At 32.9% G+C, this 57,671-nt stretch carries 45 protein-coding genes and 3 pseudogenes (2 of these 48 running past the window's edge); 10 read left to right on the top strand and 38 right to left on the bottom strand.

Going from position 1 to position 57,671, the window contains the following annotated elements; translation table 11 throughout:
* From ACFVR2_RS01655 to ACFVR2_RS01640, 4 genes are all read right to left on the bottom strand, one after another.
* Nucleotides 1-4,467, bottom strand: the 5' portion of a protein-coding gene (locus tag ACFVR2_RS01655; protein ID WP_387360418.1) for an RHS repeat-associated core domain-containing protein. It extends 915 nt beyond the left edge of the window; only the first 4,467 of its 5,382 coding nucleotides appear in the window; it begins with the start codon at nucleotides 4,465-4,467; its stop codon lies beyond the left edge, outside the window.
* A 231-nt stretch (nucleotides 4,468-4,698) separates the two neighbouring features.
* The gene (locus ACFVR2_RS01650) at nucleotides 4,699-5,703 is read right to left on the bottom strand and encodes a fibronectin type III domain-containing protein (protein ID WP_387358300.1); all 1,005 of its coding nucleotides are present in this window, start codon (nucleotides 5,701-5,703) and stop codon (nucleotides 4,699-4,701) included.
* A gap of 210 nt (nucleotides 5,704-5,913) precedes the next feature.
* Nucleotides 5,914-7,581, bottom strand: a complete 1,668-nt coding sequence (locus ACFVR2_RS01645) for a DNRLRE domain-containing protein (RefSeq protein ID WP_387358298.1) — start codon at nucleotides 7,579-7,581, stop codon at nucleotides 5,914-5,916.
* A 277-nt stretch (nucleotides 7,582-7,858) separates the two neighbouring features.
* Nucleotides 7,859-8,665 carry a protein phosphatase 2C domain-containing protein gene (locus ACFVR2_RS01640; RefSeq protein ID WP_387358296.1) on the bottom strand — a complete coding sequence of 269 codons (807 nt, stop codon included), beginning with the start codon at nucleotides 8,663-8,665 and terminating at the stop codon, nucleotides 7,859-7,861.
* A 270-nt stretch (nucleotides 8,666-8,935) separates the two neighbouring features.
* Between ACFVR2_RS01640 and ACFVR2_RS01635 the strand changes: the two genes are divergently transcribed.
* The 3 genes from ACFVR2_RS01635 to ACFVR2_RS01625 all read left to right on the top strand — a co-directional run bounded on the left by ACFVR2_RS01635 (nucleotide 8,936) and on the right by ACFVR2_RS01625 (nucleotide 11,679).
* On the top strand, nucleotides 8,936-10,048 hold the full coding sequence (locus ACFVR2_RS01635; protein WP_387358294.1) for a zinc dependent phospholipase C family protein: 1,113 nt from the start codon (nucleotides 8,936-8,938) through the stop codon (nucleotides 10,046-10,048).
* Between the two features lie 130 nt (nucleotides 10,049-10,178).
* Nucleotides 10,179-10,808: a hypothetical protein gene (locus ACFVR2_RS01630; RefSeq protein ID WP_387358292.1), complete on the top strand. Its 630-nt coding sequence runs from the start codon at nucleotides 10,179-10,181 to the stop codon at nucleotides 10,806-10,808.
* Between the two features lie 328 nt (nucleotides 10,809-11,136).
* The gene (locus tag ACFVR2_RS01625) at nucleotides 11,137-11,679 is read left to right on the top strand and encodes a DUF1003 domain-containing protein (RefSeq protein WP_387358290.1); all 543 of its coding nucleotides are present in this window, start codon (nucleotides 11,137-11,139) and stop codon (nucleotides 11,677-11,679) included.
* Between the two features lie 552 nt (nucleotides 11,680-12,231).
* On the opposite strand, the gene ACFVR2_RS01620 is transcribed toward ACFVR2_RS01625, so the two are convergent.
* Genes ACFVR2_RS01620 through ACFVR2_RS01605 form a run of 4 tightly spaced genes read right to left on the bottom strand, consistent with a single transcriptional unit; the run spans nucleotide 12,232 to nucleotide 16,894 of the window.
* Complete coding sequence (locus ACFVR2_RS01620; protein WP_387358288.1) at nucleotides 12,232-13,812, bottom strand: hydantoinase/oxoprolinase N-terminal domain-containing protein; 1,581 nt, start codon at nucleotides 13,810-13,812, stop codon at nucleotides 12,232-12,234.
* Nucleotides 13,812-14,906, bottom strand: coding sequence for an S-methyl thiohydantoin desulfurase family protein (locus ACFVR2_RS01615; protein ID WP_387358286.1), 1,095 nt, complete (start codon nucleotides 14,904-14,906; stop codon nucleotides 13,812-13,814). Before ACFVR2_RS01615 ends, ACFVR2_RS01620 begins: the two co-directional genes overlap by 1 nt.
* Before the next feature lie 29 nt (nucleotides 14,907-14,935).
* The gene (locus ACFVR2_RS01610) at nucleotides 14,936-16,255 is read right to left on the bottom strand and encodes a purine-cytosine permease family protein (protein WP_387358284.1); all 1,320 of its coding nucleotides are present in this window, start codon (nucleotides 16,253-16,255) and stop codon (nucleotides 14,936-14,938) included.
* A 45-nt stretch (nucleotides 16,256-16,300) separates the two neighbouring features.
* Nucleotides 16,301-16,894 (bottom strand): TetR/AcrR family transcriptional regulator, encoded by a 594-nt coding sequence (locus ACFVR2_RS01605; RefSeq protein WP_387358282.1) that lies wholly within the window; start codon nucleotides 16,892-16,894, stop codon nucleotides 16,301-16,303.
* A 706-nt stretch (nucleotides 16,895-17,600) separates the two neighbouring features.
* Here ACFVR2_RS01605 and ACFVR2_RS01600 point away from each other — a divergent pair.
* Together ACFVR2_RS01600 and ACFVR2_RS01595 are read left to right on the top strand one after the other, a co-directional pair.
* Entirely contained in the window at nucleotides 17,601-17,780 is a 180-nt protein-coding gene (locus ACFVR2_RS01600) for a hypothetical protein (protein ID WP_387358280.1), read from the top strand.
* Between the two features lie 213 nt (nucleotides 17,781-17,993).
* Nucleotides 17,994-18,521 (top strand): hypothetical protein, encoded by a 528-nt coding sequence (locus ACFVR2_RS01595; RefSeq protein WP_387358278.1) that lies wholly within the window; start codon nucleotides 17,994-17,996, stop codon nucleotides 18,519-18,521.
* Between the two features lie 207 nt (nucleotides 18,522-18,728).
* Here the strand turns inward: ACFVR2_RS01595 and ACFVR2_RS01590 are convergent, their stop codons facing one another.
* The 6 genes from ACFVR2_RS01590 to ACFVR2_RS01565 all read right to left on the bottom strand — a co-directional run bounded on the left by ACFVR2_RS01590 (nucleotide 18,729) and on the right by ACFVR2_RS01565 (nucleotide 28,462).
* Nucleotides 18,729-22,490 carry a S8 family serine peptidase gene (locus tag ACFVR2_RS01590; protein WP_387358276.1) on the bottom strand — a complete coding sequence of 1,254 codons (3,762 nt, stop codon included), beginning with the start codon at nucleotides 22,488-22,490 and terminating at the stop codon, nucleotides 18,729-18,731.
* Between the two features lie 482 nt (nucleotides 22,491-22,972).
* Entirely contained in the window at nucleotides 22,973-23,497 is a 525-nt protein-coding gene (locus ACFVR2_RS01585) for a hypothetical protein (protein ID WP_387358274.1), read from the bottom strand.
* Between the two features lie 274 nt (nucleotides 23,498-23,771).
* The gene (locus ACFVR2_RS01580) at nucleotides 23,772-24,515 is read right to left on the bottom strand and encodes an AlbA family DNA-binding domain-containing protein (RefSeq protein WP_387358272.1); all 744 of its coding nucleotides are present in this window, start codon (nucleotides 24,513-24,515) and stop codon (nucleotides 23,772-23,774) included.
* Between the two features lie 289 nt (nucleotides 24,516-24,804).
* Complete coding sequence (locus ACFVR2_RS01575; protein WP_387358270.1) at nucleotides 24,805-25,761, bottom strand: nucleotidyltransferase family protein; 957 nt, start codon at nucleotides 25,759-25,761, stop codon at nucleotides 24,805-24,807.
* Between the two features lie 1,758 nt (nucleotides 25,762-27,519).
* On the bottom strand, nucleotides 27,520-27,951 hold the full coding sequence (locus ACFVR2_RS01570; RefSeq protein WP_387358268.1) for an AbrB/MazE/SpoVT family DNA-binding domain-containing protein: 432 nt from the start codon (nucleotides 27,949-27,951) through the stop codon (nucleotides 27,520-27,522).
* A 310-nt stretch (nucleotides 27,952-28,261) separates the two neighbouring features.
* Complete coding sequence (locus tag ACFVR2_RS01565; protein WP_335413167.1) at nucleotides 28,262-28,462, bottom strand: alpha/beta-type small acid-soluble spore protein; 201 nt, start codon at nucleotides 28,460-28,462, stop codon at nucleotides 28,262-28,264.
* 311 nt (nucleotides 28,463-28,773) lie between these two features.
* Between ACFVR2_RS01565 and ACFVR2_RS01560 the strand changes: the two genes are divergently transcribed.
* A complete protein-coding gene (locus ACFVR2_RS01560; protein ID WP_387358266.1) occupies nucleotides 28,774-29,712 on the top strand; it encodes a patatin-like phospholipase family protein in 939 nt (312 codons plus the stop codon).
* Between the two features lie 91 nt (nucleotides 29,713-29,803).
* On the opposite strand, the gene ACFVR2_RS01555 is transcribed toward ACFVR2_RS01560, so the two are convergent.
* The 3 genes from ACFVR2_RS01555 to ACFVR2_RS01545 all read right to left on the bottom strand — a co-directional run bounded on the left by ACFVR2_RS01555 (nucleotide 29,804) and on the right by ACFVR2_RS01545 (nucleotide 32,294).
* Nucleotides 29,804-31,117 carry a DUF4179 domain-containing protein gene (locus ACFVR2_RS01555; RefSeq protein WP_387358264.1) on the bottom strand — a complete coding sequence of 438 codons (1,314 nt, stop codon included), beginning with the start codon at nucleotides 31,115-31,117 and terminating at the stop codon, nucleotides 29,804-29,806.
* The gene (locus ACFVR2_RS01550; RefSeq protein WP_387358262.1) at nucleotides 31,110-31,631 is read right to left on the bottom strand and encodes a sigma-70 family RNA polymerase sigma factor; all 522 of its coding nucleotides are present in this window, start codon (nucleotides 31,629-31,631) and stop codon (nucleotides 31,110-31,112) included. Before ACFVR2_RS01550 ends, ACFVR2_RS01555 begins: the two co-directional genes overlap by 8 nt.
* 192 nt (nucleotides 31,632-31,823) lie before the next feature.
* Nucleotides 31,824-32,294 (bottom strand): hypothetical protein, encoded by a 471-nt coding sequence (locus ACFVR2_RS01545; protein ID WP_387358260.1) that lies wholly within the window; start codon nucleotides 32,292-32,294, stop codon nucleotides 31,824-31,826.
* A gap of 650 nt (nucleotides 32,295-32,944) precedes the next feature.
* On the opposite strand from ACFVR2_RS01545, the gene ACFVR2_RS01540 reads away from it, so the two are divergent.
* On the top strand, nucleotides 32,945-33,154 hold the full coding sequence (locus ACFVR2_RS01540) for a hypothetical protein (protein WP_387358258.1): 210 nt from the start codon (nucleotides 32,945-32,947) through the stop codon (nucleotides 33,152-33,154).
* A 517-nt stretch (nucleotides 33,155-33,671) separates the two neighbouring features.
* Here ACFVR2_RS01540 and ACFVR2_RS01535 read toward each other — a convergent pair.
* The 5 genes from ACFVR2_RS01535 to ACFVR2_RS01515 all read right to left on the bottom strand — a co-directional run bounded on the left by ACFVR2_RS01535 (nucleotide 33,672) and on the right by ACFVR2_RS01515 (nucleotide 35,949).
* Nucleotides 33,672-34,121 (bottom strand): Imm26 family immunity protein, encoded by a 450-nt coding sequence (locus ACFVR2_RS01535; RefSeq protein WP_387358256.1) that lies wholly within the window; start codon nucleotides 34,119-34,121, stop codon nucleotides 33,672-33,674.
* A gap of 99 nt (nucleotides 34,122-34,220) precedes the next feature.
* Complete coding sequence (locus ACFVR2_RS01530) at nucleotides 34,221-34,607, bottom strand: hypothetical protein (protein ID WP_387358254.1); 387 nt, start codon at nucleotides 34,605-34,607, stop codon at nucleotides 34,221-34,223.
* An 84-nt stretch (nucleotides 34,608-34,691) separates the two neighbouring features.
* The gene (locus ACFVR2_RS01525; RefSeq protein WP_387358252.1) at nucleotides 34,692-35,114 is read right to left on the bottom strand and encodes a hypothetical protein; all 423 of its coding nucleotides are present in this window, start codon (nucleotides 35,112-35,114) and stop codon (nucleotides 34,692-34,694) included.
* Nucleotides 35,115-35,404: 290 nt separating this feature from the next.
* The gene (locus ACFVR2_RS01520; RefSeq protein WP_387358250.1) at nucleotides 35,405-35,650 is read right to left on the bottom strand and encodes a cytoplasmic protein; all 246 of its coding nucleotides are present in this window, start codon (nucleotides 35,648-35,650) and stop codon (nucleotides 35,405-35,407) included.
* Between the two features lie 74 nt (nucleotides 35,651-35,724).
* Nucleotides 35,725-35,949: a hypothetical protein gene (locus tag ACFVR2_RS01515; protein WP_387358248.1), complete on the bottom strand. Its 225-nt coding sequence runs from the start codon at nucleotides 35,947-35,949 to the stop codon at nucleotides 35,725-35,727.
* Nucleotides 35,950-36,211: 262 nt separating this feature from the next.
* On the opposite strand from ACFVR2_RS01515, the gene ACFVR2_RS01510 reads away from it, so the two are divergent.
* Nucleotides 36,212-36,412 carry a cold-shock protein gene (locus ACFVR2_RS01510; protein WP_387328716.1) on the top strand — a complete coding sequence of 67 codons (201 nt, stop codon included), beginning with the start codon at nucleotides 36,212-36,214 and terminating at the stop codon, nucleotides 36,410-36,412.
* A 332-nt stretch (nucleotides 36,413-36,744) separates the two neighbouring features.
* On the opposite strand, the gene ACFVR2_RS01505 is transcribed toward ACFVR2_RS01510, so the two are convergent.
* The 3 genes from ACFVR2_RS01505 to ACFVR2_RS01495 form a co-directional block, all read right to left on the bottom strand.
* Nucleotides 36,745-37,038: a hypothetical protein gene (locus ACFVR2_RS01505; protein WP_387328719.1), complete on the bottom strand. Its 294-nt coding sequence runs from the start codon at nucleotides 37,036-37,038 to the stop codon at nucleotides 36,745-36,747.
* A gap of 112 nt (nucleotides 37,039-37,150) precedes the next feature.
* Nucleotides 37,151-38,614: a flavin monoamine oxidase family protein gene (locus ACFVR2_RS01500; protein ID WP_387358246.1), complete on the bottom strand. Its 1,464-nt coding sequence runs from the start codon at nucleotides 38,612-38,614 to the stop codon at nucleotides 37,151-37,153.
* A 193-nt stretch (nucleotides 38,615-38,807) separates the two neighbouring features.
* On the bottom strand, nucleotides 38,808-40,256 hold the full coding sequence (locus ACFVR2_RS01495) for a spore germination protein (protein WP_387358244.1): 1,449 nt from the start codon (nucleotides 40,254-40,256) through the stop codon (nucleotides 38,808-38,810).
* A 304-nt stretch (nucleotides 40,257-40,560) separates the two neighbouring features.
* Here ACFVR2_RS01495 and ACFVR2_RS01490 point away from each other — a divergent pair, with 304 nt between their 5' ends.
* Complete coding sequence (locus tag ACFVR2_RS01490) at nucleotides 40,561-41,043, top strand: DinB family protein (RefSeq protein WP_387358242.1); 483 nt, start codon at nucleotides 40,561-40,563, stop codon at nucleotides 41,041-41,043.
* A 175-nt stretch (nucleotides 41,044-41,218) separates the two neighbouring features.
* Here the strand turns inward: ACFVR2_RS01490 and ACFVR2_RS01485 are convergent, their stop codons facing one another.
* The 4 genes and pseudogenes from ACFVR2_RS01485 to ftsZ all read right to left on the bottom strand — a co-directional run.
* Nucleotides 41,219-41,344 carry a hypothetical protein gene (locus ACFVR2_RS01485; RefSeq protein ID WP_387358240.1) on the bottom strand — a complete coding sequence of 42 codons (126 nt, stop codon included), beginning with the start codon at nucleotides 41,342-41,344 and terminating at the stop codon, nucleotides 41,219-41,221.
* A gap of 109 nt (nucleotides 41,345-41,453) precedes the next feature.
* Nucleotides 41,454-41,861, bottom strand: a complete 408-nt coding sequence (locus ACFVR2_RS01480; RefSeq protein WP_387358238.1) for a hypothetical protein — start codon at nucleotides 41,859-41,861, stop codon at nucleotides 41,454-41,456.
* 147 nt (nucleotides 41,862-42,008) lie between these two features.
* Nucleotides 42,009-42,314, bottom strand: coding sequence for a hypothetical protein (locus tag ACFVR2_RS01475; protein WP_387358236.1), 306 nt, complete (start codon nucleotides 42,312-42,314; stop codon nucleotides 42,009-42,011).
* Nucleotides 42,315-42,932: 618 nt separating this feature from the next.
* Nucleotides 42,933-43,997 (bottom strand): annotated as a pseudogene (ftsZ, locus tag ACFVR2_RS01470) (cell division protein FtsZ); the annotation flags it as partial.
* A 490-nt stretch (nucleotides 43,998-44,487) separates the two neighbouring features.
* Between ftsZ and ACFVR2_RS01465 the strand changes: the two are divergent.
* A complete protein-coding gene (locus ACFVR2_RS01465) occupies nucleotides 44,488-44,685 on the top strand; it encodes a hypothetical protein (protein ID WP_387358234.1) in 198 nt (65 codons plus the stop codon).
* Here ACFVR2_RS01465 and ACFVR2_RS01460 read toward each other — a convergent pair.
* The 9 genes and pseudogenes from ACFVR2_RS01460 to ACFVR2_RS01420 form a co-directional block, all read right to left on the bottom strand.
* Entirely contained in the window at nucleotides 44,675-45,655 is a 981-nt protein-coding gene (locus ACFVR2_RS01460; protein WP_387358232.1) for a cation diffusion facilitator family transporter, read from the bottom strand. The two genes, ACFVR2_RS01465 and ACFVR2_RS01460, sit on opposite strands and share 11 nt — an antisense overlap.
* 566 nt (nucleotides 45,656-46,221) lie before the next feature.
* Entirely contained in the window at nucleotides 46,222-46,863 is a 642-nt protein-coding gene (locus ACFVR2_RS01455; protein ID WP_387358230.1) for an FMN-binding negative transcriptional regulator, read from the bottom strand.
* A 264-nt stretch (nucleotides 46,864-47,127) separates the two neighbouring features.
* On the bottom strand, nucleotides 47,128-47,490 hold the full coding sequence (locus ACFVR2_RS01450; protein WP_387358228.1) for a hypothetical protein: 363 nt from the start codon (nucleotides 47,488-47,490) through the stop codon (nucleotides 47,128-47,130).
* 444 nt (nucleotides 47,491-47,934) lie between these two features.
* A pseudogene (locus tag ACFVR2_RS01445) lies at nucleotides 47,935-48,596 on the bottom strand (hypothetical protein).
* Nucleotides 48,597-48,907: 311 nt separating this feature from the next.
* Nucleotides 48,908-50,176 (bottom strand): penicillin binding protein PBP4B, encoded by a 1,269-nt coding sequence (gene pbp4b, locus ACFVR2_RS01440; RefSeq protein ID WP_387360415.1) that lies wholly within the window; start codon nucleotides 50,174-50,176, stop codon nucleotides 48,908-48,910.
* A gap of 809 nt (nucleotides 50,177-50,985) precedes the next feature.
* Nucleotides 50,986-51,132, bottom strand: a pseudogene (locus ACFVR2_RS01435) (GNAT family N-acetyltransferase); the annotation flags it as partial.
* Between the two features lie 463 nt (nucleotides 51,133-51,595).
* Nucleotides 51,596-52,693 carry a HupE/UreJ family protein gene (locus ACFVR2_RS01430; RefSeq protein WP_387358226.1) on the bottom strand — a complete coding sequence of 366 codons (1,098 nt, stop codon included), beginning with the start codon at nucleotides 52,691-52,693 and terminating at the stop codon, nucleotides 51,596-51,598.
* A gap of 308 nt (nucleotides 52,694-53,001) precedes the next feature.
* Nucleotides 53,002-56,043, bottom strand: coding sequence for a LamG-like jellyroll fold domain-containing protein (locus ACFVR2_RS01425; protein ID WP_387358224.1), 3,042 nt, complete (start codon nucleotides 56,041-56,043; stop codon nucleotides 53,002-53,004).
* 1,081 nt (nucleotides 56,044-57,124) lie between these two features.
* A protein-coding gene (locus ACFVR2_RS01420) for an L-cystine transporter (RefSeq protein WP_335475537.1) crosses the window boundary here: on the bottom strand, nucleotides 57,125-57,671 show its 3' portion. It continues 836 nt past the right edge of the window; the window shows 547 of its 1,383 coding nt (coding positions 837-1,383); its start codon lies off the right edge, out of view — the gene reads right to left on this strand; the stop codon is at nucleotides 57,125-57,127.

The following is a 57,671-nucleotide window of genomic DNA, read 5'->3' as shown; positions in this document are numbered from 1 at the left end:
TTTTGGTAAATATCCATCTGGATCAATATTGTTTACTGGATCTGCTTCAGCATACAAGTAACGGTTAAAAGATATTGGATTGTTATCTTCACCTTCATATTCATCTGCTACAATGTATCTACCAATCTTTGAATCATAATCTCGCCAGCCCATAAAATAAAGCTTCGTATTGTTGTCATATTGAACACCAAATTTTCCAACGTATCGATATGGATTTGCATTTGCAATTTCTAAACCGATTTCAGTAGGTGCATCAATTTTTGTAAGATTCCCCCACTCATCATAAGTATAGCGTACAATAACTTCTTGTAGCTCATCTGTAATGGCAACTATGTCTCCTCTTTGATTGTAAACATAGTCATATCTTTGTCCTTTGTATTCAAAGTTTAATAACTGACCAGATGCATCTCGATAGAAATTTAACAAGTTATCTATTGAAGAAGATTGTCCAATTTGTTCTGAGATACTTACTAAATCACCGTTCGAATCATAGTAATAATATTCAGTACGTTCACCATCAGAATTAGTAACCTTTTTAGATGTTCTATTATCTTCACTATCATAAGTGAATTCCACTTTATCAACAACGGATCCACCTTTTTTAGTGATTATACTTAATAGTAGATTAATAGAGCCATAATTGTACTCTTTTTCCACCTCAATTGCGGCTTGCTTTGTAGCTTCATAAGTATCTACTGGAAGGCTATATGATTCTTTTTGCAATGAACCGTCCGGACTGAATAAATAAGATACTTTTTTATACTTTTGAGTAGAAGAATCATACTGAATAGACGAAGTAATTCGATTTCCTTGTCCATATTGATTTTCTACTAATACTTTTCCGGTTTGGTTCACAGATTTTAAAAGATTACCATTTACGTCGTATGTGTAAGTAATCGTATCTGTTCCTTTTTTAGCAGTTTTTAAGAAACCTTCTGGTGTATAAGTATATGATTTTTGACCATCCCATTTATTTGTAGCAGTTTCTATTTGTTCTTCACTTGTATAGGTGTAATTCTCAGAGAAAATGACCGTTTCTGAATCTTTTTTATTCACCTTAATCGAAGTCATTTTTTCATTTGTTCCGTAGTCCATATCAATTGTCAGTCTAGGACCGATAATTTTATTAATTGACTCTGAAGGTAAATATACAATATCATATTCTTCGCTTAAAGGTGTTTTGATATTGATCGCTAAATCATTTTCGTTATAACGGATAGCGGTTTCACCTAATGCTGAGTGAACAACTTCTGTATTCTCATCATCTTTGTACTCTCTCCAAGTTGTAATATTGTTTTCAACTTTTCTTTCTGAAATGACTCGATTATTTTCGTCATAAATATAGACACTTTCAGAACGTACATAAGGATAATTCGTACCTTTAATATTACTTTCTGATGACTCGTCATAAATCCATTTATGAATTAAATTCCCATTTAGATCATATAAGAAGCGAATATCAGATTTTTTATATTCGGTTGAACCTTGGTTGTAGTTCTTCGTATATTCACGTATTAAACGACCAAGTTCATCATAAGTTAAGTCCGTTTCTTTTACTAAAACTGTAGTTACTTCTTCAGTTGCTTTTTTAACAATTTTAGCCTCTAATTTTTGGTACTTTACTTCACCTTCATTATTATATTCAAAATGAGTTACAAGATAGGTAGAAGTATCAGATTTATCTTCTACTTTTTGAGTTTCTGATTTAATTTGACCTTCTTTATTATACGTCCATTCAACCGTGCTTCCGTCAGGATTTATTTGCTTTGTTTTATCCCCCACAGAATTATATTCAAAAGCTGTTTTGGTCCCTTTATGGTCAATGGATTCTGTTACATTGCCATTTGCGTCTGTTACAGAATATTCGATTGTATTATCGCTCATCGTTATAGCTGCGTTTCCTAAGCCATCGTAGTAGGTCCATGTTTCAACAGTTGGATTTGAATTATCTTTTGAATATACATTTTCATCTAAGGCATTGAATGTATTTTGGATTTCTGTCCCTTCTGCATCTTTTGTATGAACAAGTCTATTCTCAGAATCATAAGTATTCGTCATACTTAGCACATTACGATTACCCGTATTATCAGTTTCTGTGATTTGCCTGTTCCATTCATCAAAAGTAGCGTGGGTTTCTCCATTTGCAATATAAAACGTTTCTGCAGTAGATTCTTCTCTTTTAAAGGCAAAATCCTTTGTCAGAATGATATTCCCATTCTTATCGTAAGAAAAATATTTTTGATTTTGCTTAGGATCTATAACTTTTTCCAGTCGCCCGTAGCTATCAAACTCTTGAGAATGTGGATTCCCATTTTCATCATTTTCTTTTATCTTTCTTCCTAGCTCATCATATTCGACATAAAGATTAGTTTGTTTTTCTTCTACTTTATCAACCGCTTCATCAGTATAAGACGTCATTTTAACAGAAGGTAGTTTTGTATATAAAAGTTGACTCCATTCATTATATTGATAATCGGTCACTTGTCCTAAACTATTAATCTCTTTAATGACATTTCCAATTTCATCATAGCGGTACTCTTTAGTTCGACCTTCTCTATCTACTTGCTTCTCAACTTGTAATTCTTCGTTATATTCAATCGACTTAGTTTGATTTAACGAATTTGTTTCTGTTAATGGAAGCCCATATTCATTGTTAGTATAACTTGTCTTATTTCCATATGGGTCTATGATACCGATAATATTCTCATTGTTAGAATCGTAAACGTATGTTGTTTCAAGGTTAGACTCTTCTAACACTAGGTCATCAACGTATATTTTTTCCGCTCCAATATTCTTTACCTGTACACGTAAGTCAGTTGCATTATCAGGTACTGCATCATTTACTCGATATTTAGACCATGAATTTGTAAATGTATATTGTTTTTTACTTTCTTTAATAATTGTATTATCCTTCAAAAATTGAAGAGTTACTTCTGTGTTAACCGAACCTGATGGTGCTAAACCATCTATTAGAGCTAAAACAGGAAGTCTCCCTTTCTTTATAGGAATTTTCCCACTTTGTAATAGTCCATTAGAAGAAATTTCAATACTTCTTTTTCCACTTTTTGATTTTGTATCCACTTTTGAAACTGCCCCTTGGACAGTCCAATCCGTGATTGAAGTCTTTTCCATACTGTAGTCAGGAAGATAGCTATAAAGTGGCCCTCGATCACTTTTTGTTTTTGTTAAATTTCCATAGCTATCATATTCGAAATATTGATTATTACCTTCTTCATCAATAATTTGTGATAAATTCCCTTCCTGAGTATACTTCCATTCTTTCACTTTTCCCATTGTGTTTATAGAATGAGTAAGTTGTCCTTTTTCATTTAACTTATTTTCGAGAACGTAATATAATTTTTCACCCTTTACCGTTACGGTAGGTAAATGCGTCTTGAGGACATTTCCAAAAGAATCACGTTCATATGTTGACTTGTTTCCTAATGCATCGGTTACACTTATTAATCGATTTTGATCATATTCCGTGACGATTAACATATTATTACTATCTTGTTTTGGAATCTCCGGATCTTCATTTTCATGGTACGTTCGAATCGTTTTCGTCTTCCATGAATTCCCTTGCTCATTCAACTGATACTCAGTGTATTCTAAATTTTTGCTTGTATCATCTTCGTTTATTGAGTTAGTTGTAACAATAATTTTATTAGTCAATAAGTCGTAATCTAAATCCTCTAAAATGGAATTAAATGACTTGAGTGGATAAGTTTTATCTTGATCAACAACCCTAGTCTTTCTCATAGTTTTTGTTTGAACCATTCGATTACCTTTGAAAACAAACTCTACTATTAAACCATTTTTCGCCACTACAGATTTTATTTTTTCATTTTCATAATTGTACTGAACAAGATTACTTATTTTTCCGCTCTTTGTATATAGTTTGACATCATTTAAAGATCCATCTTTATAATTGTAGCTAACTTTTTCACCTGTACTAAAGATAGCATTATTCAACGTGTTATTTGTATTGTATTGAAAAGTGATGGACTTATTTAAGGATTTAATTTGGGTTAATAAACCATTAGTATACTCAAAATCGATTTTATTTTTATTAGCATCTTCAATTTTTTCAAGCTTTCCATTTTTATTAAATACCTTGGATGTTAAACTACCATCCATTTTTATTAATTCATATCCCTTAGTCCCAGAAAATGACAAACTATAATTTGTACCAGTTGGAATACTAAATTCCCCATTTTCCAAACGGTTAAATCGATGGATTGTTCCGTCCGTATCATTGTAGTTAATATAATCTGATTGGATTTCTAAGTGTTCTTCAATATTTGAATGCCACCCTTTTCCTAGCAGACCCTTTTCTAAGTTGTTGGAAGAATAAGTGCGTCCTAATAACAAAGAAAATCCCCTAGATTGAAGAGAAAAATCTATTTCTTGGATATTTAAGCTTCCATTATATAAATTAACAAATCCACTTCCGTTTAATAATGAGATTGGATAAGTTGGAAAGTAGTCTTCTGCTCCATGCCAATCATTTTTAACGTTATCTATCCAAACACTTTTTAATAGTGTATTTGTATTTCCTGCAATATCACTAGCTGTGAAACGAATTTCATACTCACCTGTCGATAAACTAGAAGTATCCCATTCTCCCAGAACTGCATTTGTTACAGATTTCTCGGACTGAAGAATGGTTTCCCAAATTGTACTATCGATACTTTTATTTCAATATTCTATTTTATATTCAGTTAATTCTTCATCTTCAATAGTACCCTCTAAGATTTTAGTACCCGATATATATTCCTGATTAGGTAAATTTTTTATTTCAATATCCGGAATACTTTGATCGAAAATGATACTATCAAGATATAAAATCGAGTAATTACCACTTATATCTTTAAAACGAGCATAAACGTAATTTTTCCCCTCATGTTCGGGTAACTTCCATTCAAATGTCGCTGTTGATTGTGGTATAGATTTTTCATCAGAAAACTGTAATTGTTCTGGTGTTGCATTTTCTGGACCATTTGCAAATTGAACGAATTTATAACCATCTGCATTATCGAATACCTTCGAAACTTGAAGGCTGACATTCTTATCCTTAGTATATAAAGCATTATCATTGATAGTTATAATCCCTGTTGGTGACACTAAATCCTTTACTTCAATCGTTCTTTTGACTAAATTTCCAGGAGGATTTATTGCTATAAGTGTTCCAGTTCCCTTACCCACTACAGCCTTTATTCCATATGCCCCCTGTAAAGATTCTTCATTTTGAGGGCGCTTCCAAGATACATAAAATCTTTTTACATCATTTGGTTTTACTACTTCACCAGTATTTAAATACACTGCAAAAGCAGTAGGCGATCCTCCATTTGGTGGGGTACTTGTAACTGAAAGACTAATATTCAAATCATTGGTCCACGAAGCAGTACCGGTATTTCGAACGTCAAACCATAATTTTTCCCCAGCTTTATTATCAACATCTGATGTTTCAGGAATAGAATAACTTTCTATTTGTGCATCAAATTCTTTTCTTGCAACTTTAGATGTATTAACTGAGTTACTACTAATATTTCCAGCTTTATCAATCGCTTGAACCCATGCGTAGTATGTTTTACGCGGGGTTAAAGTCCCAGTATGTTTATAATATAAACTAGTAGTTTCAATACCATTTGCAACATTTGCAACACCTGGTTGATCACCAATAAATACCCTATATTTAGTCACCCCTGAACCATCGATATCTGTTGAGGGCTGCCAACCTACTGTGTAAGACTCAATTCTATCATTAGTGATTGTAACTCCACCCGAAACAGTTGGTTTAGTTTGATCAGGGATTGAAGGGGTTGCAGCATTGGCTGATTGATTGGAAGTTCCATAGCTATTATAAGCCTTTAATCTGAACCAGTAGTTAGTACTGCTTTGATAGCTCCCGCCTCATCTTTTATATAAATCATTTGGATTTTCTGGGAGTTCTCGACCATCTCCATTTTTCCTTAGACCGTATTGTCCAGCATCAATTTGAGCTTTTGTTGGCCATATTTTTTTACCTTTCGTAGTCCAGCTTGTAACATTACCAACATCAAACTCTTCATAAGACCTTCCATTAAAAATTAACACTTTGTAACCAGTAGCACCTGCTATACTTGGCCACGAAAGGTTCACATACCCTGTACCATTTTTATTCGAATAAGGTGTTGCAGTAGGTGCCGCTGGTTTTGGAGAATAGGTGATTTCTAGTTTCGGAGAATAAGCACCGCTACTATAATCACTTGAATAGAACTTTCGATAACTACCTGTGGTATTTTCATTATTTGCGACCATTACAATTCCATGATAATTAGCAGGATTGTCGTACCAATAATTTGCTAGATTTCCAACTGCCCAAGAATACCAGCCATTTGCAGCTCCTTTTGCAAATGTTTTATATGCATAACTCCCACCATATTGAGGCTGATTATTCCATTTGATCGTAGAGCTGGTCCAAGCTGAATAAGCTCGGTGTATATAAATGTTTGTATCAACACTAGCTGGCTCATAGTACTTATATAATTTAATATTTGCACCTGTTAAAATCCCACCATTTAAAGAAGGTAAACTAGTTCCAAATTTAATATAAGTTCGGTGGCTATTTACATCTGGTGCATATCCGGTTCTTAATTCAGAAGCACTCCCATAATTGACATTATTATAGGCTTCTCCTACATACGCATCAGAAGTATTGCTAGTTGCTCCACCCACAGTAAGTGTTGGATCAAGTATTACAGGATATTTTGTTTTTTTCGATTTTAAAAACTCTTTATCCAGCTTTAGCTCAATTACAACATTTTCTTTATCTTTTAAAATTTGATAATTTACATTGTAGGACTCTCTATCTTCAGCATCGATGAGATATGGCGGTATAAAACTCCAAACCACTTGATTTGTTTTTGAATCAAAAAATTCAATATCCTTTTCTATTTGTCTAACTTCTAGGTTTGTTTTTAAATTGTATTTTATAGAATCAAAGGTTGGTTCTTCATGAAAAATAACATCTTCTTTTATTCCCTCAGAACGTAAATAATACTTTACGTCTGTATTTACTAAAATATCATTATATGTAACTCTATCTTTTTTCGATTTAGCTACAGATGTGCTACTCGCATTATCTATAGAGTAAGATAACCAGTTTTTCCCTTGTTTCATTTTAAAAATCTCTTTGTTACCATTACTACCAAAATAGGCTTTATACTTATTGGCCTTATTTTGATATTTAAACTTACCCTTTTCTAAACCATCATTTATTTTTTCAGTTAAATTATTGTCAATTTTCTTCCATTGCTTTTTACCATCTTCTTGATAATAAATTGGAGACGGATATACTTCTATCGTTTCCGATAAATCACTATTTCTCCATGTTTTAGTATTCCTTGTACGTTTATCTGATAATTCACGTACTTTTTTAATTTTTACCTTTTCTTTAGTATTTTTTTCTACTTTTTTTACTACATTTTTTTCTTCACCCATAGCATGCATGATAAACTGCTTTGGGACTAACGGTACAATTAAGCAGAATACCGTCAATATTACGAGAAGCTTTTGAACAAACTTTGAGCTTTTTGACATAATTTACCTCCTTTTATTAAAAAAAAATACAAAAACTTAATTGTTTTATAATATTATTTTAATTTTTTTACAATAATTTTAACAGAGGTAAAAGGTAAATTATTTTGTCTTTTTAGTAAACAAACTTTAAAATAAACTATTAAAATAAAAAAAGACTACTCGAATAATAGAGTAGTCCTTGTAAAATTTAGTAAATTTTTGAGATCTCTATTATAAATAAGAGTCACTTCAAAATACTAAAATGAAAGCCTCAGTAAACAAAGAATTCGAATGAAAATTAAAACTTTATAAGTATCCCAGTCTTATCGTCAGAATGAATCTTACTTTTCAACTCTTCCATTTCTAATCGGATTGAATATTCTTCCAAACCAATCTCTTTAATTACTTTAAAAGAATGGATCAAATCAAACTTCGGATGAAATAAACCATCACTGATTAGTAAAATTGACTTTAAATTTTTAGTATCTATAGATCCCAATTGAATGTAGTTTCCGACTACTTCGGTTCCATTTGCAACTGAATAACCATCAACTGTATTAGCCATGCTTCGATTATAAATAAGTTGATTTTTAATAGACTGGTAGTAAGATTCATCCGGTAAAATCAGCCCTTGCTTCCGCTCTTTTTCCCGTCGCATTTTTGCCCTTATACTAATATCTTTTACTGTATCTTTAGTCAGGATTTTAATTTCTCCATTATGGTACTCTGCTAAAATCATACAATCCCCAAGTTGAGCAAATGATACCTTTTGCTTATCAATTTTTATAACGGCAACGCATGTTGACCACAGTTCTTCTGGACGGTTTATGTCTATGTTATTTAACTTCATTTCTTCCATCAGTCTTCTATTTGCTAGAATAATTCCTTCTGAAAGAGTCATATCAGCTCTAAAATGATTTTTAAAATACTTACTAAATAAATTTGAAGCAATATAGGCACCATTCATTCCATCAGCATTCTTAAATGGAGTAATTGGTGTTGCTCCATCAAAAACCCCATATACATTTATTTCGTTATTTACTACCATTGCATCCTCAGATACTTTTTTTGATAGGGATACTCTAGCACTAGTACTAAGCTCCATATTTTTATCACCCCCGAAAAGATTCACGAATGAATTTACAGGTCTTTAAATTAATATGGAACACAAAAAGGATTATGTACTTTTTCTATTTAATTCCTAATAATTTGACTCTGTTAAAAAAACTGTATAGAACTAAGTCTTCCATAATTAGTAAATAGTTTCCGAAATTTAACAAATTTTCACACAACAGAAACATCTCGTTAACAAAAACTGATTATACTTAAACATTGTTGCTTGTAAGACAATAAAATACAAAAAAGAAGGTGTATCATGAAAAAACGTATTCAATCAAAAAAGCTATTAACATTAGTTGCTGGAAGTGTACTTGCAATCACTTCATTAATCAGCATTGATCAGAAAGCATTCGCATGGTCTGACGAGGATGTTCACAATCAAGATCATAGTACACATCATTTTATCGTAAATGGCAGTGTCAAACTTATAGCCGATAATACGAATCCTGCAATAAACAAGCCTACAACATTGCTAAATCAGTTTCGCGATCGTTGGGAACAGGGCTTATACGATGCGGATCATATTAATCCTTTTTATGATACGGGCACATTTATGTCTCACTTTTATGATCCAGACACACAAACAAATTATACGGGGGCTTCTTATCCAACAGCTCGTCAATCAGGCGCGAAGTATTTTAATCTAGCATCGGATTACTATAAAAAAGGCGATTTTAACAATGCATTCTACTACTTAGGAGTATCTTTGCACTATTTTACAGATGTAACACAGCCTCTACATGCTTCAAATATTTCAAATCTAGATCATAACGCACCGGGCTATCATTCGAAGTTTGAAACTTATGCCGAAAGTATTCAAAATGAAATGACAGTTCCAAATTCAGGTTTATATAATTGGATTTCTTCGACTGATCCTGAAGCATGGATTCATCAAGCTGCGGTACAAGCAAAATCCGTTTTACCTCAAGTTTGGAATGATACGATCATTAATTACTTCTGGCAAGCAGCATACAGTAATTATTATTCTGCCATGTGGAAGAACGAGGTAAAAAATCCGACTCTTGTTCAGTTAAATCAAGCAGAACGAGAGACTGCTGGATTCATAGATCTGTTTTTTCGCGTAAACGGTGTAGAAATGCCTGTGACGGTATATAAGGAAAATGCTTTTGGCGGTGCATCAGAAAAACTAGGATCAGGTAATTATGATTACGATCAGCTTGTAAAAGGTATTGGTAATGATACCATTTCTTCTATAAAAATTGCACCAGGCTATCAAGTCACTTTATATTCAGATGCAAATTATAAAGGAGCATCGATTGTTCTTACAGATGATGTGAATGATTTAGGCAACTTTAATCATCAAGTATCAAGCTTAAAAATCGTGAAGATTTCAGCACTTTCTAAGTAATCCGAGAGAATGGAAATTACTCTAATCAATTTAAATAAATTGATCTGTTTACTTGGCTTACATAAAAGACCTAAAAATGGATAAGGATGATATAATTTAGGTACATCTAGAAGTTAATCACGGAGGCTTTATGAAAAAAATTTTATTTATTATCTCATTGTTTATCGGTGCTTTTTGTTTAGGTCTATATGATGCACCATCTTATGTATTTGGAATCTTTTATGTTGCAGTTCTTTTCTTATTTTTTTGGACAATGTTTTATCCATTTTATTTTTCAAAAAACTTAACGCGTATCGAACGCTTTCTAAGTAAGCAATCAAAAAAATCAATCCTTTATTTTCTTTATTCAATTACAAACCATATGCATGATGAAATCGAACAGTCGTATCAATCTGTTATGAAGAAACGAATTAACCCCTCAAAAAAAGCAGTTTATCAGGTTGTATACGGCTTTTCAAATAAAGATTTGTCATTTATTAAGGAACGAATTGATTTCATTAAAGTACCTGAATGGAATTCATATTACAAAACACTTCTATTCATTGAAGAAAATGAATTAGAAAAAGCAAAAGCAACAAAGGACTCAATGCGTTCAAAGAAATTTAAAAACGTACTTGAGTTCGAACTATTACTTAAGGAAAACAAACTTGATGAAGCGAAAACATTATTATCTCGTTTGATTTCAAATTCAAGAGGCTATCATTATTACATATTATCTAAGCGATATGAAGAAACATTTAATACAAAAGAGAAAAGATAATCTTGCTAAACGGACGGTATTTCCGTCCCTTCAATTAAACAAATTTCCTTGTCGCAGACGCGGCTTTTTTTATGGAATAAGAAATTATTTAAAAATAGTATAGTCCTATCGGATCAGTCATCATATAATAGTAAAGGTATTATTTACACGAAAAAAGTGAGGTGGAACATTTTTATGGGTAGTCCCAGTATAGGTGAGTCGGATAATTTACCGACGACATCAGAGGAAGTCATACAATTGAATATCCGAGGAGGATTACATCATAAAAATGTAATCCAACTTTTATAAGCTTTTGAAGGCTTCCTCTAGAAAAGAGGAGGTTGGAAACATGGTACACAACATTTGGAAGCAAATTAACTTTAAAAAACAAGTTGAGAAACCAAAAAAAATTCAAGGGTTTGATATTGATTTAAACCAAGAAAACTTATCACGTATCGACCGATTAGTGGATCGTTATGAGTCAGAAATCCTGCAACATTTAGATAGTGATTACACCCAACGAACAAAATTGGCTGATAGAATTGCAGATAAAATCGCAGAATTTGGTGGTAGTTGGAAATTTATTATTTGGTTTAGTGGTACACTTGCTGTCTGGATGATTTGGAATAGCTTATCTTTCACGAAAGCTTTTCATTTTGACTCTACACCTTTTATCTTGTTGAACTTATGTCTATCTTTTATTGCGGCATTTCAAGCACCAGTCATTATGATGAGTCAAAATCGTCAAGCAGTCCGAGATAAACATGAATCCGTTATCGATTTTGCAATCAATTATAAAGCAGAACAAGATATTGGTGACATGCAAAGTCGACTAAATAATATAGAAAATCAATTAGCAGAGATTAGAGATTTACTAAAACAAAAAAATTAAAGATATTGATATAAAAGAATAATTATAGTGTGAATCCCCTTATAGAAGACAGTCAAAAGAAAAGATTGTTCTGTCCTATGGTGGGGATTTTTTGGGGTTTCAGGTATATCTTGGATGTAATTCTCGAGCAAAATTTTCAATTGTTTTAAAGATAATTGGCCGTTCTGGACAATTCTAGAAAGAATTAGAGCAATTTTGCAGTTTACCATTAGAAATTAACTAGTAATGCCTAATTTTATTAGAATAATACCCTAACTGGTATGAGTATTATTTTAACTTATTTGCTGTTTTAGTAATTTTAATTGCAGTTATGTTGATTTTATTTGCATTTTTAATAATTTTAATTGCAGTTTTGCTATTTTTATTTGCAGTTCACCTTTTATTTGGGCCTTTACATCATTTATTTGCACGGATGTGCCTCTTATTTGCAGAACCATAATACTTATTTGCAGTACAAACCCTAGCGCTATACGTACTTTTCACTATTGTTTTTCATCCAATATTGTCAACCCGCAAAAAAAAGCACCTCCAAAAAGGAAAGTGCCTCATTCTTTATACTACTTCATTAATCTCAACCTGTGCCAAATCCCCAGCTGCCTTCACACGAACACGAGTCGCATTACCTGGCAAATAAGCCAATGGCACATCCTCAATATCAACAATGACAAGATTATTAGGATCAGCCCCTGCCTTAATTGCTTCTTGTTTAGCCTCATCCTTTGCCATTTCCAGTGCTTGATCACGAGTTAATTCTACTAATTTATAAATACGTTCTACTTGACCACTTACTTGTGAAATTGCTGCGCCAATTGCGTTGGCTACACCTGAATGTTGCGGTCGAATGACTTCTGAAGCTCCATTTAAATTTTCAGGAAGAAGGATGCTACCACCCCCAACTAAAATAACTGGTACATCTTCTGCACTTGTTTTCATCTTGTCGATTGCTTCTTCAACTAACTCGACCATTTTCATATAAATTTTATTTAATAGCTCCTTATCTAGATGGGCTACTTTTGATGCATCTCCTAGCTCGACTTTTCCAAGGGCAACTGCTACGTCTGTTGTAGTTAATGTATCTCCACCAAAAATTAAGCTTTTTTCTGGAAGGCGATACCCGACACTATCAGGTCCAACTGTGAATTCTCCATTATCCTTGATGCGAATTATCGTTCCTCCGCCAAGTCCGATTGAAATTAGGTCAGGCATACGGAAGTTTGTTCGCGCTCCGCCTATTTCTACTGCAAGGGAAGATTCACGTGGGAAAGATTGAATTAATACGCCAACATCCGATGTTGTACCTCCTACGTCTACAACGATCGCATCTGAACTTTTAGTCAGATAAGATGCTCCACGTAGTGAGTTCGTCGGACCACAAGCGATTGTAAAAATAGGATATTTCACGGCATATTCTACAGACATTAACGTACCATCATTTTGTCCGAAAAATACCTTTGCTTCAATTCCTTCGTTTTTTAGTGCATTAATGAATCCATCTGCCGCTGTTTTTGCAACATTTACAACTGCAGCATTGATAATCGTAGCATTCTCTCTTTCTAGTAATCCTACTGAACCGATTTCCGATGATAATGAAATCGCAACATCATCACCAAGAACTTCCTTAATAATTTCACTTGCTCTTTCTTCATGCTCCTTTGAAACGGGTGAAAATACTGAAGTAATCGCTACCGAATCAACTTTCCCTTCGATTTCATTTGCAATTTGATACAGATGTGCTTCATCTAAAGAAACAATCTCTCTACCGTCGAATTCATGACCACCGCGCACTAAATAGACATATTTTCCAAGTGCTTCACGAAGATCATCAGGGACACCGACTAGAGGTTTTACCGCTAAAGTTGCCGGAGCTCCAATTCGAATCGCAGCGATTTTATTTAATCTCTTTCTTTCAACGATTGCATTTGTACAATGTGTAGTTCCTAGCATCGCGTATTTTATTTGTTCTCTTGGTACATTCGCATCGCCGATAATCTTCTTCAAGGCTGTATAAATTCCTGTGGCAACATCTTCTGTTGTAGGTGATTTCGTTTCAGACACTACTTGGTTATTCTCATCTAAAAGCACTGCATCAGTATGCGTTCCACCAACGTCAATGCCAATTCTATATGTACTCATTATATTGTCACTCCTTTTTTAACAAGTTCTTCTACTGGAATATAGTCAACATCGTAGCCAAAGTATTTTGGTCCTACTGTTTCAATTCCTTTTTCTGTTCTCCATTTTGGATGACAAGGAATTCCGACTACTACGCATCTCGCGCCATATCGTATACCTTCTGTTGTAATTGGAAGGCCTGTTTCTGCATCAAGAACAGCAATTAAGTCAGGTGTGACACAAAGTAAACGCTGATCTGTTTGTGCTAGTAAGTGCTCATTTTGGAAACGAACTTCTAATGTTTCCCCTTTATATTCATTAATGCCCTCAAATGTTGCGATCCCTTTTGCAAATCCGCTTTCAGTTTTTCTGTTGATATCTGTTACTTTTCCGCGGAATAGTTCAAAGCCTTTAACACACTTTAATGCTTCCTTAACTGGATCTGCATTGTTTTCTTTTGCAAGTCTGATTGCTTTTCCTAACTCTTCTTCGAGTTGAAGAATGTTACGGATTCCACTGTCTTTTAAATTTTTTCCTGTCATCGGGTAAATGGCAGTCATGACAGAACCACCCATTTCGATTGTTGCTGCTCGAGCTATCCGTTCAGTCCAAAGATTGTTGATTGTTGATAGTACAGAATTATTCCCTTTCTCATCGGCAAGAACCATTGGTGTTGCTGAAATACCATCTAAGTAAAATGTAACCATTTGTAATTCTGGAAATGCCCTTCCCATACCGTCTACATCAACGACAGGTAATCCTAGCTTCGCCGCAAGAGCAAGAGGAATCATCGAATTCAGACCACCAGCCTCGATTGGCATTGTTGCATAAATTTTCTTTCCTAAATAAGCTTCAAGGTTTTGAAATGCACTAAACATCTCTTCACCACTCGGAACTTTTTCAAGCAATACAGTTGGAGCACCCATCATCGCTGATGGAACAATTAATGCATCATCCGGCACTTCATCTACATCTAATAAAGTGATTTCGCCATATTCTTCAACCGCTTGTAAAGCCATTAACTTACCTATGTATGGGTCTCCCCCTCCGCCCGTACCTAGTAAAGCAGCACCTACAGCAATATCTTCAATTTCCTGTTTCCCTATTTTTCTCATTTTTAGAATACCTCCAATATTCAGAAATCTTATGCGGTAATTTTTTCATCCACTATTCGTTTATTTTTAATTGCTTTTAAAATTAAAACACCGAAGTAATAAACAATTCCACTTAATACAAGTGAGTTAATTGATGGAATACCAAATTTTATAAAATAACCAGCTGCAAATCCTGCTGCCCATGCGATTAATGTCACAGGGTTAATTTTTTCTGGTTCAGCTGGTAAAATTCCTTTTTCCTTACTTTCATCTAACGCTTTTCGATAAGTTTTTAACACAAAGTAATCAATGACCATAATTCCCGCAATTGGTGGAATCATAACACCAAGGAAAACTAGAAAATCTACAAAACGGTCAAGAATACCAAGAATCGATAACAAAGATCCGATTAATCCAATTACAAGTGTTACAATTCCACGATTCACTTTAACTTTAAAAATCGTATCGATTATATTCGTAAATCCTAGAGAAGAAGAATATAAGTTCAAGTTATTGATTTTTACAGTAGAGAAAACAACAACTGCTGCGCCAATCCAACCAGAGGTTTGTAGCATAATACTCACAACATCATTCGTTTTTGCCGCATGTGACATCAGTACAGCGATCATACTAACACCTAATTCACCCACTAAAGTACCAATTGTAGTCATCCAAAAAACATCTTTACCACTTCTGGCAAAGCGACTAAAGTCTGGTGTAATGACAGCACCGATCATAAATCCTCCGGCGACCATTGTTGCACCAACGCCAACTGAAAGTGACTGACCTGGAGGAGGCGTTCCTATTAAACTAATAATCGAATGATCACTAAGAACTTTATAGACTCCAAACCCTACTACAATCAGAAAAGCAGGAACTGCAATTTTCGCTGTTAAGCTTAATAGTTTAAATCCAAAAATAACTAAAACAGTTACACCTATTCCAGTAATCGCAGCAGCAACGGGAAGGATCAATTTACCATTAGTTGCCTCGACTAATCCATTTGCAAAAACAGAGTTCTGTACGCCAAACCAACCAATACAACAAATGGAAACAACAAAGCCGATAATACTGGAGCCATATCTACCAAATCCAGACCAACGGGACAATAGACTAGTAGAAAGACCTTCGCGTGCCCCTGCATAACCTAATAGAAAACTAACAATTTGCAAAAGAACACTTCCGAACATCGTCGCCCAAAACGCCTGCCAAAAAGTCATACCATAACCTAATGAAGCACCCAACATAAACTGAGATAATGTTGCCAAAGCACCAACCCGCACAAGCATAATATCCCACATCGGTAATCGAGCCGATTGCGGAACCCTTGATAGTGAGTAATCATCTCCAATATTTGACTTATTTCCCATTAATCTGACCTCCCCATTATTTTTCACCAGTTAGTAACCCTTTATTTATTGTGAAATTCCATTCCAAAACTGATTAAATGTTATATCCAATCTTGTATAAATTTCTTCTTCACTATGTCGATGCATTTGCCAAAACAGCCCGTCCATTATACATTGGAACGACAAAGCTAATGCATGACAATCGGAATCCTTAATTTCTCCTTTCTCGATCCCAAGTCTAAAAATTTCAGAAAGAATTTTATACTCATCTATCTCCATTGAACCAAATCGTTTCATAATATCTTCCTTTATAAACTCTGGTGGAGATGTCATCAGACGAACTAAAATTTTAGCTTTTAGATCCTCTTGATACTGAAAATCGATCGCTGATTTTAAAATAGAGTAGAGTTGAACTTTAGTAGATTGATTGCTTTTAAAGTGAGACTCAACGATTGATAAATGCCCATCCAATGTTTCTTTATATACGGCTAGAAAAATATCATCCTTTCCCTCAAAAAAAGCATAAACAGAAGGTGCCTTAATCCCAACTTCATTCGCTATTTCTCTAAGTGTCATTCCAGAATATCCTTTTTTTGCAAATAACTTTGTTGCTGCTTCTTTAATACTTTCTTTTGTTGATTTTGTCGTTTTAGTTGTCATCGTTATACAGATCCCCCTAATAAAACCTACCTAACAAATGTTAGGTAAAGAGTTAAAAAAATAAGATTACTAAATACCTTACTTTTCACTCAATCATTTATATTTTCTATTGTTTATTTCTTACAATACCTAACTAATGTACGTTAGGTAACAAGCTAAAAAAATAAGTTAGCAACACCTACCTAACACAGGTTAGGTAAAAGGGTAAAAAAATATGATTGCTCTTTTTTTAGCAAAGTGCCTTTCTTGTAAAGTCTACCTAACACACATTAGGTAAGCAGTAAAAAAAATATGATTGCTCTTTTTTAGCATAGTGCCTTTTTTGTAAAGTCTACCTAACACACGTTAGGTAAGGGGTAAAAAAATATATTACTTAAACTTAATCTTTTGGCACTTTCTTCGATTCCCCCCATTCACTAAAAAATATATTGTAGCTATATTACCACCACAATACACAGAATACAATGATTTTTCAGAAAATATTTTTAAATAATTTATGAAAATTCTCAGGACATCATTAATAGTTTGTTTCTAATAATATGATTCCTTTTTTTAAGGCACTAATTTGTCTACTTACGAATTAATTGATCTACAATTTTTTGTAAATTTTGTGTAATCATACTTCTTTCACAATGAAATTTGATTTATTTTTCCATATTAGTGATATACTTAAATTATTAAATCCCTATTATAGGAGGAATGAAAAATGAACGAACAAGAATTAAAAGCATATCGTACAAATGTCATTTCATCACTAGAGGAAGAAATCGCTTATTATCAAAATTTAATTAAACTAACAAGACACAGCAGACTGAAAGAAAGCCATACATATAATCTTAAATTCATGCAAGAATTATTAGATGCTGAAAAAGCTGATCAAAAATAATTATGAGGCACCTTCTATTTGGAAGGTGCCTTTTTTGATGCGAGGACTAGTTATTTCAAATCTATTTCTATTGTTAATCTTCTCTAATAAATAATGCACAGTAAACATCCTCTTGCTATACTGGGAAATAAATTAAGTATTTCGGACTATGGTTCTGTCCACCTATTTATTTAATTGCAATAAATAAAAAACTACATAGAGGTCTATTTTATTATGAAAAAATCACTAATCGCAACACTCACATTCGGTATTTTATTCACTGGAACGATCACTGCTAATGCAGAATACAAGGATATCACCGTACAAAAAACTACAACCATTTGTAAGAATGTAAAAACTACAAAAATAATTAAAACCACTAAAAAAATTAAAGTTAAAAAGGGTAAAAAATATATTTGGCGCACAGTCCCTACAACTAAGAAAGTAACATCTACAAAGAAAATTTGTCAGAATGTTAAATATAACGAAAATGTTTCAATTACTGTACAGTCAGATTTAGAGCCAAAGTTCTTACCGATTTTTAAAGATAGAAATGTTTCAATCGATTATGTAGAAAATGGAGATGGTAAAATCGAAAGAATCATTTTCACTTCTGATCCAGGCACTTATACAAATGAGGATAATAATAAAATCATTCAACTTGTTAAAACAGAATTTAATCTAAGTGATGACAAAATCACGTGCGGATCATATCAATTCACTAATCAAGATAAAAATTGGTTAGATTTAAACAGAAATTAATATGGTCAATGAAATATAAAAAATAAAATTAATGAATTTTTATTATTTCTCTTGATTAACAAAATAAGGAATGATAGATAAAGCTTCTTTTATTAGCTCATCTATCTTTCTTTTTTTATTACAAGATTTTACGGCTTCTTCCACCAACACTATTAACTAATTGTAAAGAGGCACCTCCCAAAAGGAAGGTGCCCTCTCTTACTTTATTTACTTCAATCCAAAAGCTTTAATAATGTCTTGATTTATACTATTACCTGCATCATCCCAAGCACTTGCTCTTAATGATACAGAAGTTGCCTTCTTACGATTTTCAATTCTAGCTTTCCAGCCATCTTTTTCACGATTTAAATCGACTAGTTCCCAAGACTTGCCTTCATCATATGAAACTTCTAATGTTGCACCTTTCATTTTACCGTTTCCTGGTGCACCAGCTACTTGGATAGCTTTCATTTCTAAGTCGATCCAACGGCCTGATTTTGCATTACCATTCATGTCAGTTTCTACATTGTAATCAAGCGAGATTAATGGAAGTTCTGTTTTATATTCTTCTTGTTCTTTAGACCAGAATGTCCATTCTGTATGTGTTTTTACAGAGTTATCAAAGCGTGCTGGATCGCGCCAAGCATCACTAACTACTTTATATTGAGTATTCGCAGTTGGGTATTCGTTAAATGAGTAGATTGCTTGTCCTTTTGCTTCTTTTACTAGTTTTGATCCTTGGTATAGTTTTAATGTTTGTGAACCTGGATAATTAGATTCTGAACCTGTGCTTCCTACTCCAGAATCAGCCCATGCAGGGATGTTGATGACTAAGTTGTTTCCTGTACGATAAGGTTTCCAGAAACCATCACCTAAACGAGGACGAGCAACTGGTGAGAACCATTCTTCATCAAGTGTTTGTCCTGGCTTGTATGTTGCTAATGGTTGGCGTACTTCCCAAGCTGCATCTAACACACTTGCTTGATGATACCAAGAAGTGCCTTTTTGTGCAGAAACCCATTCAGTTCGAACTGATGGTAGATTTAATTTCATTTGGTAACCTACTCCATTTGGTCGGTAAGATGGAATATCCCAACGGAATTCGCCACCTGCTGTAGCTTGATCTGATTTGTACTCAGCATTAATTTTTACAAGTTCGTTCGCTTTAGGTGAATAAGTTACGTCATTTGGAATTGCATTATCATGGTTGTCAACAAGATCATAAACATATTTCGTATTAGGAGTACCTACTACGTCAAGTTTTACTTTTTTGTCTTTAGCTTGCTCAATCAGTTTTTTACCTTCTGTTTGACTGATTGCTACAACAGCGATCGGAGAATCTGAAAGTGAATAATCGTCATTCTCAACTCCAACATATTCACTAATCTCTTCTGGTCCATCATTTACAGTAATAACTAGTTTTGCACCTGCTGCATATGCTGCTGCAGAGCGCTCCATACCAGTTACTTCATCACTTCGATCAACGATAACAGCCTTACCTTTAACATTTAATCCCTTATAATCGGCTTGCGCCCCTTTACCTACATAAACAGCGTCTAAGTTGTATTTTCCATCTAGTAATGTACTTCCAGCTTGTGGAATATCATCTAATTCATTGCCTTTGAAATTGATTGTCATGTATGGTTCAATCAATCTCCAGCGCGTGTTAAATGTAAATTTTCCATTTTTAACTTTCTTAGTTGGCTCAGCATACATCTTATCAACTGTAACCGGCATCACATAGATGTCACTAACATTGCTGCCATCAATTTCACGGTAATATTCCATTTTTCTAAAACTTGCTTCTGTTTTATTTGGTACGTTTGCTGTAATTTCATTCGCTTTACGTGCATCCAATGTAACAGTTTGAGGTCCATCTAAATTAATTTCAGGATTTCCTACAAGTGCAACGCCAGCGTGGTCAGTGTCAGTATCAACATCCATCATTGACATTGCAGAATAAGTTCCTGGTTTTAGACGTAATTCTGTTGTACCGCTAACTGCAATAAAATCTGGAACACCATCTGGGCCAAGTAGATTAATATACGCCAAGGCAGGGTTACCGTCGCGTCCAATTGCTTTTAACGTTAATGGATATCTTTCCTCTTCTTTAATCATTGCCAATGCAGTATGCACAACTGTTTTACCATCAACATTTGCAGAAATCTGACCTTGATAACGTTGTCCATTAGCACCTACGTTCGGATCAAGTGTAACAGTAACTTTTGCACTACCTTTTGCTGGTACAGTTACTTTGTTCGTTGAAAGTTTAAATAAACCAGCAGGTGCATCTGCATTGCTATTATCAGTAATTTTCGCTGATAGATCTAACGTCACAGCCTTATCACTGTCGTTATTGTACGTAATTGTTTTCTCTTTCAATCCATCATTTTCATGTGGCCAAGCATAGAAACCAAAATCAAGTGAACCTGTCGCACGCAAATCACCAAGAGTCGCTGCTGCTACATCAAGACGTCCAGTTCCACCTTCTAACGGCTTAATATCATCTAATTTTTTAGTTGTACTCATTAATGCATCTTTCAGCTGTGCGCCTGTCCAATCAGGATGGCGTTGGGAAAGAATTGCAGCCGCTCCTGCCACATGTGGCGTAGCCATCGACGTACCACTCATCGAAAGATAAGATCCGCTTCCTTGAGTTGAATATTGAGATCGTGCTGCAGTAATATTTACACCTGGTGCTGTTAGATCAGGCTTTAATCCTTCACTACCAAAACGAGGACCTTTTGATGAGAAATAAGCAAGATTATCTGATTTATCAACTGCCCCAACTGTAAGTGCCGCATCTGCGGCTCCAGGAGAACCAATTCCTTCACGACCAGTATTACCTGCTGCAATAACAAAAAGAGAACCTGTCTCAGCACTTAAATTATTAACCGCTTGTGCCATCGGATCCGTTCCATCACTTGACTCATCGCTTCCTAAACTCATGCTTACAATCTTGGCATTATGTGCAGCCCACTCCATACCATCAATAATCCATGAATCAAGTCCAAAGCCTTCATTGCTTAACACTTTTCCTACAATTAGGCTTGCTCCTGGTGCTACACCTTTATATTTTCCACCTGATGCTGCCCCCGTACCTAGTACAGTAGATGCAACATGAGTACCATGTGCATGGAAATCACGTACATCTTGGTCTGGAACAAAGCTTTTTGTTTCTTTTATTTGACCAGCTACATCTGGATGCTGTGCATCGATCCCTGTGTCAAGAACTGCAACCTTTACGCCGCTTCCGTTGTAACCAGCATTCCAAGCAGTCGGTGCCCCAATTTGTGGAACACTTTGCTCAAGCGTTGCCTTAACACGACCATCTAACCAAATTTTTTCAATTCCAGGTGTAACTAATGACTTTGTCGATTTTGTAGAATCCGCAGATTTTATATTTTTCTTAACATCTTGCCAAAAATCTTTCGAATCCTTCTTCTCTGCAGAAAGCGCTGCCCCATTTATACTTTCAAGTTCATGTGTTTTCTTTGAAGCTTTTAACGTAGGCTTCACGCTTGAGCGAGTTTTTGACTCTGAATATTGTACGATAACAGGTAATGTCTTTTGAGAAGCATCATCATATCCATCCGCTATTAGTTTAGTAATATTGAATAAATCTCGATCTAATGCACCCGAAGCTAAGTAAGGCATCGCTTGTTTTGGAATAACATATGTATCCTTATTGACTGTCATGATATGTGATCCACCTTCAGCTTTGTCCGCTGGCTCAACACTGATCACACTTTGTCCATCTGCAAACTCTGTTACAGTAACTACATCACCTGTAATAAGAGTAATCACATGCTTCCCTGTACTTGCTTTTGCGTTAATTCCTTGAAGATTCGTTTCTACAGCACTACTATTTGATAAATTTGAAACATTATTGCTTGTCCCAGCAGCTAACGCTTGAAAAGTTGGAACAGCAATAAGAGCTGTCGTCATCATCGCAGTAACATACTTATTTAACCTAGGCTTTCCTGTCATCTTACACTCTCCTATTCTGATAAAATAAAAAAAGCGACTTCTCATATGAATCTATTAAAATCGATTTTAATCGTTCATATCCAAACCACTTCTTAAAAAGCACTCTACAATATCAAAATATAAAGAATATTCAATTATTGGTCAATTGGGTTATTCTGACCCTGATTTATCAGCTTTTCTTAAAATAAACTAATTTTTCTAATCATTTTCATATGAAATTAACCCACTTATTTTCACAAAATAAATGACTAGTTATTTACTTTTAAAATTTTTATCTAGTTAAATAAACCTATTAAAAATTCGTATAATAATATCAAAAGGGAAAATATATACCTATTACTATTTTGCTAAAAAATAGGGTTATTTTCTAAATATAAAAGAACTTAACAATTTGTAATGTTAAGTTCCCTTCCCTTTTTTCTATGTTTCTAATTTTATTGAGTATATGAAAAACCAAGGTTATTCTTAGTTTTTCTAACAGATTACTCACTTTTAAAACTAAATCCTGTAGTTATCAAACAAGAAAGAAATGCAACGATTGAAACCATTAATCCAAACATCAATCCTATTGATCTCATAAACAGATCTTCACCTGGATAAGAAGACTCAAGATTTAATAACCAATATAGAAACAAAATTGATAATAAAATATAAAAACTACTTCCTAAAATACTCATTTTAATTCGGTTTGCGTTCGTACCTTGCCATGCCTTATTCACAATTATCCATAAAAAGAAACTTCCAAAGATGGCCAAAATCATTACCAATAAATGGAGAAATGGAATTAGTAGATACGTTAGTAGATAAATTATCAGACAAGTAGAAAAAAACAACGTTGCATTCACAATAAACAAGAAAATTCCTGACATCAAATGATTTTGAAACCAACTAGTATTTTTCAATTTAAAAATAAGTTTGTTATTTTCACTAAGCATGAATGCGACTTTATCTCTTTTAAAAAGAATTATAGAAACTACAATAAAAACGAACAATAAAAATAAAGTCAATGATACGATACCTCCAAATTTAAGTCTTATTTACTAATCATAAAATGAAATATATTCCAGTAGAGTCAGAAACTATGAAATTTATATGAAAAATAAATCTTTCACAAAATAATAACATTCATAAATCTTACTCAATGCTGATTATATAGAAAATACTTATAACAAGTAATTTATAAGTAATATGAAATAAAAAATGGAATGCAAGATAAACCGATACTCCTGGTTTTATCTACATTCCTAAAATTTCTGCATTTTATTCTATCCTTACTACCAATCACTCAATATTACTAACCTCCAAAACAATCTCAATCTTCCGCTTCTTCTTCTCAATCATTTTGGTAATAAATTCACTAAAATCATCTTTATTGCTCTTTTGGTTTTTATTTGTATCACCACTAATTGCCGCTATTCGATAAAGGATCTTTAATTGTTCCATATGCTCATTTAGACTCATATTTGATAAGTCCTCATATTGTTCAATGAGCCTTTTTCTAAAAATAATTTCTAAGTCATCGTTTGTGGCGGTTTCGTTTGAAGTATTTTTTCGAATATAAATTTTATCTGTAAATAATTTATCGGAGCCTCTTTTAGCAATAAACGGGATAAATCGATTTTGCTCGGGGATATAAATGATGAAGAAAGTTTTACCACTAAAATATCCGTACATTTCATTCTCGTCATAATCAATTTGTTGAAGATGATAAATTAGAATAGAAGGTAAATAGCCATTTAATTTTCTTTGAAAATCGGTTGGATCCTTTAGCTCTTCTTTGAGGATTCCGACTGGGTGATTATCATCATTTACACCAAAAATAATTGATCCTCCACCAGAATTCGCCATTGCAATTATTAATTTTGCAATTTGATCCTCTCTCACGAATGTTTCCTTAAAATCCAATGCATTATTCTCTCCAAAAGATTGTTCAATCAGATTTTTAAGAGAAGCAATATCAAAATTCTTGTCTGCATAATTAAATGTATTTAGAAATTCTTGCTTATAAATCGGCCTTTTAACCATGATTCCACCTAGTTTCATATTTTTTAAAATCTAAACTAGATCTGTTATTACATTTAATGTTAGGAAAAAAGAAATGGCACCTAAAAAATCGTAGAAATTTTTCTGGTAAAAAATAGTAAGAAAACTCTTCGATTGGCGAACCTTTTGGCGAAGACATAGGCGTAGTTGAACTTATACTTAATTCCTAGAATTGGCAACCACGTCGATTCTTCTTCTCCGCTGCCAATTTATACTTTCTTAATGTGCAAAAAAACCAAAGCATAAAGCCTTGGCCACTAAAAACAATTATCTAAAAATCGCTAGGAAATATTCTTTGTTTAAAGTGATATTCAACCGAGCGATTATTAAACAGATTACTATAATTTACTTTAATCTTTTTAACTTCTAATTGCTTAATTTTCTCTTCTAATGACTTCCTATCCTCATCAGTTAATTTTCCATCCTCTGACAAACTAGAAATTTCAGCTAATAATTCCTGAATCCTTTCATCACGAAATTCTTTTTCTTCGTTTTGTTGATAAATTGTCATCTTAGTATGAAGGATTGAATTGACCAATTCGTCGGCTCCACCTGAAAGCCTATTTAAGATTAAAAGCTGTTCATTTAATATCTCATTATCTAAATCATAAGGATACCTTAGTTGATGATCTATTTCGCTCCAGCCTTCTTCAAATATCGTTCTTACTTGAATTTCAGCTAAATAATTTACTTTTGTCATTTGTGACTTAATCACATAATGCCATGATCGATATCCGGCATCGTGAACTAAAAACTGGAACTTTTCTTCTTCGATATGTTGTTCACTCGTCATATCACCTAAGCGATGGTAAATAGTCGCTTTTTCATGTAAATTCCAATTTTGTCTAATTGTTTTATCTATATCTGCAGCCTGGTATTTATATAAATGTAATGCTCTTATACCAATTAAATCTGTAATTTCAGATTTATAATTCGAAACATTGATTTCATATTCTAAGTCTGATTTTTTGCCTTTTATCGTCTTTCGAATAATTTTTTCAATTAAATGGTCAGGATATTTTATTCGCGATTTCACAGTATGAATTTCAGGATTTTTACGGAGTATTTCCGAAATAAAAGTAGCTACCGTTTCAAGATTCGGTATTTCTGATATGTATTCATTATAAATTTCAATATATTTTGACCAGTCTAAACAGTACTTTTCAAAATCCTGTTCATCGATTTTATATTTTTCAAAGAAGTACTTTTGATTCTCTATTAGGCCCATACGTTTTCTCCTTCTAACATTTCCATAACCATATCCTACCATATTTGTGGAAGAAACATACTTTTTCAGTACATTTACTTTGTAAGGCTATATTTACTTCTCAGATGGTAGGAATATCTTTTTCTGTAATTTTCTTATTCTTTTTTGCGTATAGTGATTTGACCTGATTTAAGGGAACAATAGGCTGATTTTAAAGCTTGTCTACTACTCTCTTATTTAGGTTCTCGCTAATACCTACTTACCAACTGGAATTTCTTTTGCAAAAGCACTTGGAGTACTTACACCAGCCGACAATAATAGTCCAGCAGTTAACATGACTTTTCTTACCTTTTTCATAATTCATTCCTCATATGGTATAATATGGGAATTAAAATATCATTGTAATATCCCTTGTAACATTAATCAAACCAATCTAAATATTAATAAAAGGGGTAACTTTATGAAAACATTCAGCTATTTAAGTTTTTTACTTCTTTATGTGTTAGGATTATTTTTATTGCTAGACTTCATTTTTAAGTTTCAAAACGCAACCTTTGACAATACTTATTACAGTGTTTTATTCCCCTTTTTAGGACTATTTCTAATTGGTATTTATGCATCTTTACCAAAATTCGTAACCAAGATTACAAAGTCGAGTTCATCTTATATTTCTAATGAAAAATTGAAATGGTTTGTCTTACTAATTTCCCTGATTATTCTTTCGTTAATTATTTTAATAAAGTTTAACGCTTATCAAAATGTATTAGGCACTATATTAACTATTATAGGTTATATACTCTCATTAATTACAGGATATAAATTAGTAAGGTTCATAAATAAAAGTATAGAATAAAAGAAGAAGAGGCCACTAGTGGGCCTCTTTAAATTGAATTGATAGTAAAGTTTACAGATGATTATAAGACTGTATTTGTAAATTTAGAATCCTTTATTTTGTTTTCGCTAGTATGTAATACTTTATCTGATAAATTACCTTCACTACTTATATACTTAACGTCCTTGACAATTGATAATTCTTTCCTAGATAAAACAGTCATGCTCGGCTCAGAATACATGGAGTATTCTTAATTTTTTAAGTAATAGTAACATTAATATAATTGATGATTAGCTTGAAGTCTCCTGCTTTAACAAACATCTCCCTCACCATGTTGTTCATGTTTGATAACACCTGTATTTTCTCCAGTTCAATTCGTTTGGGAATCGCTTTCGCAACGATTTGGTCATCATGATCTAAACTCTTATTCCTTCTTTTTGCATTATTTACACATATATTAAAGATTTTGATCTGCTAAATCGCAGCTTTTTTTTTGAAAATAAATCAATTTTTAAAACATCCTAACCTGAATTATATAATTCACGGCCACTTAATACGAACAAACGACCTGATTGTACGTTCGCAAAAAATCCATAATTTTTCTAAAAAAACTACTTACATTAGAATGAATGTTCGTGTATAATGAAAATATCCAAACAAAACAGAACATACAGTCTCAAAAAATCAAGACAGTTAAAGTTTAAGAAAACTTAAAAATTAGAACAAAAAAGGAGATGTAAAAAATGGAAATTATCATTTTATGTAGTGTCTTATTATCTTGGTGTATTTTAGAAGGTTTTAACAAATTTGTAGTAAATCGCTGAGAACATGAAAAGCGATTCTTTATATTACTCTAGAAAGGATAAACTCTTATTCCTTACAACTAAATTCAAATAAAAAAGTGCTCTTCTATCTTAAAAAGATAAAAGAGCACTTTTAGAGATATTTTATTTAGCTATGTATTCCTGCAATTCTTTAATAAGTATTTCTGCGCCGTCTTTACTTACTACAATCTTTCCACTATCAAACGAGAAATTTTTTTCATCAATAACTCCTGTTACCATACAAGCATTACTCGAAACAAATTGTTTAAGGATAATCCTTTGCTCCTCAATAAATACTTCAAATGGTTCATATTTATTTAGATTTAACATTTTTCTTAATTCCTTTGGTAAAACAATTCTACCTAAGTCATCTAGTTTTCTTACAATTCCACTTAGACCGGAATTTTCATCATATTTTGTAAGAATAATCATACCTTCTTCAAAATGAATTTCAAATGGAGCATTGTTCTCTAAATTCATTGTATTTCTTAATTCCTTCGGTAGAACAATTCTTCCAAGATCGTCTAGTTTTCTAATAATTCCAGTTGATTTCATACTTGCAACTCCCCATTTATTTCTATCTCTTTATATACTCAATATAATTCTCTCTATTTTTACATTGAGTTTAGTATAATAATACCAAATTATTTTAATTTTCTCTCTACTTATATCGACCCATTTTTACTAATATTAATACAAATTAAAATAATTTCCTTGATATTTTATTGTTAACTTCCTTCTATTTAATCTTTTGGTTTTTGTTTTGGTAAAATTATGTAAAATTTCTTAAAAGATTCAAAAAGAGATGAGCTAATCATTTGGTAACGGATTACCATTAATTAACTCATCTCTCAAATTAAATCTTTTATCTTGAATAGCCACCGAGACTTTGTTCAGCCATTTGAACTAAACGTTTTGTAATCTCTCCACCTACTGAACCATTTGCACGAGACGTTGAATCTGGACCTAAATGTACTCCAAATTCTGTTGCAATTTCATACTTCATCTGATCGATTGCAGATTCAGCATTTTGTGAAACATATTGATTTGAAGATCTGTTTGCCATGATATGTAGCCCCTTTAATAAAATTTTCTGATATAAACTATCAGATTGCTGTTAGTATTTCATATTGAATTTAAAATATTCATCATATAAATATTTCTGCAACTTTTTGAATGTTTCATCCGAAATCTTATAGCAAATTAAGTTTCCCTAGATTTTTGAAATAGTAATTCATCTGCAAAGATTGTCAGATTATTTCCCAAAAAATAAATTAATTGATAAATATGATTGCATTAATAGCTAATCACACTAAAACAGAACTCCCATATATTATATTAGTATAATCCGCTTTTCTGAAAGGTAGGTGTGACAAAATGAAAGTAGATGGTATTTTTGAAGGAGGAGGAGTTCGAGGAATCGGACATGTTGGTGCTATTTGCGCTTTAGAAGAAGAAGGTTATGAATGGGCACGTTTGGCAGGCACTTCTGCTGGTGCTATTGTTGCTGCTCTTCTAGCAAGTGGCTATACAGGGAAAGAATTAAAGGAAATTATGGATCATCTAGATTATAAGAAATTTATTACAAAAACATGGTTGCACTTTATTCCTTTTATCGGATTAGGATTAAATTTCTTATTTAAAAATGGGTTATATAAAAATGAATTTGAAGAAGAATGGTTAGAATCTTTATTATCCAATAAAGGAATTCGCTATTTCGATGATTTAGAAGAAGGAAAATTAAAAATCATTATTTCAGATATTAGTAATGGTAAAATGGTCGTTTTACCTGATGATTTACCTGATTACGGCTTATCTGCAAAAGATATTACAATTTCTCAAGCCGTTAGAATGAGTGGTACAATTCCCTTTTTCTTTCAACCAATTAAACTAAAAACTCCTAATTATAATTATCCAATATTAATTGTTGATGGTGGAATTTTAAGCAATTTTCCAATTTGGATTTTCGATGATCACCAAGAATGGCCGACTTTTGGTTTTCGTTTAATAGATGATGAAATTATCGGAAAACCATTAGATGGTCATAATCCAATCTCATTCTATAAATCAATATTTATAACGATGAGACAAGCACACGACCTTCGACATCTAACAAAAGAAGTAAATGAACGAACCATAAAAATCCCAACTGGTGAAATATCAAGCACAGATTTCAATTTAACAAATAAAGAAAAGGAACTACTTTTCACAAATGGATACCAAGCAGCAAAAAAATTTCTTGGAACTTGGGATTTTGAAAAGTTTAAGCATAACTATCCACCTGAACCGTACTGTCATAAGGTGGACAGTCTGTAATAACTTAAAAAACGCAATCTTTTCTAGATATTCATAGAAAAGATTACGTTTTTTGTTTTTGTTTTTCCTATTTTTAGTCCGTTAGGTTATCTCATTTAATCCTTATTTTAGCATCTCCTTGAATATATTCAGGATAAAATGCCAGCTTAAGCTTTAATGGATTAGTGTAATTTTTAGAAGAAATTGTTATTCCTATTTCTTGCCTACCACCATCATAATATTCTTGAGATTCTGAGCTAGTTTGAACTTCTTTTCCATTAGCATCATAGATTGATCCAACTATGGAGTAATGAAATTCTTTCTTTGTGTTTAAGGTGAACTTTAAAACTGAACCTTCCTTTTTAAAATCAGTTAAAAAATTACCATTTGGTTGCTGTAAAATTTGTTGTTTCTCTGTATCAAGTAATATATAATCTTTATCCTTATCAACAGCCTGTAGTTTATTTATAACCAAATATAATTCTTTTGGATCTTTAAAGTAATTACTTTGTAAATAAACAATCCTTTCATTATCGCTAATATGTTTAGCAGTAGTTCCATTAGTTATTTTAGACCATACCTCACCATTTTGATCAACAAGTTTAATATCAGAGAAATCAAGTATTTTCTTTGAATTTCTTGGATCCATTTCAACTTGTACTGCTACACGTAAAGGATAGATTGTAACTTTTTTAATTGTAATTTTTTGCCCTTCAATTATTACTGTTTTGTTTAATTCATATATTTGTTTAGTTTTTTCTAGATTTTTTATAGTGAATGGAATAGAAAATTGTTCTAAAGTTTCGTTACTCTTTATCTTTAAATCTAAGTTAAAATCATGTTGTTCGTTTGCTTTATCAAAAAAATATTCGATCCTGCCAGTATACGTGTTTAACTCATCTTCTACTGGAAGTGAAACTGATGAAGAATGTTCTGGCAATTCTTCTCCATTACTAGGTTTGAGATTCACTTCTTTTATATTCAGATTATGTTGTGGTTCATTTGCGTCAATCGTGTAAAAAATCACCATTCCTTGCTCATCTGCAATAACTGAATCAACCGTTACCTTGATACCACTTTTTTCTTGTGAAATACCAATTTCTTGAGCATATTTATTTTCTACAGCTGATATTAACCCTTTATCATCACGAATAAGTTCAACTATTTTCTCCATACCTGGGACCTTAGTTAAATAATCAGCAAAGGTTGGCGATACTCGAATACTTGTTAGTAACCCCAATAGAAGAATAGCAGCTGCAACAAAAGACCAAATCCTATATTTCCGTTTCGGTTTAGTTACCAACTTAGTTTCTTTTGCTTTTTGAAATCCAATTTGTATAGCTTCATCAATTTCATCAATAGGTAATTCGAAGTTTTCGTATTTTTCTTTCCATCTTTTTAGTTCATTTTCTTCTTTTTCAAACACGGCCTTTTTCTCCTTTCTCTTCAAGGATTTCTCTTAATGATCTCAATGCTTTATTTAACCAAGTCTTTACTGTACCTTCTGGGCGATTCCACATAATTGCAATTTCTTTGATTTTGATATCGTGAAAATATTTTAAATGCAATAGCTGTCGCTGTGTGTCATCAAGCCTGGACATTGCTTCTTCTATTTCAATATAGTTATAGTCTTCATTCGTACCTAGCTGTGAAATATATTCATCGTCGAATGTTACTCTATTATTCTTCTTTATATAATCCTGACAGTAATTAATCATTATCCTAATAAGCCATGTTTTTACATAACTTGGTTCTCTTAACGTTTTTATGTTTTGATAAGCTCTAAAGGTTACTTCTTGTATTGCTTCAATTGCCTCATCTTTATTCTTCAAGTAAGCTAGTGCAGTTTTATATAATGACAATTTATGTTCATGTATAATTGATAAAAATGCTTGCTCATCTCCTTTGATAGCCCTTTCCACTAGACTATGATCCTGCAATCTCAATCCCTCCATCTCGGTGTTCTATACATTAGACTCCTGAGAGCTTAAAAAGTTTTAATAATTTTAATTTTCCCCATAAAAAATTCCCCCTATAGTAGACAGTACAGCACCCTTCTTTTAACTGTCTACTATAAGGGGATTATTAGAACTTTTATGACACCCTCTTTTTTAACTTTATTTTTTATTTAATTATATCGTTTCTTGCCAATAGGATTTTATCAATTTTGTCCTATTAGAATCTGAATATACATAAACATTATGGCGAATTACTCTCGTTTTTCCAGAATATCTTACTTGCATAATATCTTTTGTATAAAGAATAGGTCTAGAACTTGAAAGAAATGATATAGGTGTTGCAGCAACACCTGCGAAAGCTGCTGGAGCAAAATATACTCCGAGAGATATAGAAGCGACTGAAGCTATTTGAATAGAAAAATCCAGTCCAGATTTATTTTGTATTTTTCCATAAGCTGTTCCAACATAACTATATAGTGTTCCTCCTGTATCAATAGCAACACTTCGACTAGTTATAGGAGATGTTATTTGTTCAATATGTGTAATTTGAATGTTGTCATTTGTATCAGTCGACTCTGCAAATGATACACTTGCTGAGCTGATAGTAATAGCAGTTGCTAAAGTTGAAACTAAAATTTTTTTCATATCTAACACTCCTTATCTTTTAGAGATGTTCTTTTTTTGTTTAGGAAAAAAATGCCAAATAAACAATTTACTCAACTTTCGTACATCGAGAAACTTAATGATCCCTTGAATCTCCTTAATTCTCTGGATTGATTAGAAAATAACTTAACAAATTATCTACCAAAACGATCACCTCTTTACATTATTATTAATGTCTTAAATTATAGTAATCTGAGGAATTAATTCAGTGGAATTTATATGAATATTTTAGTAAAACTTTACAAATTTTTACCTTAAAAAGAATCTTTGGTGAAGATTGAATATTTTTCAAAATAATTTAAGAAAATACTTACTAATAGAATCATAGTTTGTTGCATTTTTATAAGTTCCAATAGCAGTAAATGCGACTATTTGAAAAAATGAAAAAAAAATTCACAATAATGACAATGAGTTTTGGTAAATTTTACTTTTTAAATGTTAAGATAATTTCGTAAACGTTTACTAAAAAAATTAGGACAAAGTTATAAAAAAGTGTAATTCAATTTTAACTTCCGCGGTAACTGGTGTAGGGAGTGTGACCTTTCCTATAAAATTTAATAAATATTTAAAATGCTGGTGCTATTTTATTTAATGTCATAGCAACAACCAATTTGAAACAGGAGGATAATATTATGAAATTAGCAAAAAAATTATTAATCATAACTTCATACATAATGTTTACGGTAATGATTGTTGTTGGTCCAGAGTTTCCTAAGTATAAATTGTATGTTCTTTTGCTACAGGTATTATTTTTTTGTACAGGTCCATTATTATTAATATTTATAGATTGGAAGAGAAAAAGAAATAAAAAGAAGGCTAATATCAAAAGTAAATCGGAGTGAAATGGAATGGTTTTAGTTAGTGGATCCATGGAATTAAATTAGAATTTAAATAGTTGCAGCTGCTAAATGAGCTTTAATCCCCAGAAAATAACATCAACAACAGTTTCTGCGAACTAAGAGTATCCATTAAGAATTAAGATCGTTGTAGTTGAATAAAAAAAGAGCCTATCACGGTTCAAAATGTTATCAAACTATTAGTTTGTTTGGTTTAGTTAAATAAGTAATAAAATATAGATTGATTAACCACCAACTTATAGTTTACCTACTTTTATCCAATTCCAGATTCGAAAGCTACCAAAAATAGAGATTAAAAAAAGAGATATTAATGCAACTATCCAAACTGAAAATCTATTTATTTCTTTTAATCCTTCAGCATTTCGAAATACAAAAGTAGAAAAGCCAATTATCATTAAATAACAGAGTACATTTGGAATAATCCATGCAATTCTAAATTGTTATTTCCCAATACCTACCACATCCTTAGTTACAAAATCATCCTATTGTACTAACGCATGAGTTAGTACAATAGGATTTTAATTTTTATATATTCATTTGTCCATTTTTCATCGCCCATAATCCTATCGATTATATGCTCTGATTCCCAAACGGCAGCTATTTCTAACCCTTCGCATTCTTCCTTAAAAGCTTTACGTATCTCACTCTTATGGTATATTGAGAATTCTCCAGAAATACTATCAACAATACAGTTTGGAGGTGGCCATTCTTCTTCAATAGTTTCAAAGGGACGGTAATCTACAATTGGCCATTCACCTGAAGTTAAAACGTCATTATATACACCAACAATGAATTGATAGTCTTCCACTCTAGGTAAGTCTTCAATTCTCATACCTATATGATTGTATATACCAATTGAGGCATCTCTAAATGTTCGACCAAAGGCATAATTACCATTAGGTAAAGGAATTACATATATGTTTCCTACTTTTCTTCTAATCCTTTTAACCATATTTAAGTTACGACTCCTTGTTTACAATGATCATACTTAGAAATCAAAGGTTATTCTTGTTACTTAACTAGAGTACTGCGTTAGTTGAATTAGAAGGACCTATATCCCCGTATCAAACAACAAAATTTGTTCTGTTTCAATTTTCACATATGAGCCAATAGGGTAATTGTCTCCAGTCAACTCAAAAGCGAGTATGTTATTGCCAATTCTCAAGACCGAGTATCCATCAGAATCAACCGATTCTAATACTCCTGAAAAATAAACATGATTATCATTACTTGCTATTTGGCTAAATTCTTCATCAATCTTATTTATTTGCTTTTCCCATTCTAGAATTTCTGGAATATCAATCTCTATATTATATTTGAAATTCAATTTTGGTTTAGATCCAACCCATTTACCTTCAGCACTACTATAGAGGGAATTAAAATTAACAATATAACCATCTGCCAATTCTTTCATATATCTTACAACTATTATTTCCATTTTTATTCACCTACTAGAATGGTCTTTAAATCTAGATTTCAATATAAATCTTGTTTTTCCTTATTCAACTAAGTAGACATAATGCTACTTTTCGTAATTCAAGAGTTCTTCCAATTCTTTTGAAAGCTTTTCGTTCAACATGGCATAACTTTGTTTATCATTGTCTCCTATCAATACAGCTTTGTTGATATCATTGTGGAACCATATTTCATACTCGTAGAGCTTTTCAGGCATATTTTTCTCTTCTTCATAGAATAATGTTGCTTTAATGTCTGCTATTCGTTTACTTTTTACTGCAACATTTTCTTCCCATTTAATTTTACTGAAAAAACGCTCTATTTTTACAAGTTTCTTCTTATCTGTAACTATTTCTGTATCCGAATATGTTCCGTTTGCACTCATCTTAATGTATTCCATTCTCGTTAAATTCTTTTGTTTGTTAATACACCCCAATAGAGTGCATACGAGTAAAATTAATACAAAACCTACTAAACACCTTTTCCTCATACTATCCCTCCTGACTCTCATCTCGATTAAATCAGTAATTTCGATTTTGGAATTTGAAAATTGGTTTGATGGCGTGATAATACTATTCTGTTATACATCAACTCTACGATATTCGAAATACTCATATCAAATTCCTCCCTCTTAATCGGTCAAGGTCATGTTTCACATTGCCTAAACTTCAATTCCTTATGCAACTAAAGCATTGCCATTTAGTCGAATAAGAAAAAGCCACCTAAATTGGCAGCTTCTATTAAACTCATGCATGCATTAGTTGAATAAGAGATTTAAAATTAAAACATTTTTTTATTCATTCCAATTAAAAACTGCTCTGTAATTGGAAATCCAGAACTCTCTCCAATAACAGAATCTATTCCACAATAAGGACATACTGCAGTTTTTTCATTATCCCACCACTCATTAATTTCAGAAGGGCTATAAATTTTTAAACAATAAAAACAACCACAGACACTGTCCTTCTCTAACTCAGTCTTATGGTAACTACTGAAACGATGTGCTTCTATAAAATGACTCTCCATTCCAATTTCTCCTCGATTTATATAAATATATTCTATTCTTGCTCAACTAACGAATTCGTTAGTTCTATATGTTTTTACAAAGAACTAAAAGGAACTAAAATTAAAAATACTCCTAAAAGGATAATTAAACCTTTAGCAATGTACCATGGCAATAATAAAAAGAGTTCTACTGAAAAGTATGTACTCCCTCTGTTTCTTGCATTCTCATGACGTTCTTTTGTATGGAAATATGCAATTACTACTATTCCAATACCAATTAATTGCGCAAACCAAGCCCCTGATGAAATATAACTAGCCAATTTGATTCTCCCTTAACAAAGCGATTTGACTAAAATTATATCATTCCCTATTTAACTAAACTGCCACTTGTTAAATAAAAAAATCGACTAAACAGCCGATCTTGTTGTTCAACTAATGCATGCGTTAGTTGCATAAGTAGGTTTTATTAATTAGTTATATAAATTAGGAATGTCCTTTTATTTAGGATAATTTGATTATCACTAACTATTATGTTAATATTGAAATATTAATGTGTGTAAATCGCACTAGGAGGCAACAAAAATGGAACATGGTAAAGTAAAATGGTTTAATGCAGATAAAGGTTTTGGATTCATCGAGCGTGAAAATGGAGATGATGTATTCGTACATTTCTCAGCTATTCAAACTGATGGTTTCAAATCATTAGATGAAGGCCAAGCTGTTACATTTAATGTAGAGCCAGGTCAACGTGGACCTCAAGCGACTAATGTAAAAAAAGCATAATTAACTAAAATTAGTCAGATTCTACTTGATAGAATCTGACTTTATTTATGTCTTATAAAATTAAAAACCCCTATTCGAAAATAGAATAAGGGTAAAATCAAACGTGGATCTCGGTAAAGCAAATGGTTAAAGCTATTATATCTCAAATAAAATGAAGTTACAAATTACTAATAATTTCTTCTAAAAAAGACAGATTGGATAAAGTTTAATTAACTTAGATGATAGATTCCAATTCAACTTATGCATGTGTGTTAGTTAAATAAGACCACTTTAAAAGCCATATCAAATGATATGATATGACTTTTAAAGTGGTGAAACGTCACCTAGTCTTATTATTTATTTCGTTGTTTTTTATTTCGTTCTACAAATAAATGATATTCTTGAAATTCTTCTTCAAGTTTATCTAGTATTCTACCAGTTGTATGTTCATCGGATAATTTTTGACAATACATTTCTAATAAGAATTTTCCTGCTTTATAATTTATAAGAAAAATCGGATAATCAGATTCATATCTGTTATTTTTTTTCCCTTCTACTAAAAAATGTTGAGTCATCTTTTCACCAAAGATTTTTATATGAAGTTTTACTAAATCATCATATTTTTCTTTCTCTTCCTGGTTAAACATTTGTATTTCCCCCTATGTGTTCTTATGTAACTAACGCATGCGTTAGTTACATAAGAAATTCTTCTATTTCAGTAATTTATTTAATTTTATTCTTTTATTAATAAATTTAAGGTTATCTATTATTAACTTCATACGCTGTTCTAATTCCTGCTTCAATCGCACCTTGCATCCAACCGGGAGTAGTAGATGAATGTGATCCTGCGAAATGAATTCTACCTTCCGGTGTACTTATATATTGACCTAATTCTTTTACTTGGTCAGGTTTAAACATAACAAAAGCTCCCCCATAATAAGGAAATTCTGACCAATTATGTGAAAACCCTATTAGAAACTCCGAAAATACTTGATTACCAAATATAAATGAAAGATCATTCAAAGCAATTTTTATACGCTCTTGTTGTGTCATATTATCCCAGATGCTTGAATCGTCTTCCCATGTGTAACTAGCCAACATAATTCCAGTACTGTTCATTGCACCAGCACCATGACTAGGAAAGTATGCAAACTTGATTGGGAGATCAGTAGTTAATTTACCACCATATATCCCATATTTTTCCCAAAATCTCGTTTTAAATTGTAGACCTATTTTGGTTGAATTAGCATAATGTATCTTTCTAATGACTTTTCTCTTTTCATATGCTACGGATTCAAAGGGAAGTAAATCTACAAAATTCAGCAATGTATATGGAATTGTAGAAATAACATAATCGCTAGTCAGTTGATGCTCGGTATTTAATATTTGATTTTCCGTATATATTGTTACGTTTGCTTCTTGTTGTATGATTTTTTTAACTCTTTGATTCGAAATAATATCGTCTTTAAGATGTGGTAAAAATCCATTAATAAGATGATCTGTTCCCCCTGTAATTTCATAAAATTTAAGGTCCTTTGTTAAGAGTACCAAAACTTCTCTTAATATAGCAGTAAATGCAAGTTCGCTAAATCCTTCTAATCCAACCATCGTTTCAATCATATCGATTGCTTCTGGTGATAAGGATACACTAACAGGGTTATATTTTAAAAAGTTAGCCATTGAATAATGATCATACAAATTTATAACGATTTCCCAATTTTTTTCAGGATCTTGATTAATAAAATCAATTACAGGTCCAATTGCTAATAATAGTAATTCAGTTGCAGTTTTCCCTTGTTCACTTGGGAAAACTTTAAAGTTTAGTTGATCTGGATTTGCTTTATAACTGGTTTCATTTGTTAATACATTATTAATGAACATTAAATCATTTGGTGTACTATTTATAAATTCATTCACTTGAAGATTGAATTTTTTTATATACTCCAAAACTAGGTGATGAATTGAAGGTATGCGCATTGCACCAAGATCTATATATTGATTATTAATAAAAGGTTCCCTTTTTGTATATATTCTTCCTCCAATTCTGTTATTTGCTTCAATTATAGTAATCCGGTGTCCAGCTTCCTTTAAAAGTGAAGCAGCGACTAATCCGGATATACCTGCACCTATAATGGTTACATCCTTTGGTGAATTTGTTTTTTGTAACCCATTATGAATAATGTAAATCATTTGCTCCATAGAAAGCAGTAATTTTTGAATCATAGAAATCACCTCAACTTGCAATATATAAATATCCATATCATGATATTCGTTTACAAATTGAAGTAGAATTTAAAAATTTATTCTTTTGATTAGTAACTATCCTGACAGTTGCATAATAAAAAATAGACTGAGGTAGCAGTCCGTCGAAAATGAACTAACGCACTGCGTTAGTTCAATAACAAATAATTAGGTACTATTTATTATCTTTATGCGGATAGGTATGTTTGCTATTTATCAACTTCCTCAAATCACCACGAAATAGAGCATCTTTCATTTCTCTAAAACGAAATGGAATAAATGGAGCTAAATACGGAACACCTACCGATCTAAGAGATGCCATATATACTGTAACAATCATTAATCCAACGATGATCCCTTTTAGTCCAAAAAAATAACCGAAAATTATAAATAGGATACGAAGTACTCTTATCGCACCACTGAGTCCGCCTGCTAGTATTGTACTAGATGCTAACATACTGATCCCAACAACAATCAAGCTCAATTGATGAACCAATTTCGCTTCAACCGCAGTTTGTCCAACTACAATTGCACCGATAAGTGAGATAAGTAACATTGTGTTTTTTGGTATCCTTAATGATGTTTCAAACAATAAATCAAATAAAAATACTAAAAATGCCATTTCCAGCAATATAGGAAAGACTGTATCTGACTGCGTTAATAGTTTTTCACTAAAAGGATGGGGGATCCAATCATGATGGAATCGAACCATTGTTACGTACAATCCCATTAATAGAATCGATAAAAACCATGAGAACAGCCTAAAGACCCTATTAAAGAAACGACCAGCTTTTATTGCATACTCATCTGGCTGATGAAAATAATGAATAAACAATGTAGGGACAATCAAAGAATATGGAACACCATTCACTAAGATAACAACCCTTCCTTCAAACAATGCAGAAACGGAAACATCTGGGCGTTCACAAGTAAAAACAAGCGGAAATAGGACTTTTTTTTCTTCTAATGTATCCTCAATTACACGAGCCTCTAATAAATAGGTGACATCAATATCATTTATTTTTTTTCGAGTCTCATCTAATACTTTTTGATCCACAAATTTATCTAGATAAACAATTGCGACATTTGTTTTTGAATCTCTTCCCACTTCAATGTTCTCTACACTAAAATCAGTTGATTGGATCATGTTTCGCAATAAATTGATGTTCACTTTTAGCTGTTCTGTGAATCCTACCATTGGTCCTCTTGCCGTACGTTGTGCATCTGGTTCAGTTAAAGCTCTCATTTGCCAATCAGAAGAATCTGCTAAAATCCCTTCAGAAAAACCGTCTATTATGAGTAGTACTTTTCCTTTTGACAGTTCACGAGTAATCTCATCAATCTTAGTAGTTAAACTAGCGTCTAATAGTGAGAGATGAAAATCTAGAAGTTCCTCCATGCCCTCTATTGATTTGACATGAAATAAAGGATTAAGAAGATATTCTTGAATATTTTTCGTATCAATAATTCCGTCAAGGTAAACTATCGCAGCTTTCCGAACAACTTCGCTCTTAATTTTTAAAGTTCGGATTTTCAAATCAGACGTTTCATTAAAGGATTTTTGTAAGATATCCAGATTTTTTTGTAGGTGAAGAGTTAAAAAAGCTGTTTCCGTCTTATTCATATACATACTCCTAGTAGATTTTCGTTTAGTATGTACTAATATAAACAACTTCATTAGTGCAACTAATTATGTAATAACATTAGAGCGAAACCTTTTTTTAGTTAATTTTTATCTATTTCTTATTCAACTAATCTGCCATTTTGTTGAATAAGAATAAAGAGACCCTCTATTGAAAAATTGCATGCTTTAGTTCAAAAAGGAATTTAGCCGTTGCTTGTTGAAATACTCATAGTTAACAAATTTTGGTAATATACTTAATAAATTATTTTAGAGTCTTATTTTTCTAAATTAGGAGGGATTATAATTGCAAATGTTTTTTAGATATAATTGGTCGGTAAGAGAAGAATGGTATAGGTGGTGTGAAGAGTTAAGTGAAGAAGAACTACTGTTGAACCGATCTGGTGGAATGGGAAGCATTTTACATACACTTTTTCATATAGTTGATGTAGAGTGGAGCTGGATTCGAGTATTACAAGGCAAATCTGATTTTCAGGAGAACTTCAATGCTTATAAAAGCTTAGATAAAGTTCGAGAATTGGACGCTAAATTTCATATTGAAGTGAAAAATTTTGTAGACAGCTGGGATAATGAAATGGAAAATCGTTTATTTTACGATACCTTACTAGATGGAAGAAATACGGATACTTGGGGGGAAATCATTAGACATACCATTGCTCATGAAATTCACCATATAGGACAATTATCAATTTGGGCAAGGGAAATCGGGAAACAACCTGTTTCTGCAAATCTAATTGGACGGGGTCTTGCCACTCATTCGAATAAATAATTAAGAAAGAAAATAATTTAATCAATTTCTTCTTTTATAAGTATAAGTTCTAGCTACAATCGACGGTAACTTTTTTCGAACATAGGTTAAGTATTTGGGATTAAATAGGACTTATTCAACTATCACATTGCAATAGTTAAATAACACTCAGGAGCAGATGGAATATAATCGGCTCCTATTTTATATTTAGGTAATTTGATATTATAAATTCCTCTATTTCAATTATTTCATTTTTAGTAATACCTTTTGTGAATACTACACCTTTTTCTTTCAATTTTTTTACAACTAGTTCCATATCCATTAGAAAATACTCCCTTAGATATTACTTTGAACAGCGTCTATTAAACTTTTTCATTTTATTCACTAGTATTTTCGCATATCAAAAGGACTCTAATCGGGAGTATTAGAGTCTATTTTTCTTTCCTATGTTGTTGTAATTCGTCTATGATTTTTTGTAAAGTATTACAGTGTTTTTGTGCCAGCGTCAATTCTTCTTTTACTAGATTCAGTTCCTTCATCATTGCATTATGAGTTTCATTGATGATATTTTCAATTTTTTGTAAAGAATTGCGCTGTTCTTGTTCCAACGTTAATTCTTCTTTTACTAGAACTAGTTCCTCCATCACCGCATCATGAGTCTCTTTGATTATCTTTTCATCTTTTTCACCGGCAATCCTTGCCACATATCCTATGACAGGCAAGGCAATACCTTGAAAGATGGTCTGTATTATATACTGTACCCATTCTACAATAGTATTTGGACTCTGGAAAAAAAGAGGTATAATCACAAATCCCAAGACGATGTAGAAACAAGCCATTGTAGATAACCAAAAAGCTAGTTTGTCACCAAGCCATTCATTAAAGCGCCTTATAATTAATCACTCCGTTTCTAAAAAAATGTTTATTTTTTTGTACATTCGACAATATTAAATTTACATTCTGTCCATTTGTTAAATTAATTTATATCAACCTTTTTTATAATGATCTAGTAATTTCATAAATAGAATTACAGCATTGATAAGAAGATAAACAATTGCAAAACCCCAAATTGTTTGCTCGATAGGTGGAAATTCTGTCTTATAGATAAACGGCCTAACTACTACATAGATAAAAGCATGATAAAAGATTAATAAGTTCATCCATTTAATAAATGATTTCCAATTTTTTACTGTAATTCCAGCCACAATAACAAGGATTGTAAGACTAAAAAAACTAAATAGAAGCCCAGATATAAATGATCTTGTCAATCCATTAATCATTTCAATTATCAAAGATTAACTCCTCCTTTTATGCAAAATTATAATCTACTATTAATATTATGCTCAAAAGGGACAAGCTGTTTGGGTACATATACATTGCAAAAAAAAATAGAAAAAAACTAATAATCTACTATTTCTTATTCAACTATACCGCCATTTAGCTGAATAACCATTAATGATTATTCAACTACTATCAAAAATTTCCTTACTACTATTTTATTTTATAAAAACCATAAAATTTATTAATTGAGCCAAAATAAAAAGACATGAGCATCAACACTCATGTCCTTCTCTACATCTATAAATCTATCTATTTCTGTTTTTTCGATTACGTAAGAAAGCCGGAATATATGAAGTTGAATCTTCTTTCTCATTGAATCGGCCATATTCTTGTTGCTCATTATAGCGACCGTAATCTTGTTGTTCTGTGTAGTGATTATGATCTTGTCGTTCTGTGTAGCGATTATGATCTTGTCGTTCTGTGTAACGGTTATGATCTTGTTGTTCATTATAGCGCCCATAATCTTGTTGTTCATTATAGCGATTATGATCGGTTTGTTCATTGTAACGGCCATAATTTTGCTGTTCTGTGAATCGACCAGAGTCTTGCTGATCATTATAGCGACCGTAATCTTGCTGTTGGTCTACACGATATCTCTGATCCTGTTGGAATCGTTGCTCTCTATTATATAAGCTAGGTGCTTCTTCTATTGGTCTAGAAGGAGTTCTTACCATTTTCTCTTCTTTATCCGCAAATCCTGTAGCAATAACCGTTACAATAATTTCATCTTTTAAGTTTTCGTCGATTACCGAACCGAAAATCATATTTAATTCTTCATGAGATGCCGAAGCAACGATATCTGCAGCTTCTTGTACTTCAAACAGACTTAAGTTACGTCCACCTGTAATATTCATAATTACACCATGAGCTCCATTAATAGAAGTTTCAAGTAAAGGAGAGTTTAGTGCCTTCTGAGCAGCGATTGTAGCGCGATCTTTACCTTTTGCAATACCGATTCCCATAAGGGCTGTCCCTTTATGAGACATGACCGTTTTAACATCAGCAAAGTCAAGATTGATTAATCCTGGTACTGCGATTAAGTCGGAAATCCCTTGGACCCCTTGTCGAAGTACATTATCCGCTTCACGGAATGCTTCGAGCATCGGTGTTTTTTTGTCAACTAGCTCCAATAATCGATCGTTTGGAATGATAATTAATGTATCAACCGCTTCTCTAAGTTCTTTAATTCCACCTTCAGCATTTGTTGCACGTTTTTTACCTTCAAATTTGAAAGGACGAGTTACTACTCCAATTGTTAAAGCACCAAGCTTTCGAGCAATTTTTGCAACTTCAGGTGCTGCCCCTGTACCTGTTCCACCGCCCATTCCAGCTGTAACGAACACCATGTCCGCTCCTTTTAGTACTTCCTCAATTTGCGACTTACTTTCTTCTACAGCTCTTTTTCCAATTTCAGGATTTGCACCTGCTCCTAAACCACGCGTCAACGTTGCTCCAATTTGCATTGTAATTTCAGCTTTTGATTGTTTTAGTGCTTGAGCATCTGTATTAAAAGCAATAAATTCAACGCCCTCTACGCCATCTTCAATCATTCGGTTAACGGCATTATTTCCTCCGCCACCAACACCTATAACTTTTATTCTTGCAAACTGTTCTATATTTTCAAATTCAAACATGATTATTCCTCCTCGTCATACCGATTACATAATTTCACGTTTTTCAAAGAACCATTATTTTCATTCTAAGATTTATCTTTTTATGTACGTTTTAGTAGATTAGAATTAAACAATTCACTTTAAGACATAGAATTGTCCTAATTCCCCTAACACTACTATACAAGAAAACTACCTGTTATCTTTTTGATAATTTTTCCTTAATATACCTTTAACTAAAACATGTATTTTAACATCTTAATGTAATATCTCTATCAAGTTCGTAACAAACTTTCATTAAAAAGTTTGTACAATTAATATAATTCTTTCCTTTTTGATTGAATCCTTTAAGAATCTATTGATTTATGAGAAAACAAACACTACACAACATTATTTGTTAAAACATTCACAAATAATTCGTTTATTCGCACGATGCTATAAGTATAGCTTGGTAATATATACATGCGTAGGAAATAAATTCCATTTTTTCTAAAGTGAATAAAGGAGAGAGAGTATGAAAAAATTTTTTACAAGTTTAATTGTTTTAGTTTGTATTTTAACAAGTTTCTCTATCCCGCTCAAAACGTCGTATGCCTATAATACTTACGGCCACAAACTAGTTAATGGTGTAGGTCATTATGGACAAAAAGTTCTAAATAAAAAAGAAACGACAAAATTGATATTTGTCGTTTCAATCTTTACTATTTTTTGATTAATTCTGTTTTATCGTCTTCAGTCCAATTTTGAATTCCATCATCTTCGTCTAATTCAATAATTACGTCTGTTACACCTTTTTCTTTCATAATTTTTTCTTCTAATCGGTCTTTTATGTCATCTGCTTGAGCTACCGTTAAATTAGGGTCTAGTTCAATTTCTAATTCAACATGTAAATCTTCACCCTCTTTGACAACCGTAAGAGCTTGAATATCTTTGACATCTGGATCTTCCATTACGATCTCACCAATCTTGTCTTCCATTTCTTCATCGGATTCACCAATTACCCCTGCAGCATTATCAAGAAATACTTTTCCAACAACAAGGAACATCAAAATACCGATGATGACAGAAGCAATACCTTCCGCTTGATGAAATGGTGTAAAATAAGCAATGATTACTGCAATCATCGCTAATAATCCACCTAGAGTTGCAACTGTATCTTCTAAGAAAACTAATTTTGTAGCTGGTTTCGCTTTTCCTAAATTAGATATTGCCTCGGTAACCACTCCAAAACCACTTGTTGTTATTCCCAATTCATGACTAATTTCTTTCATTGCTTTGTAAAGTACAAAGGCTTCAAGCACCACCGAAGCACCTAAAATAGTAAGGGTAATAGCCATACCTGAAGAGTGGGTTGGATGTACAATATGCTGAATTCCTTCGACAATCGTTTCAAATGCCATAATTCCCACAATTAATACTGCTCCAAGTAAAACTAAATTAACAAGTCGACCAAATCCATTTGGAAACCGATCTGTTGGTGCCTTTTTACTTAAAGCTGAACCGCTAAATACAAAAATTTGGTTTGCAGTATCGGCAGCACTATGCATCATCTCAGCAAAAAGTGCGACACTACCTGTCATACTAAAACCTATTCCTTTTATTATCGCTATTACAGCGTTAACTATAGCCGCTAATAAAGCAGATTTATTACCCTTTTTTAAAAGCTGTAAAAATTCTTTCATTCTAAACTCCTCTTCACTAGTATTTTTATATTATGTATTTTTATATTTTTTATTAGCTAACCCTAGAATGTACATTAAATTCTTAGTAACAACAGTTCATTTTTTACTTATTTGGTAAGATATGTAATTTAATTTTACCACAGGTTCTAATTATTCTTTTGTCTACACAACAAAAATATTTCTGTGGCCAAAATAATTTGTTGAGTTACATAGAAATTAGTGTTCTTAAATGAAACACTTGTACCACTAAAAACGAAAAAACAAATAGAAATTTAATAGATAAATCGCGATAATTATCAATGCGATTCCTATTATGAAATAAAATATTTTTTTAAGAAAAGCTTATTTTTATTGAAAATTGAGACCCATATACAAAATAATCCTATTAATATAATTGGTACCGTAAGTAGCAAAATCAACATCTACTTTCACTTCCCTTAAATGATATTTCTTTGTCATACCTAATTATTTTTGAAGCAAAAAAAGCTATCTAAAAAGACAGCTTTAAATAATTTATATGCAGTTAGTGAAATGTATTAGTTCAATTTCATTTTTTAACACCATATTTACTTCTTACTTTCCTTAAAAGATAAATGTTCTAATCTCTTTCCCATCAGTTCAGCCATTTGTTTTGAATGTGGATCTCCTTCTTTTTGTAAATTATCAATGATATTATTATAATCCTTTTCGCTTCGGTTCTGACTTAATTTATATGAAGCTTGAATTTCTTCCACCTTAATCTTAAATCCAACAATACCCTTTAGTTCACTTTCCAAAAGTTGTGGAGACAATTTATCCCACAATACTGGGTTTTCACGATTTTTCTCATATTTTTCTAGCATGATTGTTAATCCATCTACTAATTCATCTCTCTCTAAAATGCTTGCTTTTCCGTAAACATGCACGGCTTGATAATTCCAAGTTGGAACTTCCTCAACTTCATACCAAGAAGATGAAATGTATGAGTGAGGTCCTTGAAACATAACAAGTACTTCTTCACTATTCTCAAATGTTCTCCATTGAGGATTTCCATATGCAATATGCCCTGTAATATAATAATCTTCACCTTTTTTACTTAGAGCTAGTGGTAAATGAGTCGCAATTGGTTTTCCCTGTTTTGTTGTGATAATCGTGCCAAAAGAGTTTTTTTGAACGAATTCCCAAATTTCTTCAGGATTTGTGACTTTATAATATTTTGGAATATACATAATCCAGAATACCCCCTTGTTTTTTATTGCAAATGCAATAAAAATTTTATACATTAAATCTATCTTAATTTTGTTGCATTTGCAATAAAATTTCCAAAAAGTTCTTATACTTAATTTCTTAAAATCGATGCTCAGTTAAATAATTGTTTATTTTTGAACTAAAAAAAGTTGTCTAATTAGACAACTTTTAGGACCCTTATTAAAATTTAGTTACTAACACGATCCAAATAACAGAATGAACTATATCTGCTTTTTACTTTACACTTATTCGTCAACTCGGTTATATGTTTGTTTTAATAATGTTATGGATTTATCTGTCACCTTTACCGTTAAAATGTTTGATGTCCCTTTTATTTTCAGCCTCACTTGTTTGTCGGTCGACGAGACGATTTTGTAATGTCGTTCGAACGTTTGGCTAAAAGCGGCCATTTTCGTGGTGTATCTCATAAGAACCCCATGCTTTGTTTTTTTGTCTTCTTTAAATTCAATCATATAATCAACATCTTCATTCGATTTCGTTGTTTTTGTGTGGTAAGACCACTTTCCGAACAGTTTGTCTTCTGCAGCATGATGATTACATGCACTAAGGAAGACAACGAACAAAAAAGATAGAACGATTTTTTTCAAGATAGCACCTCTAAGAAATAGATTTATGATTTTCTGGCGAAGGCTTTTGCCGATTTATACAATAGCCCCGGCTGCTCTTTTCTACCTAGTGTTAATTGATCCATTTCACACTCTCCCAGAGTTCAACTTTTTATATCAATATGATTTATCTTTTTCGTAACTCTTTTACAATTTGACTTAAATAATAAACTATCATAATCATGCAAATTGATACTACTAAATTTGAACTCTATATCCTCTAAATCAATCGATATCATATATATTTGTAAATTCATTTTAATTTTATCATTTAACCAAAAAGTATTAATCAATCAAAAGACTCATGGAAATCGGAATTTCTTATTTAACTAAACTGTCATTTTGTTCAATAAAAAACGGGCCATTTTTGTGACCGTAATCTTCAAGTATCGCAACATTATTTTATAATAAGTAAAATAATAAATTTTATAACTTCCACGTAATTCCAAGCTCTTCAAATGATATTCTACTTTCACTTAGACCTTCTTCATCTTCCGACCCAATCATTTTTATTTCTTTTTCATTTAGTACGATGTCTTTAGTCGGATTTTCGATTTTACGTTTGAAAATGGATTTTAATAGGACTATTTGAATCTCAGACATTTCATATTCTTCTTTCCAATCATTTATAGCATTTTCCCATTATCTATTTGTCTATCTATAAGAAAACCACCATTTTCAATAAAATCCTCATAAGTATCATGCGAGTATACTTCATGAAAATCCCCCCAAAATGCAGTTGTTATAACTGGGACAGTCTTTACTTCAATCTCATCTAATAAATATAAAAGCGCTTCTTCAGATGCTACTTCTTTGGACTTTTCAGGGGCACCCTTAAAATATTCGATAGCATTTTTGTAATCTACTATCCTTTCGCTATGGTCATTTCTGAAGGCACCTACTAAAAAATTTGGATGAAATGTTATAGTGCCACGCGTACCAGAGCCATCTTGAACACTATAATTAAACCCATCCCAAGATTGTTCATGAGAAATATCTGGATAATGAGCTACCATAATTGCATGGGCTATCGAAGCTAAAATACAACCTTCCCAAAGTTGATTTCTGTCCCAATTTAACTTGTTCATTTATTGCATTCCCTTCACTTTTTCTTTACTATTAAAACATTTTAACATATCACTTATGTAACTTACTTGCCATTTATCCAACCATGAAGCTCAAGCGTTGCACCACAACTTATGTCATTTATCTATTTATGAAGAAACTGATTTTCATGAAATTTGAATAGGAAAATCAACAATCTACTTTAGCAAATCCTAAATTGAAAAAATTTTTGACAAAAAAAAAAGAGAAAAATCATTCAAGACACAAGATTTTTCTCTTTTCTAGGTAAGTATAAAAATCAACAATTGTAATGCATTCTATTCAATACTAACCCTTATTTTATCAATGCCTCATACACAGCAGTTGCTACTGCTTTATATTGTCCTGTAGCAAAGTCATCACCTGCAAATTTGTTCGGATTTGTGAGTGGATCAATTACAGGTGAATGTTTTTTATTGGTCAGTAAGACAATCCCTAAATTATTATCTGGATCTATAATGGTCAGTGTGCCTACCCAACCTGTATGTCCAATCGCATTTGGACTTGCATACAATCCAAATGTAGACGACATACTTGGAGAGCCATTTCTTCTCCACCCTAACCCATATGTTGGATTTAAATCGGAAGGTGCTGAAAACTGATCGATCGTCTTTGGATCAAATAGTTTTACTTTTCCATATCCACCTCCGTTTAACATTACTTGCAAAAGAACCCCTAAATCGCTTGTCGTCGAGAAAAGCCCTGCATGTCCGGATACGCCACCCATAGAATAGTAAGCCTTCTCGTCATGAACTTCTCCCTGTATTGTGTATGTACGAATGTTCGGGAAGGAGATGATACCATCACGCGAATTCCCCATTAGCTCTGTTGCTGCGAAATCTTTTGGTTTGAATCCTTTTTGTAACGGGTTAAACATTGTGTGTTTTAGACCTAATGGTTTATAAATCGTCTTTTCTACATAGTCATCTAGTCTTTGTCCTGTTACTTTCTCAATAATAAAACCGAGAATCATATAATCTACGTCACTATAAATGTTTTTTGTTCCAGGTACGTATTCTAACGGTGTTTCAGCGATTTTCTCAAATGTTTCATTACGGTCTTGAGTATATAAAGAACCTGCTACAGTAAGATTGTGATATTGCGGATCAGCTGGAAAACCAGCAGTGTGGTGTAAAATATCAATTAAGCGTAGGGTATCCTTCCCTTTAATCATATCAGTTGATTTGTCTTTAAAATTTGGAAAGTATGATTGTACAGTTGAATTCAAGTCTATTTTCCCTATACTAACAAGATGTTGAAGAGCGAAGTTAACTGCATACATTTTAGTGTTTGATGCCAAATCAAACATTGTATTCGTCTTCATTTTCTGAGGATGTTTCAGTGGTGACAGCTTATCGTATTTTTTTGAGTACCCATAAGCAGTGTTTTTTACGATTTTCCCATCTTTGATAATCATTAGAACTGCACCTGGAAAACCATTGTTTACGTCTTGTTGGATTAATTCATCTACTTGTTTTAATTTCTCAGATGAAAATCCAACTTCTTCAGGACGTTTTACTTTGCTCAATACGGGAAAGTTATCACTTTGTTTGATTTGTTTCATTCCATTCACCTCTGTTTGAATTGAGGTTTTCTCTGTATTTGTTTGAGCATAGCTGACAGAACCTGTTGTAGTAACCAAAGCAAGCGACAGCGTTGACGTTACAATACTACGAGTCATTCGAGCCAATTTAAATCTCCTCCCATTATAATAAAATATCCAAACCTTCATAAGCCTAATTGTTGAAATATTCGTTTCATTTTTGAAAAGAAAATTCAAAATTTCATCACTTATAATTGAAATAAAATTCCAACTACTTTCAGTATAAAGGCGAGATTCGCAGTTTGTAAAGTCTGACTATTCTAACAAATTCACTAATGGATTCTAAGTACTATATAACTACTAGCCTCTCCACATTTAAATTTGCTAGTGAGGTACAACATCTCTAAAATTCCAACACTACTTGGCAATTACTCTACACGATCTCAATCATTAAGAATCTGAAAAATCATTAAAATATTCGAAAACATAAATCGCTAATTTTTTTCTATTTAATGGGTACTAAAGAATATTAATATTTCATATATACTTTCTTTTCTAAAGTTTCCTATGAATATCATCTTTGGCAAAATATTTTCTTTTCATAAGTATTTACTTGGTCGCTAAAAGGAATGACTTTTTAATGCATATTAGAACATAAAAATTCCAGATCCACAACAAAAAAAGAAAGCAAGCCGCTTTCTCATAAACATTACATTTAATTCTTTTTTTAGAATCCAAAACTACCCTTATTATAGAACAAGAAATAATAGATTCTTAAGCAGTCCAAGTTGTTCAATTTTTGCATCCTTTAGTTAAAAAAATTTTTGTATCTAATCTACCAAATACTTATAAAATATTTTATCGACATGTACCACTGGAAATTTCTCAGGTAAATCTGTACGTTTTATACTCGTAAATTCATTTTTTTCATAAAATCTATGAGCAGCTATAAATTGTGGTGTTGACCCGAGATAGATTGCTATAATTGAATTTTCTCATTGTCAATTAGCAAGAAAATAGTCTACCGAAGTAGCCTACTCGATCTTTAACTTATTCATGTATAAGAAAGGACATTACATATTAGTCATATAAACTATGTAAAGTCCTTTTATTTATCTATCATTTTTTAAAATTAGATTTGATAAATTTTTTCTTACCCTGTTTTTTCATATTAAGCATTTCTAGTTTCTCGAATATAATCCAAAATAGCCTGTTCAACAGTCTCATTGAACTCTTTTATTCTTGAATTCAAGTAGAATGCATCTACTAGCTCCACAATAAGGAGCATTCAATTGTACCTAGAAAAATATAAAATAATATAGTAATAGTACCAGTATATAAAAATAAATTTATTGCAATTAAATGTAACATGATGGAATTAAACATCGCACAAAATCATTTTCCCAATGTAAAAAATCAGAAATAGGAATCATCATGGACTTATTGTAGTCTTTGAACTAACCAATAAAATGCCACCGCAAAAATAAGACAAGACGTTGAGACCATCATTTTACGATACCATGGGAAACGTTTCATCAATAGCAAGAAAGGAAGTAATAGGCACAGGATCATGAGTTGTCCTGCTTCCACACCTAAATTAAACGTCAGGAGTGAGCCAAGTTGATTACTCTTTGGAAGTCCAGTTTCAGCCAAGGCCCCGGCAAAGCCCATGCCATGAATCAGGCCAAATAAGGCCGTCAATATCCACCGCCATTTCACCTTTTTAACAAATATGTTTTCCACTGCTACATAACAGATTGTCAGGGCAATCAAGGATTCGACCCAGTAAGGGATGACGTGAATGCGACCTGTCGCCACAAAGAACAGTGTAACGCTGTGGGCGATAGTAAAGGCAGTAACAATTTTCAACGCATCCTTGAATCTAGTTGCGATTAATACTAAGGATAACAAAAACAGTAAATGATCATAACCTGTCAAAATGTGTACTATGCCAAGCTTAAAGTATTTCCACAAAACAGCACCAATCTTAGCCTTTGGAAGGTCCTTGGGAGGGTCCTTGGGAAGGCCCTTTGGAAGGTTGATCAGAATATCTTTATTAGTGTTATCAATCATATCCTGCTGAAAATAATCACCTGCATGGACCATGAGTACACTCGTATGAGTAGGCACATCGTCAAATACCAGATGGTAATGAAGATTAAATTGTTTGATTTCTTCATCGGCGATAAACCTCAGTTGAAATTCCACACCTCTTACGACACCCTTTTGCGCCATGTTCATCGAAACCAATTCCAACTTTAAGGGCTGCTTCGAATCAGCATCTATGCGGAGACCTTTCTGTAAATAAGCTTCGATTTTTTGCGAGGCCAGTTCATCGTTCACCAGATTATCCAAGTCAGTACCGAAATGTGGAAACAAGTCTTTTTGTTCAATAAAAAGATCATAGAGAATCTCGTTTCCTTCAATGTTTAAATCCGAGTAACTCATATCTATGGAATGCGCAAGTGAAGTTGTGGTAGCCCCAAAAAATAATAAGAACATGATGATGAACATGGTCAGTAATGAACGCATCTTCATAGCGGTACCTCTTTTCATGAAATGTTAGTATTACAATCTGCAATATAGTTTATCCTGTTACGAACGTTCATTCTGCAACCTGAACATGTTGCTCGACTTATTTCAAGCTGCGATGCAGATTTAGTACGCCTTTGGTACTATTAATCGTTTAAATCGATAAGGGGGAGAAAATTGATCTCTCCCCCTTTCATTACCGATCCATCCTAAATTTCGCTAATGCGATGAAACCTGCGTGTATACTTTTGGTTTCAAACACTTAAATTGCTCTACTTTTGTGATGGCTGCAGGCACTGTTATGCTCTTTAACGTCACGGTTGAACGACTTGGAATGTCTTGCGATCCACTACCGTATAACCGTCATTGAGCAAAAAGAGTACATCATAAGTGCCAGGGGCCAGTCCATTGTTTAAACTAACTTTTCCAGATCCAGAATTTAAATAACTCCATCGCAAAGATGCACCGGCACCTGGAGGAACATCTCCGGTTTTGTATATGCCGACCCAATCTTTCCCGTTTAACGCTGCCCCAGTATAGGATAGGGTAATAGCTTCCCCTTGGCTGTACTGGGATTTGTCTAGTGTTATTGGGCCTGTAGCTACTCCAACTGCTTGAACAGTTACGTTAATGCTTGTTGTCAATGGAACATTGTTCGGGTTTTCAACTCCGGAAGGCAGAGTTACGGTCCCTGGCACCGAGAAGGTCTGCACCGTCTTGATAGCCGGATCGTAGTTAACGCCGCTTAAATCCCAAGTCACACTTGCGTCCACATTTCCTTTATCGGTTGCAAGAATTACTTCTGTAGGCAATCCAAGAGCTTCCGCTGTCTTGGCCGTTCCATTGTTCGCAGATAGCGATGCAGGCGCAGTGATGCTGTTCAAATTAACTCTTTGAGCCTCAATTTCAATGTCCTGCGACGAACGATTGTACATGGAATCGTCAGCGAATACCCTGAGTATATACGGAGTAGTCGGCGACAAATTTGTAAACTTATAATGCCTGTATTCATCGAACGGCTTGTCTAGTGGAAGCGAAAGGCTGTTAAACGATTTGTCCACTTTCCCCGTGAGCTTGTTGATAAGCTGAATATTATATTCCAAAACGCGCACATTGTCATTTGCTTGCTTTATTGTAAAAGCAAGTTCGTTGTTTTTGTAGGAATCGACCGTAATACCCTCTTCAAACTCCGGAGCTATGAGTTCTCTTATATCGCTCCTACTATAGGTAAAGGCCTCTTTACCTTCACCAACGATTTTTACAGAAGGTATGCCTACATATTCATCTGTACTTAAGTTATACTGTTTGATGATAATTTTTGAACCGTAAACCTCTAAGAAATTCACAATGCGAGGTGTGGTTTTATAGTTGATATACGAGCCTTCTAAATATCCACCGTAAGGACCATCATCAATATAACTTGAATATGAACTCGCACCGCTGTCGAGAAACGTAGCAGAACCTTGATAGTGAGAACGTTCGTCGGTCGGGTCGTATTGCGTATGACCTGACATATATACCACTTGCGACAAGTCATTGTCGGCAATATATTTACCTACATTATTACTTGCTGCGCTGCTCCATCTCCCTGACCACACTGTTCCACTTATAGGGTAGTGAGAAGATACAAATATGGGTTTGGTTGGATCGTAATCCGCTTCTGTTTTAATTTGGTTGAGTAAATCTTTGGTTTTTCCCACTGTATTGTCGTTGTTATAATTTCCGTCAAAACCTACAATATTATATCCTTTTACCTTTACCCTATAAGCACTATTAAAGAAATTGTTATCGTAAGAATTCGTTGAGTCGTTCCACGCACCCGCCGAACCGACAGGTATAAATTTTTCGGTGCCCCCCATATCATGGTTGCCTCGTACCATATAAAGCTTCGTATTGTCAAACAGACCCTCACCTTTAAGTTTATTGTAAATGTCTGTCAGATTTTTCATCCACACATATTCATTGGCGTTATTACCACCGGTAACGTCGCCAGGAATAAAGAGTACGTCGGCTTGTGGGAATAGTCTCAGTTCTGTTCTGTAATCTTTTTCAATGCGCGCGATTGTTGCAGGATTAGCACTTACTTCAGGATCGCTGTCCACAATCATATTTAAACCGGCGGGAGTTAATGTTTTATTGCTTTTTTGATAGATGAATATGGCGTTGTTTAGTTCACGTTCGTAATAATTGATGATTTCCTGTGTATATAATTTTACTTTTTGCGTTGTTGCAACCTTAGTTGCCGTATTAAAAACCTTCTTCAAATAATCAAAATCGGTTTGGCTGAAGCCGTTACCGAGACCGTCTGCTATTATTGTATTTGCTTCTGATATTTTGTCGTTAAGTGCTTTTATATCTACTTTATTTACAGCGTAACTACTATAATTAGCTTGAACCATCTCACTGCTAAATGCACCTTTCCAAACATTCAGATCAGCTATATCGAATGAATTACCCCCATTTTTGCCTGATCCGTCGCTACCTATATTTAATGGGTTCGATGTATCTAAAGTTCCGACCCCCAGCGATGTTTCAGTCATTTTGTAACCATCAATATATAACGATCCGAGCATTTTTTCTCTGTCTACAACAAATGTCACGTAACGCCAATGGGAAGCATTAAACGTGTCACGCCCAAATTTTACTGATGAGGTCGGGAATCCTAAATTCATATTGACCGAATTGGCTGATGTATAAATCGCCCAGCCTTCGTTAGTGCTCTTAGTAAAATCCTTGTTTGATAAAATTACCTGATTATTGTTAGTGTCACCCTTATACCAGAAGGATGTGGTAAAACTTTCATTACCAAAATTCAAGCTATGCGTCGTACCGACATAATTACCGTCTCCGCTTTCTAAGTGCAGAGCTTTGGTCCCGGGTAATACACCATCTACATAACTATAATTTCCTTTCCCTTCCAATTTCTCTTGATTTGCATCGTCCGCTAAATTATTGTCGAATTTCATTGATGCAATAAGGGGGTTGGCATTTAATACTGCATTTGTGGGCAATGAAGTTTTTCTGTCACCATTTGATGGTAAAGCAACAACAACGCGCAATTTTTTACCAATATCATTTAACGTTACGGTGTAGCTTTTGGATGTACCACCCGATTTTACATTAATATATTGATCGCTTATACGTGATTTCTGTACTTGCCATTGAAATGTTAGATTTTTGCCCATTGAACCATGACCCATGATTACATTGGCGGTGATCGTTTGACCGTAAACCGGCTGCATATTGTCGATTTTAACGAGTTTGGTATCCGATTCGTTTGCAAGTGCATCTTTGGTGGTTGATATCATAACGAATATCATCGTTAATACGAGAGAAATGGATAAAATTCTTTTCATTACAGAAAACCTCCAGGCATTCTAATTTTCTACGATTACTGCGAATTGTTCTAAAGTAGAGACCTACTTTTCTAAGAAATTATTACTTTTAGCTTGAATATGAATATCACTTATAACAGGAAAACTAAATCGGGTTTATTACCATCCGAATGAATAGAGATATCTATGGATACATATTAACGTGTGCCCGGTACATCGAATTTGTTGTCCCTCCCTTGTTGGACAGTTTTTGAGCTAAATTCACAAACTCTTGCTACAAGGTTTCCACCCAATTTAACAGAACAACTCACTGAACATTTTCCCGAATATTAAGTGAATTCAATAAAGTAAAGCATGTTACAACATTTAATAAACTGTGAAAAATAGTTAAATATCAATAAAATATTATTCCTCCTTTTCCTAAATGAACTTAACTTCCTTACGACTTCTTCTCCTAGTGAAGTCAGCCACGCTTTAGAATTTCAATTTATTTTTTCAGTGAGATGGTGAAAAATATCACATGGACAATTATATAAGCACTATGTAAACTGAACATTAATTCTAAATTATCAATTATTAACGTAACCATTTGTGTTAAGTAATCCGTAATGATAAAAACTATTAACCTTAAATGCTTTCCTCAAGAAGTAAATCAAATAAGAAATACCAAAGTCCTCAAAACTATATACCCTTCATTCTCCTAACCTTAAGCCAAAATTGATTTTTAACGTCTAAATAAATACAAAAAAGTTCAAGAAAAACAACGTTCTTGAACTTAAGTAGATGAATTTGAACTCATGTCTGCTAGCTAGATTTTTCGGTGTCCTATCTAGCATAGATCCTTCTAGATTTAAAAAATTGTTATATAATTAGTAAAAATTAGCCATTAATTATACATCTTAATTATTGACCTTATGTAAAGTAAACTTAATTTTTATGTCTACAAATAAACTCTATTAAGAAATTCTTAATAATGTATAATTTTTTTTTAATGTATACATTAAGTGAATACATTTTTATTGTCTACCAATAAATCGAATGATAATTTTATACAAAAAAGAGCCCCAATTCTTGGGACTCTTTTTTGTATTTAGTTTTTCATTTATGCTTCCACAACATCCGTTTGCTGATAGACTTCACTTTCGAATTCTCCTGTAGCCTTACTTGTTAGGATACCTGATGTCATTGCTCCACTAACGTTAAGAGCTGTACGGCCCATGTCAATTAGAGGTTCAACTGAGATTAGTAGTCCAACGATTGCGATTGGAAGATTCATAACTGATAGTACGATAAGAGCTGCAAAAGTTGCTCCTCCACCGACACCAGCTACACCGAATGAACTGATTGCTACAATTAGAATTAGAGAGATAATAAATGATGCACTTGTTGGATCAACACCAGCTGATGGAGCTACCATTACAGCTAACATTGCTGGGTAGATACCTGCACATCCATTTTGACCGATTGAAAGACCAAACGAACCAGCGAAGTTTGCAATTCCTTCTGAAACACCAAAATCTTTTGTTTGTGTTTTGATTGTCATTGGTAAAGTTCCAGCACTTGTACGTGAAGTAAATGCAAATGATAAAGTTGGTAATGCTTTTTTCACATATCTTACTGGGCTTAGTTTTGCAAATGATAATAATAAT

Source organism: Gottfriedia sp. NPDC057991, from assembly GCF_042886615.1.
GTDB lineage: Bacteria > Bacillota > Bacilli > Bacillales > Bacillaceae_G > Gottfriedia.
This window is presented reverse-complemented; position numbering and strand designations above follow the sequence as displayed.

Coding starts and splice junctions, on each gene's coding strand:
- ACFVR2_RS01645 (WP_387358298.1), bottom strand. CDS start 7,581: ATGTCAAAAAGCTCAAAGTTTGTTCAAAAGCTTCTCGTAATATTGACG.
- ACFVR2_RS01640 (WP_387358296.1), bottom strand. CDS start 8,665: ATGGAGCTTAGTACTAGTGCTAGAGTATCCCTATCAAAAAAAGTATCT.
- ACFVR2_RS01635 (WP_387358294.1), top strand. CDS start 8,936: ATGAAAAAACGTATTCAATCAAAAAAGCTATTAACATTAGTTGCTGGA.
- ACFVR2_RS01630 (WP_387358292.1), top strand. CDS start 10,179: ATGAAAAAAATTTTATTTATTATCTCATTGTTTATCGGTGCTTTTTGT.
- ACFVR2_RS01625 (WP_387358290.1), top strand. CDS start 11,137: ATGGTACACAACATTTGGAAGCAAATTAACTTTAAAAAACAAGTTGAG.
- ACFVR2_RS01620 (WP_387358288.1), bottom strand. CDS start 13,812: ATGAGTACATATAGAATTGGCATTGACGTTGGTGGAACGCATACTGAT.
- ACFVR2_RS01615 (WP_387358286.1), bottom strand. CDS start 14,906: ATGAGAAAAATAGGGAAACAGGAAATTGAAGATATTGCTGTAGGTGCT.
- ACFVR2_RS01610 (WP_387358284.1), bottom strand. CDS start 16,255: ATGGGAAATAAGTCAAATATTGGAGATGATTACTCACTATCAAGGGTT.
- ACFVR2_RS01605 (WP_387358282.1), bottom strand. CDS start 16,894: ATGACAACTAAAACGACAAAATCAACAAAAGAAAGTATTAAAGAAGCA.
- ACFVR2_RS01600 (WP_387358280.1), top strand. CDS start 17,601: ATGAACGAACAAGAATTAAAAGCATATCGTACAAATGTCATTTCATCA.
- ACFVR2_RS01595 (WP_387358278.1), top strand. CDS start 17,994: ATGAAAAAATCACTAATCGCAACACTCACATTCGGTATTTTATTCACT.
- ACFVR2_RS01590 (WP_387358276.1), bottom strand. CDS start 22,490: ATGACAGGAAAGCCTAGGTTAAATAAGTATGTTACTGCGATGATGACG.
- ACFVR2_RS01580 (WP_387358272.1), bottom strand. CDS start 24,515: ATGGTTAAAAGGCCGATTTATAAGCAAGAATTTCTAAATACATTTAAT.
- ACFVR2_RS01575 (WP_387358270.1), bottom strand. CDS start 25,761: ATGGGCCTAATAGAGAATCAAAAGTACTTCTTTGAAAAATATAAAATC.
- ACFVR2_RS01570 (WP_387358268.1), bottom strand. CDS start 27,951: ATGAAATCAACTGGAATTATTAGAAAACTAGACGATCTTGGAAGAATT.
- ACFVR2_RS01565 (WP_335413167.1), bottom strand. CDS start 28,462: ATGGCAAACAGATCTTCAAATCAATATGTTTCACAAAATGCTGAATCT.
- ACFVR2_RS01560 (WP_387358266.1), top strand. CDS start 28,774: ATGAAAGTAGATGGTATTTTTGAAGGAGGAGGAGTTCGAGGAATCGGA.
- ACFVR2_RS01545 (WP_387358260.1), bottom strand. CDS start 32,294: ATGAAAAAAATTTTAGTTTCAACTTTAGCAACTGCTATTACTATCAGC.
- ACFVR2_RS01540 (WP_387358258.1), top strand. CDS start 32,945: ATGAAATTAGCAAAAAAATTATTAATCATAACTTCATACATAATGTTT.
- ACFVR2_RS01535 (WP_387358256.1), bottom strand. CDS start 34,121: ATGGTTAAAAGGATTAGAAGAAAAGTAGGAAACATATATGTAATTCCT.
- ACFVR2_RS01530 (WP_387358254.1), bottom strand. CDS start 34,607: ATGGAAATAATAGTTGTAAGATATATGAAAGAATTGGCAGATGGTTAT.
- ACFVR2_RS01525 (WP_387358252.1), bottom strand. CDS start 35,114: ATGAGGAAAAGGTGTTTAGTAGGTTTTGTATTAATTTTACTCGTATGC.
- ACFVR2_RS01520 (WP_387358250.1), bottom strand. CDS start 35,650: ATGGAGAGTCATTTTATAGAAGCACATCGTTTCAGTAGTTACCATAAG.
- ACFVR2_RS01510 (WP_387328716.1), top strand. CDS start 36,212: ATGGAACATGGTAAAGTAAAATGGTTTAATGCAGATAAAGGTTTTGGA.
- ACFVR2_RS01505 (WP_387328719.1), bottom strand. CDS start 37,038: ATGTTTAACCAGGAAGAGAAAGAAAAATATGATGATTTAGTAAAACTT.
- ACFVR2_RS01500 (WP_387358246.1), bottom strand. CDS start 38,614: ATGATTCAAAAATTACTGCTTTCTATGGAGCAAATGATTTACATTATT.
- ACFVR2_RS01495 (WP_387358244.1), bottom strand. CDS start 40,256: ATGAATAAGACGGAAACAGCTTTTTTAACTCTTCACCTACAAAAAAAT.
- ACFVR2_RS01485 (WP_387358240.1), bottom strand. CDS start 41,344: ATGGATATGGAACTAGTTGTAAAAAAATTGAAAGAAAAAGGTGTAGTA.
- ACFVR2_RS01480 (WP_387358238.1), bottom strand. CDS start 41,861: ATGGCTTGTTTCTACATCGTCTTGGGATTTGTGATTATACCTCTTTTT.
- ACFVR2_RS01465 (WP_387358234.1), top strand. CDS start 44,488: ATGAAAAAATTTTTTACAAGTTTAATTGTTTTAGTTTGTATTTTAACA.
- ACFVR2_RS01460 (WP_387358232.1), bottom strand. CDS start 45,655: ATGAAAGAATTTTTACAGCTTTTAAAAAAGGGTAATAAATCTGCTTTA.
- ACFVR2_RS01455 (WP_387358230.1), bottom strand. CDS start 46,863: ATGTATATTCCAAAATATTATAAAGTCACAAATCCTGAAGAAATTTGG.
- pbp4b (WP_387360415.1), bottom strand. CDS start 50,176: ATGAAACAAATCAAACAAAGTGATAACTTTCCCGTATTGAGCAAAGTA.
- ACFVR2_RS01430 (WP_387358226.1), bottom strand. CDS start 52,693: ATGAAGATGCGTTCATTACTGACCATGTTCATCATCATGTTCTTATTA.
- ACFVR2_RS01425 (WP_387358224.1), bottom strand. CDS start 56,043: ATGAAAAGAATTTTATCCATTTCTCTCGTATTAACGATGATATTCGTT.